Raw genomic sequence first — 57,671 nt, forward strand, 5'->3', positions numbered from 1 at the left:
AATGATCTCTACTGGGCCTGTCCGTGTCCATCCAAACGGATAAATCTGTTTCTTTTTGTGGGAATCCAGATTAACAAGTCTGCGAATCCTTTGGTCCCTCTTATTTTTTTCTCAAGCTATTGATGAATTCACCTCTTTTTAATTCAATATCAGAACATATAGTTTTAATATAATCAAAGACGACCTTTTTATTATCCACCACATAGGCTCTAAGTTCAGCTGAACTTATGGAATTGAACAGTTTGTAATATTGCAGAGCTGTGCCTATTTTCAACCGCCCTCCTTCCAGTATTTTGCACAATATTTTGGCCCGCTGTTCGTCACCGAGCTTTTCATTCCAAATGGCATCGTTCAAAAAACCAAGCTTGTACAGGTAATACATCCTCAACTTGTTGTTTTTTATGGATTCGGTCGCACCTTCGTTGTCGCTGTCCACAAACTTTGAGAGTCGTTCCCAGAGATCACTTTTGTCTTTTTTGACTGATTGGAGCACCTCCCAATCTTCTTCTCTCTTCCTCTTTAGTTCGCTGACCTCCGCTCTGGAACCTGAAGAAGGGTAGATAGTAAATAATCCCAGAATGGTTTCTTCCTTGGGACTACTTTTAAAATGATATAATCTTCTTATTTTGATCCATATAATTTAATCTCTAAATTTTCCATATCCTTTCTGATTCTATTGTCCAATAGTTTGGCATAATGCTGTGTAGTACGAATATCAAGATGGCCGAGCATTTTTGAAACGGTTTCAATTGGTACTCCATTTGAAAGAGTAATCGTAGTTGAAAATGTATGTCTAGCAATATGAAAGGTCAGTTCTTTCGTTATTCCACAGAGATCAGCAATTTCTTTCAGATAGCTATTCATCTTTTGATTACTCAACATGGGTAACATTAGGCCAATTGATTGACAGGGCGGATAATCTCGATAGAATTCAAGGATTTCAAGAGCCTTTGGAAGAATCGGGATAGAAGAAAGTGTGTTTGTTTTTTGTCTTCTGATCTTAATCCAAAATTTATTATCAATACCAACCTCAATATTATCTCTACTCAATTTTGTAACATCAGCATAGGAAAGTCCGGTATAGCAGCAGAACACAAAAATATCCCTGACTTGATGAAGTCTTGGAATATCAAGCTTTTTATTTTCGATTCTTGTCAGTTCCGCTTTGTTTAGATAGGATTTTTCCTTAGGCTTTGCATTTGTCTTATAAAACTTGAAAGGATTGCCCGAGATCCATCCATGTGCTAGTCATAAATTAATAATTTTTCTTAAATGCTTGATGTATTTTGCTGCTGAAATATCCGAACAGGCTTTTTCCGACCGAAGATAGTATTCATAGCCTACGATAAAAGAATGGTCAATTCTGCGGAGTTCAATATCTGCAATTGTATATTCCTTTGTTATATAATTTTCTAAATGCGAATAAGTCGTCCTATAACCCTTTAGTGTGTTTTCCCGAAATCCATTGCCCAGCAATGATTCCATTTTAAGGTTATGATCTTTTAGAACCGATAATAATGTCTTTTGATTTTCTGACTTACCTATAAGTTTAGCCTTTAACAATTCAATTGTTGGGGTTTTTCCCATTTTCAGGATTTCAAGATTGATGGCTGCAACTTTCAGATTCAACATCTCTAGATAGCTGTTTAAAGTCTTGACCTCCTCGGTATTTCCTTTTGATCGATTTGCTTTGGAATGCCATCGATTGGGGTCACAGTTCTTTCCTGTGGAGATTTCACAGACCGATCCATTAATCGTAATTCTCATGTAAATGGGCTTAGCTCCACTGACATAATTCTTTGGTTTCTTCAAGTAGAAGAGCAAGGAATAATTTGTACTCATTATTTAACATTTAAAAGTGTAACAAAATTAGCCTTGAAGCGAAAACATATCAAGATGTTTATTTATAAAACATGTTGTAAATCAGTGAATTTGAATACGTTTCAGTGAGTACTTCGATCAAATTTAATGACTCACCGAATGACTCACTAAAAGTTTGCGAATTTCTGAACATTTTGATCTGCCATAAAAACAAAAAAGCTTGCAAATGTTCAATTTGCAAGCTTTTGTATGTTTTGATCTTCGATCTGGTAGCCCGTAGGGGAATCGAACCCCTGTTTCAAGAATGAAAATCTTGCGTCCTAACCCCTAGACGAACGGGCCTTTTTGCTTTGGTGATGCAAATATAGCCTCTTTATCCATACTCCCAAAATATTTTACACCTCAAAAATATAACTCACTGGCTTTTAAATCGATATTTTTAGATCAAATCGAATCCGATGTCCGTTCTGAAGTATTTTCCTTGGAAAAATATCCTTCCCGCATCCGCTGTTGCCTGTTGCAAGGCCGAGAAAAGATCATCCTCCAAAGCCGTAACCGCCAATACTCGACCACCAGCCGTCAACACATCTCCACCTTCCTGCTTGGTCCCCGCATGGAATACAATAGACTCCTTCACATTCTCCATATTCGTGATCACTTTTCCGGTTTCATAGGCTCCGGGATATCCTCCTGAAACAATCATCACCGTAGCAGCTGTCTTTGGAGTAACCGTATAATTCCGTTTATCCAGATCACCTTTTGCTACCCCTTCCAATAGATCCACCAAATCCGACTCAATACGCACCAACACCGATTCCGTTTCCGGATCGCCCATTCGCACATTGTATTCAATCACATAAGGCTCCCCATCCACATTCATCAGGCCGATAAAAATAAAACCCTTATAAGGAATGTTATCCTTCTTCAAACCTTCCACGGTAGGCTTGATGATACGCTCTTCCACCTTATCCAAAAATGCCTGATCAGCAAATGGAACCGGCGAAACTGACCCCATACCACCGGTATTCAATCCCGTATCCCCCTCACCAATACGCTTATAATCCTTAGCCGAAGGCAATACTTTATAATTTTCGCCATCAGTCAATACAAAGACCGAAAGCTCGATGCCTTTCAAAAACTCCTCAACAACCACCACACTACTCGCATCCCCAAACTTTGCATCTGCAATCATTGCCTTCAGCTCCGTTTTGGCATCCTCATACGTTTCACAGATCAATACCCCTTTACCCTGTGCAAGACCATCCGCCTTCAAGACGATCGGCAGTTTCTGTGTATCCAAATACGCTAATCCTGCCTCTAAGGAATCCTTATCAAAAGATCGGAAAGCAGCCGTTGGAACCTGATGACGGATCATAAACTCTTTGGAAAAATCCTTGGATCCTTCCAGTTGAGCACCCTCTTGTTGTGGGCCGATAACCGCAACTCCTTTCAAAGCCTCATCAGCTAGAAAATAATCATGAATACCCTTTACCAAAGGCTCTTCCGGTCCTACCACGACCATTTCAATCTGGTTAGCCAAAACAAACTCACCGATTGCTTGGAAATCGGTCACCTTTAGGGCAACATTTTGTCCATATTGTGAAGTACCCGCGTTTCCAGGAGCAATAAACAATTGATTAAGTTTTGGGCTTTTAGAGATTTTATAGGCAAAGGCAGACTCTCTACCTCCAGAACCGATGATCAGAATATTCATAGCGCAAATATATTGAAATACGTCTATTTTTTCGTAACATTATGGGAAATTAGCCAAATTGATTATGAAGAGACTATCGATCTTTCTTCTGACTTTAATTGCCTGCTGCACGACCCATTTCCTGATGGCCCAACAGGTAGAAAAAGCACAAGAAATCCTCAGCGAGTATGTTGCCAAAAGACCCCAAGAAAAATTACACCTACAGACAGACCGAAACTTCTACGGTGTCGGAGAAACCATCTGGTACAAGATCTACAGTGTCATCGGTCTGGAAAATAAACTATCCGTCCTATCCAATATCGGATATGTAGAGTTGGTAAGCCCAACAGGAAAGATCGTCAATCAAAAAATAAATGGACTATTCTCCGGCGTGGGTGTGGGAAATATAGAACTCGTAGATTCCCTGGTCGAAGGGTCCTACCGACTTCGCGCCTATACCAATTGGATGCGAAACGATGATCCCGACTATTTCTTCGAAAAGGTCATCAATATCGGAAATGTCCGCTCTGATAATGTAGAGACGAAAAGCACAGTGATCCAAGAGAATGGCGTAGATTATTACCTGGTCCAACTGAACAATATCAATGGCGCTGCCATGCCAAAGACATCCATCAATTATGAATTCATAGATGGCGAAAAAACAGTGGATAAAGGAAGGGAATCCATTGATCCCAACGGTCAACTCAAGATCAAAGTCACCGATAAAAACAGAGGGAAACTTCTCTTATTGAGTTTCCTGAACCCCGAAAAAAGAAGAGTAAAGAAAACCATCAATACCAAAGCCTATTTTTCCGAAAACAGTATTCAGGTATTTCCTGAAGGAGGTTATATCCTCGGCGATGAGCTGAACAGAATGGCTTTTAAAACCCTCAACCCGCAAGAAAAAGGCATCAAGGCAAAGATCCTTTTACTAACGGGCTCTAAAGATACCGCCGCACAGGTGGAGACCAATATATTAGGAATGGCATCCGTTCCTTGTTACATTTCGAATGCTGAGAGCTATACCGTCCATGTCAAATTCGACGATAATACCGAAAAGACCATCAACCTACCGGCAATCACCAAAAGTGGCTACTCCATTTCTGTTAATCAGAGCAGTGCCTCCAAACTTTTTGCCCAGGTCAATCTTTCGGAAGATAAAGTAAACAATGAGGAAATTTACATTGCCATACAACATCTAGGAAATGTATTCTACATCGCTAAACAAAAAGCATCCAGTAAAAACGTGCTTTTTAGCCTGACCAAAGACAGGTTGCCAACCGGAGTTTTTACCATCAGTATCCTGAACAGCAACTTTACCCCTCTGGTAGAACGAGTGGTGTTTAATTTCAACCGCAACAGCAATCTGCCGCTGAAGCTTAACCTGGATAAGGACAGCTATGGCAAACGCAGTAAGGTGACTACCCAGGTCGAGGTGGGAAATACAAATGATTCCATAAGGATCGCCAGTCTTTCGGCAGCCGTATTGAACCTGACGAAATATGGCAAGGACGCAAAGGATGAGGTGAATATCCTCAGTAGCCTATACTTAAACGGAGATCTGAAAGGATACCTCGAAAATCCAGCTTATTATTTTAACGAGGATGGCAGTATCAAAGAATTTGAACTGGACAACCTCCTATTGACCCAGGGCTGGCGGAAGATCGATTGGAAACAATTGGATTCCCTGAATAATCCGGTAAAATACGAGGCGGAAAAAGGCCTACGTATTGTTGGTCAAGCGAAAAAACTGGGCCGTAAAGCTCCAGTTCCCAATGCGCAGATGCAATTGATCTCCACCAAAAATTTTATGGATTATATCGATACCACCGCCAATGCAGAAGGAGAATTTGTGTTCGACAACCTGATTTTCCCAGATAGCGTGAAGTTTTTGGTCAGTGCCAAGGATGAAAAAGGGAAAAAGAACATCGATATTTCGGTGGAACGATTTGAAAACCCGCCGTTGAACATGGCGAAGAACGAGCCGAACATGCTCAATGATGTCAATGCTGCATTCCGCGAACAGCTTCTGGCCGGAAAATTATTCTACAGCCAATTGGAAAACCGTGGCCTGATGGATAAGGTGACGGAAATCGAGGAGATCGTGGTTCGCGCTGAAAGACCTAAGGTGCCTGAAAACTCTTCCAACCTGAACGGTCCTGGACGAGCCGATCAGATCTTGACCGCGGATGACCTTTCCACCTGTACAACCTTGGAGATGTGTTTGAACGGCAGATTACTCGGGGTAATGTTTCAGGGTGGTAAGGCCATGAACACCCGCGGAATGGTAGAAATGCAGATCGTATTGGACGGTATGTATGTGGAATCCGACATGCTTTCCACCATCAATCCCGTTGATGTAGCCAGCGTAGAGGTATTAAGAAATATTAACCATACCAGCATCTATGGATCTTATGGTGCAAACGGGTTGATCATCATCACCAGTAAAACCGGTCGTGATGCCAGCCGCAGCAATTTCCAACCTCGAGGTCTATTGGCGATCACTCCAAAAGGGATCTCCCTGATGAAAGAATACTATAAACCAGCATATGAAGTGGATTCCAAAAACCAGTTCGATCAGGATCTCCGCACGACCATACATTGGGAACCGGGAATCGTAACGAAACAGGACGGGAAAACCAGCTTTGACTTCTATACATCTGATGAAATCGGCACCTACCGCATGATCGTGGAAGGCGTGGATATCGATGGCCGATTGGTCAGGAAAGTCCTGGATTTTGAAGTAAAATAAAATTTTTATGTAAATTACCCTAAAACAACGTTTACAGTAAAAAATGGGAACATTCATAAAAACGCAAGTTACCGATCATATTTGTCATATACAGCTGGATCGTGGGAAATCCAATGCCATGCATTTGGAGATGATCGAAGAATTAACAGCTACCCTGATCGCACAAAGGGAAGATGCAGCCATAGAAGCCATCGTTCTTCAGGGCAAGGAAGCTTTCTTCACCTCCGGATTGGACCTGATCACTCTTTTTCAATACGACGAAGGACAGATGCGTACCTTTTGGGAAAAATTCATCAACCTGATCTACGAATTAGCTTCCTTTCCGAAGCCAAGCATCGCTGCAGTTACAGGGCATAGCCCAGCAGGAGGTTGTGTACTCGCCTTATGCTGCGACCATCGGATCATGGCCGAAGGTGATTACATCATCGGATTGAACGAGGTTCCTGTAGGCATCATCGTGCCGAGCAGCATCTTCGAACTATATAGCTTCTGGATAGGTTCTGCCAATGCCGCGCGCTTTTTGTTGGAAGGAAAACTATTGCCTCCTGCAGAAGCCTTGAAAGTAGGGCTTATCGATGAGGTTGTTTCCTTTGATCGGATTCAGACCGCAGCAGGCCGAAAAGCCAAGCAATATATGCAGTACGACAAGAAAGCCTGGCAGGCTTCCAAACTGAACATCCGAAAAAACCTCTTGTCCCAGGTGATGGAAACAAAAGGCGATGCCATTGAACAGGTATTGAAACAATGGTGGGCACCATCTACTCGGGCCATCCTACAGACAATCATCGATAACTTAACGAAAAAATAATATGGCAGTACAAGGAGCACTACAAAAGGATGCCCTAAAAGGGAAAACCGTCGTGGTTACGGGCGGAGGAACCGGACTTGGAAAAGCCATGTCTACCTATTTTTCTGAACTGGGCGCAAATCTGGTCATCAGTAGCCGGAAACTCGATGTCCTAGAAGCTACCGCAAGGGAGATCTCGGACAAGACCGGAAACCCCGTATTACCTGTTGCCTGCGACATCCGCGATGTGGAAGACGTGAAACAATTACGCCTTAAAGCGGAAGAAGCCTTCGGTGCAGTGGATGTATTGGTGAACAACGCCGCGGGAAACTTCATTTCCCCAACCGAGCGATTGTCGGCGAATGCTTTTTCGACCATTATTGATATCGTGCTGAAAGGTACCATCAATTGTACCCTAGAATTTGGTAAAGAATGGATTGCGAAAAAACAGGCTGCAAACGTACTGAACATAATTACGACCTATGCTTTCACAGGTTCTGGATATGTTGTACCTTCGGCCGTTTCCAAAGGTGGGGTCTTAACATTGACCCGTTCTTTGGCGGTAGAATGGGGAAAATATGGAATCCGTCACAACGCCATCGCTCCTGGACCTTTCCCTACAAAAGGGGCTTGGGATAGGCTATTACCCGGCGATCTCGCCAAGAAATTCGACTTCAAAACACGCGTACCTTTAAAACGTGTTGGTGAGCATCAGGAATTGGCGAATTTGGCTGCGTTTTTGATTTCAGATTTTGCCGGATATATCAATGGAGAGATCATCAGTATCGATGGAGGCGAATGGTTGCAAGGTGCCGGTCAGTTGAGCGGGCTGGAAGCCATCCCAAATGACATGTGGGATTCCATTGAGGAGATGATCCGTAAAAACAACAAATAACATGATCAAAAAGAATTTGTTAGGCCTACTTGGCCTACTATTATTGTTCGTTACGGGATGTAACAATTCGGGCAAAAAAGTGGAAGCCCATCAGGATAGCACACAACGTGTTGAGATGAACAATCCCGAAGAAATACAACAGATTTCCGAGGTGATTACGCGTTTCGCAAGGGCTTACCTGAGTGAGGACAATGGAAAGATCAATGCCTTGATCCATCCGGAACATGGTATTGCGATTATCCATCGGCCAGGTGCAGCAGACACCTATACCATCATCGATAGCATCGATTTTAAAAACCCGATGCCTCATTATTATGCCTATCCTGTTTTCGTCAATAACCAGGTATTGACATTCGAATCCCTTCCAAGCTATGATTGCGGAACCATGAAATGGGACAAAATCGGTTTCTTTTGCGATACAACAGCAACAACTGTAAATAGACCTTTGGAAGCCATCGCCATATTCTTGGAAGAATTCGAGGATACCAAATTTGATGCTGCGGAGAAAAAAGAAATAGCAGCCTTAGAAGATGGTGCTTATCGCGTTATTCTGGCCCAAGAAAATGACCACCTTATTTTCCATGTGAAGAAATTTGATAAGGGTTGGTATGTGACCATTTTGGATCGTGCCTATGCCGGCTGCGACGCCTAAACACAACAACTAAAAATCACCACAGGAACCACTAAACACACAAAAACTTATTAATATTGCCAAAATACGCTTTATGAGCACTTTAGATAAAGAAACACAAGACAGAATCAACCAATGGTTGAGCAGTGAGTACGATCAGGAAACCGTTTCCAAAATCCAACAATTGGTAGATCAGAATGAGGAAACCGAACTGTTGGATTCCTTCTATAAAGAATTGGAGTTCGGAACTGGAGGATTGCGGGGTATTATGGGAGTAGGATCCAATAGGATGAACAAATACACCATCGGAAAAGCAACCCAAGGCTTGGCCAACTACCTCAAAAAACAATTCCCACACCAACAGATCAGTGTAGCCGTTTCTTACGATAGCCGTAATAACTCAAAGGCCTTTGGCCATCTGGTGGCGGATGTATTCTCTGCCAATGACATCAAGGTTTACCTGTTCAAGGAATTACGTCCTACGCCGATGTTGTCCTTTGCCGTGCGCCATTTCGGATGCCAGGGTGGTGTGATGCTGACCGCATCCCACAACCCCAAAGAATACAATGGCTATAAAGCCTACTGGAATGATGGTGGCCAATTGGTGGCTCCACATGATAAGAATGTCATTACCGAGGTCAATGCGATCAAATCGGTATCAGAAATAAAATTTGAGCGTAAAGATTCCAATATCGAATTGATCGATGCGGATTTTGATCAGATCTATATCGATGCCAATCTGGCCTTGAGCATACATCCGAAAGCGGTCAAAGCCCAAAAGGATCTAAAAATTGTCTATTCTCCGATCCACGGTACAGGTATCACCATTGTTCCGAAGATGCTGAACGCTTGGGGATTTGAGCAGGTGGCTGTGGTCGATCAACAGGCGCAGCCCGATGGAAACTTCCCAACTGTGGTTTATCCAAATCCGGAAGAAGAAGAAGCCATGTCCAAAGCCATGCAGAAAGGCCAGGAACTGGATGCCGATGTGGTCATGGCCACAGACCCTGATGCTGACCGTGTCGGTGTAGCCATCAAATTGCCTTCAGGAGCATACCAATTGATCAATGGAAACCAGATCGGTTCCCTGTTGACCTATTATGTACTTTCCAGCAAAAAGGATCTGGGACAGCTAAAATCAAACGATTACATCGTCAAAACCATAGTTACATCAAACCTCTTCTCGGATATCGCCGAAAGTTTTGATGTGAAGTTTTATGAGACCCTAACCGGATTCAAGTTTATCGGGGAGGTAATGACCAAGGTACAGGGAAAGGAAAACTACCTGGTAGGAGGCGAAGAGAGCTATGGCTTTTTGGTAGGCGACCTGGTACGCGATAAAGATGCGGTAAATGCCTGTGCTTTCATCGCCGAAATGACGGCCTATTTCAAGAACCAAGGGAAATCGCTCTTTGATGTACTGATCTCCCTTTACATGAAATATGGCTACTACAAAGAGAAGTTGATCTCCTTAACGAAAAAAGGGAAAGCGGGAGCTGATGAGATCAAACAGATGATGGCCGATCTACGGGCAGATCTTCCAAAAGAACTGGGTGGAATCGACGTTTCGGAAGTGCGTGATTATGAAAAAGGCGAAGCTACAGATATGAAGACCGGGCAGAAAAGCAAGATCGATCTTCCAAAATCTGATGTGCTGCAGTTCATCACCATGGATGGGGATGTTATTTCAGCAAGACCTTCCGGCACCGAGCCTAAGATAAAATTCTATTGCTCCGTAAGAGAACCCTTGGAATTTACCGAGGATTATGGTCAGATTTCTAACCGATTAGACGATAAGGTAAGGCAGATGATGGCCGATATTGTAAAAGACTAATTGGAATAAAGGAACAAACGGAACAAGAGATTAAACCGATCAGATGGAAAAGTGGAAAGTTTTATCAAGTGACTATATCATCCAACGCCCTTGGGCCACCCTTCGCATTGATAAGCTGGAGATGCCCAATGGGAATATCAAAGAAGAATATTACGTGCTGGAATACCCTACCTGGGTAAATATGGTAGGGATTACCGAAGACCAGGAAATCCTTTTCGTGCGGCAATACCGACATGGTGCAAATGAAATCATGGTCGAATTGCCAGCTGGTGTGGTAGAGCCGGGGGAAGATCCGGAGCTCGCTGCCCGCAGGGAATTGTTGGAGGAAACCGGCTACGCTTTTGATAACATCGAATATATCTGCGAACTGTTCGCCAATCCGGCCACATCGGGCAACCTGACCTATACCTACCTACTTCAAGGGGGCAAGAAGGTTCAGGAACAGGAACTTGACGCTTCCGAGGACATCGAGGTCGTGCTGATGAGCATCAATGAAGCCAAACAATTTCTATTGGACAACAAGATTGGGCAGGCGCTACACAGCTCTGCCCTATTCTATACCTTTAACAAGTTAGGCCTGCTGTAAGCAATATTTAGCGGTATTTTGTTACCTTTGCCGTATGGCTAGAGAAATTTACGAAACCAAGCGAAAAGCGCTTAAAATCAACCTCAACGCAGATATCTACGGTACATTTGCTGAAATTGGAGCCGGACAGGAAGTAGCAAGGAACTTCTTTGAGGCCGGTGCTGCCTCAGGTACCATAGCAAAAACCATGTCGGCCTATGATATGGCTTTCTCCGACGCCATCTATGGCGTGGAAGAGTCCGGAAGATATGTGAGCCGTACCAGATTGAATAAAATGTTGACCCATGAGTTCGACCTCCTGACCGAACGTTTACAGGGTGATAAATACCAGACCAAAAAATTCTTTGCCTTTGCCGATACGGTAACCACCTTGAATTTCACGAAGACCAACGAGCCGCACGGCTGGATCGGGATCCGTTTCCAACATGAGGTAAATGGACCGACCAATGACATCGTAATGCACGTTCGTTTGTTGGATAGTGACAACAGGCTACAATCCAAAGTATTGGGTATCTTAGGGGTAAACCTGGTATTTGCGGCCTATTACTACGCAGAGAACCTGCAGACCATGATCGAATCGCTGGTAGACAACCTTTCGGTAGGTTCGGTAGAGATTGACCTGGTCAAAGTATCCGGGCCCTTGTTTGCCAATGCGAATGAGCGTCTGTTGAACCTATACCTGATCGCAAAAGGATTCGCCAAGGCAGCCATTTTCAGACCCGACGGAAAAGCCGCGCAAATCAAGGATTACCTCTACAAAAAGAACATCATTATCCTTCGTACCAAATACCGCCAAAAGTCCAATCCAAACTTTGACCTCTTCAACCTCGCGGTGGAGGAATTCCGGAAGAACACCGGCGCAGTTCCGGAAGATACCGTGGTGCTTATTGAGGTATTGATGGGGAATGTATTGGATGAGAACGCCAGCATTACCGATGAGGATCTGGTGTATTTCGCTGAACGCGCTGAATACCTATGTTCCACAGGGAACAATATCCTGGTTTCCAACTTCCGTAGGAACAATCATTTGGCAGAATTCGTACAGACCTTCAAACCGAAGAATGTAGGAATTGCGACCAACGTATCCAACCTGAAGAATATTTTCAATACCGATAATTACAACAAGGAGCAGTACACCAACGAATTGCTATCCTATATTTCCGGCATGTTCAGTAAAAACGTGAAATTATATGCTTATCCTTATTTGGACAAGAAAAACAATAAGATCGTAACGACGAAGAACGTACCGGTATCCGAGGAAGCAAAACCTTTGTTCGACTTCCTGATCAACAACAAGTACATTGTAGATATCGAGAACTTCGATGAGAAGTTCGTAAAAACAGTCTAAAGACTTTCTTCGATCTGTTTAATGAGCACATCCCGTTTCATCGGGTAACCGGCCTTGGACAGTTCATAAGAACCATCTTTTTTGATGATGATATAAGACGGGAAGCCAGAGGCTCCCGTTTTTTTTAAGATATCGTCTGTAAGAGTTCTATTAGCATTGATATGTAAGCCTTCCATGTTATAGTAGGCAATCAGTTTCTTAAGCTGCTCGTCCTTGCCTTCATCATAGTTGGCAATGTACATGAACGTGACGTCCTTGTCTGCGAAGTGTTTCTTCAATGGCCCAGCATTTTTTTGAATCTCCTGATGACATGGCCCACACCAGCTGCCCCAAAGATCGATCAATACGGTTTTCCCCTTCACTTTTTCCAATACCTGATCGAAATTGCTGAATTCGGTTCCGCCAGGGATGAAAATCATTTTATCGTTCAATTTCCTGGCTTCATTGGTCCTTACTTCCGAAATCATCAGTGCAAATACTTTCAGGTATTCGCTGTTTGGATATTTCTTTTCGAATCTGTCAATTATTGCTGCAGCATTGGTCTTCTTGTCACGCTGGATATTGTTCAACAAACTGGCATAGGCCAATTCATTCACCTTGCCCTGAAATTCCTGGTTTATCATCCGCTCTACAAATTGGTTTTCTGAATCACTGGAATGCATTTTTAAGGCCTCTTCTCGAGTCATGCCTGGATAATATTTCTGCATCACGGTAGAATCTTTCATCTGTTCCCACAGGGATTCCTTTTTCCGAAGTAGGTAATCGCTCAAGAAACTGTAAAAGACTTCCGATTTGACGGCTGTCGGATCCTGAATATCAACATCATTCAACAAACTATCCTGCTTTTTGTCCCATACCGCTTTCAGTTCCCTATAGTTCTTTTTGTTTCGATAGCTGAATTTTTGGTTGCCACTGAAACCTACAAATAGGTCGAGGGGAGTATATTTCTGGTTAAGCGCCATCATATCTTTCCAAGCCTTTGTAGGCTTATGCTTTTTGATATAACGCTGAATAGCTACTTGGTTCTGGAGATCCATTTTTTTGATTTCGGCTAATACCCGATCCGGAAGGGTATCATTTTTAAAGGCCTCCCTATTTAGCGAAGTTGTTAATCCTAGGTATTGGTTATTGTTTGCCCCTTTACCCGTGATGGTAACACTGTCTTTGTCTCCTATTCTGGAAAATTTTACATAAAGATCATCCCCTGGCGAAACATACAGGTATCCTCTCAGCTTTCCAGCATAATAATAGATGGGGGTTAATTCCTTAACATGGATATCCTGCTTTAATATCCCATCCTTAAAAAAGTAATTTCCTTCGGCTGAATCTCCAAAAAGTTGAGAAGAGGATTTGGGAGGTCCGGGTAAATAGAAACCGACTTCCCCAGTTTTGGACAGCGTGTTTTCAAAGGTGATTTTTGCTGTTTGGGCTTGCACAAAAATGTACTGTACCAACAGCAGACAGATAATCAGGCATCTTTTCATAAAAAAAGGATCTATGGTTGCTACCTAATTTACGTATTTTCCCTTGGCTTTCCTATAAGAATTTCTTGAATATAGCGTACAGGATCTTCAGATCCTCTTCCGTTAAGGTAGCGGATGTAACATCTTTTTGAATATAATGGTATTTGAATCCCTTAATGGCTGCATCGAGATTCTTCACATCAAATCCAATAATGCGTAACGCAATTTTAGGATCAAAACCTACTGGAGGAGTTTCCAACACCCCATCGTACCAATACCCATATCCCTTATCGGCCAATGTTTTCCAAGGAAACCGGGAAGGATCGTTCTTACGGGTTGGGGCATAGTCCATATGACCAATAAAATTGGCCTGTGGGATCTTATAGCTTTCTTTAAGGTAAGCCAATAGCTGGATCAGCGCATTGATCTGTACTTCAGGCCAAGGATCTGTTGTACCGTTGTTGTCCAACTCAATCCCGATGGAAGAGGAATTCAGATCGGTATCATTTCCCCATTTCCCGGCTCCGGCATGGTGCGCCCGGTAATAATCATTCACCATCTGCACGATTTTTCCATCCCTGCCGATCACATAATGCGAACTTACCGCAGCTCGCTCGCTATGGAAGGTTCTTACCGTCTGGTCCAGGTCTTTCTGAGCTGTATGGTGGATCATGACATAATTCGGCTTTCTCATTCCGAAATTGATGGAACCGATCCATTCCTTGTTGGCTGCAGCTATTTTTGCGATCTGGCTTTCTACTGGGGCTTCTTTATAGATGGCCGCGTATTCCTTGGCCTTTTTCTTATAAACCTTTTCTGTTGCCGCATATTTACCGCCTCCACAAGAGGTTGCCAATAGGGCGATGAACAAATATGTTAGGGTATTCTTCAACATGGTCTTATTAAATAGGTAAACAAATATAAGGTTTTAGAACGCATCTACAACGAATTCAGGTCTTTCTATACCCGGTTCCAATTCGATGATCTGCAGATTGCGGAATTCCATCTTGGCTCCCTCAGCTTCCAGACAGAGGTATCCCTTCCTCTTGGATGCTAAACGGATACTATTGACAAACTTTCCGTTCACCGCGAGTTTCACTGTCCCATCAATACAGACAACCGTGTATTTATTCCACTCTCCTACACCTAAGCAACGGTTTTCCAAGGATTTACTTCTGCTCCCTCTGGGATTATCCGGGGATGCGGTCATGCCACCGGCACCGAACAGCTCGCCATGTACATAGGCGATAGGCTGTTGAACCCCATTTACCGCATTGATGTTCACCCAATCCAGCTCCAACATCTGCACTTCCATCCCCATGGGTAAGCGTGTTTTGGGATCCGCCTTGGCATCACACCATACAAAAATCCCCGAGTTGCCCCCTTTTTCCAAATGCCGCCATTCTACATGCATGATGAAGTTCTCATACATTTTCTCCGATCGAACCACTCCGATTGGGTTTCCCGAATTCTTAAGGAGATTTCCCATGGCTTTCCAGGTGGTATCGGAGGTGTTTACATCATACCAGGTAATGGCTTTCCCTTTCGACTTGGGGTTGATGATGCTTTCATCAAAGTTTTTTTCCATCCCGAACTGAAATAATTTCTTTTGGGCATGTAAGGATGGGGTAATAAGGATAAAGGTAAGAATGGATAGGATAAGGTAAGCGTATTTGTTCATGGTCAAGGGGTTGATTTGAACCTAAAATAAGAAATTAAAATAGCTCAGAAAAACAAAAGCGGCCAATGAATGCCATTGACCGCTGATTGATTATCCTTTCCAGCCATAATCAACATATTCCCAATGGAACTGATCGCCATTAAGGTTCACCTTTAAGAAACCTTCTTCTGTTCCATGGAAGGCACCTGACCACCAGTTCGCAGAAACTGCTCCCCCAGTAATATATTGCACGCCTTTTACTTTAATCTCTTCGTATAAATGTTGATGTCCTTGCAGTACCAGTTTTAGATTATGTTTATCGAACATCGCTCGTATTTCCTGTTGATTCTTAAAGGTGTCCTTATCCGTGTAATAGCCTTCTAAAACCGGATAATACAAAGATAGAAATGGTACATGCGTAGAAACAATGATCGGTTGCGAACTCGGGGTTGCAGCCAACACATCCGCTAACCATGCTTTTTGGGCATCAGAAACACAATATTTACTATCGCAGATCTCCGCACTATTCAAAATGATGAACTTCCATCCCTTATGTTCAAAGGAATAATAGGTTTTACCGAAATAATTTTGGAAAAGACCAGTACCATATTCCCCATCTGAATGCCAATAGCGGTCATGATTTCCCAGCGTAAAATACCATTTCATTCCTGATTTTTTCACCAGGTCCTGATATCGTTGATACAGGTCTTTCGCTTGGGTCAATCTATCCTCTTTCATGGCATCAACATCCACATTATCACCTCCTGTTAAAATAAAATCAACCTTTTGTTGCTTGGCAAGCAAGGCCGCCTGTTCAAGTCCTTTAAAACTATTCGCCTTAGCATTATTATTCAGATGGATATCTGTAAAGAAGGCAAAAGAAAATTTTTGTTGAGCAAATACAATTGAACTCGTAAAGATCAACGAGATGACGAATACTAATTTTTTCATATTATTTGATTTAAATTGATTTATTTCCATCCAAAAGGTTGTTCTAAAATAGGATTAAGGATCATTTGAACTTCAGGAATAGGGCGATAATAATACATTGGTTCCACAAAGGTCCTTTTTCGAACTTCCGTCACCATGGTTCCTCCTTGGGTTCCATCGCTCAAATATACTCCAGCTGGACCACCAAACCTACCAATGGTATAATATACCAATGGAACGCCCAAAGAATTTTTTTCACGATTGCTCGGAATCGTCTGCCCTTCGGGGATTAATTTGATGTCAGGAACGCCATCGCCATTCATATCATAGTTTCCAACACCCGGAAAATACATTCCCTGGGGGATGTTCTCCAAAAGCTTTCCGGCATTCCAGCGCATCAGATCATCATATCGTGTATTCTCAAATGCCAGTTCAACCCTTCTCTCCCTTCGGATTTCTAGGATTGTTCCTACATTTGATCCTTGAACCATTGGAAAATCAAGCTTTAAAGCAGGATCAGGGCTAGCATTTGCTGTAACCAATACTAAATTAGGCATCCCCACCCGTTTCCGAAGGATATTTATGGTATTGTCCAGGTCCGTTTGGGTAATAATTCCTAGTTCTGCCTTTGCCTCTGCTAGGATCAGTAGTACTTCAGCATATCGATGCACTGGAAAATCAATTCCATTCAATACATTCTGATCCACACTATTCACATAGCCCTTCCGTTGATGATATCCTGTAAAGTTTTTATTCAATCGTTGTATATAAGTTGTATTACCGGGCTGTCTTAACCAGGTTGGATAAATCAATGTCTGTGACAACCGGGGATCTCTATCCTTGAATTCCTGAACAAATCCAAATTGCTCATGCCCTGCGATAGCTGTAAATCGGCTTCCATCTTTCATCAGATAACTTTGAACCAGATCTCTAGAAGGTGATTGTTCATAATCGCCAAAAACAACGGAGTTAACATTTTGGGTCACATTCTTAGCTTGATCAAAAGCATTTACTAGAATCACTTCCTTATTGCTGGTCAAGTCCAAAGATTCAAAAAGTGTGGCATAATCCTCCTCTGGCTTGCCTGAATTATAGATGCTGAATTTTCCAGATTTTATGATTTCTTGCGCAGCGGATTCGGCAACCTTTAAAAAGACTTCTGCTGTTGATTCCAATTTCAACTCTGCATGATATTTTCTATAGGTACCTTCATGAAGGGCGATTTTAGCCTGCATCAAAGTAACGGCCCATTTACCTGGAGTTCCCGTTGGAACATTTTCCCGAACATTCTTAACAGCGAAATCAAGATCCTCTAAGATTTTTGTCATGACCTCTTCCCTACTGTTCTGTGGATTTTTTAATTCTGCATCTGAGGCATTTAATGTTTTATCATACCATGGAACATTTGAATACCGTTTGACCATATCATAGTAAAATATAGCTCTATAATATCGCGCTAGGCCTGCATAATGATTTTTTATTTCATCACTGACGCTTGCCTTGGTATAGTTTTCTAAAAAATAATTGATATTCCTCAGTCTTCCCCATGACCAGCCTCCCGTAATGGTTTGGGAAGAAGGGCTTCCGGTCATCATGTTTTTTATCTCTACCGCACCTGTGGTGGAGGCATTGTCTGTAGATTGATCATTCAAATAACTATTCCTATTGTGCAAGCTGACCATACCATTCATGTAGAGGGAAAGATCTTCCTCCGTTTTAAAGAAAACTTCTGGTGTGATCAAGGTTTGCGGAAAGCGATCTAGAAACCCCTTCTTGCAAGATATCGTGAAGCACATTAAACCTGCTATCGGTAATATATATATGTTTTTAAATTTTTTCATGATATTAAATCGTTTTGAGTTAGAAATCTAGGTTCAAACCGGCTGCAACTTTTCGCTGAAATGGATAAGCCCAAGCGCTATTGTCTGTTCCATTATTTATCGCTTCTGGATCGACAAATTTCTTCACTTCGGAGAATTCGAAGATATTCTCGCCGGTTACAAAAAATCGTAATCGACCTAAATTCCAGCGATCTGTAAGGCCTTTTGGAAGGGAATAACCCAATGTTACGTTCTTTATGCGAAGATATGCTCCATTCAATAGGTATTGGGTATTTGGAATGGCAAGACCTTTTCCATCATTTGCATCAGCTAACCAAGATTGCAATACAGGGTAGGTAGCATCATGGTTGGCATCAGCCAAACCGGCATCCAAATAAGCTTTTGAATGTTTTGCGCGCTGCTCTTCGGAATCCGAACTTTCTCTGTAATGGTCCAAATGCCAAGGATAGACATTGGCATAAGGCTGCTGATACGGCCCCCAGAACAAATAGTGTTTTGGATAAAAGTCGCGTTTCAATACCCCTTGAAGGAATACAGAAGCATCGAATCCATTCCAATCCATGTTGAGGTTAAAGCCTATCCGGTATCTATCCGCCGAATTACCGATGATCTTCCGATCTTTCATATCATTCTCCGTCAGTCCTAGTTCAATTTTATTGTTGCCATCCAAGTCTTTAAATTTTGGCCAACCATTAACGATCGTCAATGCTCCCCAAGGAATAATAGCTTTTTGGTCAAGCGCATCAATCTCTGCCTGATTCTTGAAAAATCCGTCGCTCTCTAAGCCGTAAATGGTTCCAAATTCATAGCCTTCAAAATAGTTGGATAGCAAGCGTTGGTCATTCTTGAATTTTGTGATCTTCGCTTTAGAATCAGAAAGAATAACTTTCGCATCGAATCGGAACGGCCTATCGTCAAGTTCAAACTGATCTTTATAACTTACCGAAACCTCCCAACCCTTAGTTCTTAGATCGGCTACATTCTGTCTGGGAACTGATGCTCCCAATACGCCTGGAAGTTCCTGTCCAGCGGTTAACATACCTGTGGTTTCGCGGGTATAAATGTCAAAGCCGGCAAAAAATCTATCGTTCAAAAATCCAATATCAGTACCGAAATTCAACGTCGCCACATTTTCCCAAGTATAGGTGGTTGGGTCGATGGTCAACGGTGGAGCTCCCCAGACCACCTGCTGCTGAGAACCATTGATTAAATAATTCGAAAGGCCCGTCGACATAGTTTGTATGTAAGAAAAATCACCCACATTCTGGTTTCCTAAACTTCCATAAGAAACCCTAAACTTCAGGTTTGAAAATGTAGGTTTCAAGTTTTGGAAGAATTCTTCATTACTCGCAATCCAAGCTGCTGATGCAGATGGGAAGAACCCCCAACGACTTCCTTTTGGAAATCTTGAAGATCCATCATAACGACCCGTTGCTTCGAAGATGTATTTATCACCAAATGTATAATTGATCCTTCCGAAGGCACTTTGGGTAGCATAGGTACTGTGTGCAGCGGTTATTCTTGGATCTCCATAGGTCAATGCTAAGTAAGGTAAAGTGGAGGAGATCAATTTATCACGATAAGCTTGGGTAGTATTCCAGATGTATTCTTCTTGGTTCACCCCTAAAGTTAATCCTATCGCATGCCTTTCTATTTTCTTGTTATAGTTAGCATATAAATTGAACACATCGTTGAATATTTCTCCCCTTCTATCCTGTACATAGCCATTGCCACCTTCTTCTCGTACATCATTTGGGCCAAATCCAATTTTATATTTTTTGGAGTGTTCGGGATACCGCCAATATTCACGCTTAAAACTAGCATCTGCCGTTACGGTCAGATCTCCATTTAAAAAGGTTCCAACAGCATTAAAAATATTATGGAAACCAAACATATTCTCATTCAATTTACCACCATCCACTAATTTCGCGGCTAACCGGCCGGCAGGGTTATTCCCCCAGGTACCATCGGGATTCACTGCCACATCGGTAGGTTTTAAATAATAGATATCTGTCAGGCTTGCATTTGGTCGGTCTCTATTGGTTTGATAAATATTCATGTTATTATCCACTTTCAACCAAGCCACTGGGGAAAATGAAAACCGCCCTCTGATACCTCTTCGTTGCCAGTTATCTGCAGCCAATCTGTTCAATCCATTCTCTTTGGTGAAGTCTGCGGATAGGTAATAGTTTACTGGCCTGTTATTAACCTGGGCACCCCCAGAAAATGTTAAGGAATGGACGTGTGAAAAGGAGGCGTTATGCAAGAAATAATCATTCCAGTTATTTCCTCCCATATAGGCCCATTGGGTCTGATCATCGGGATTGATCCGTACATCCGGTATACTTGGATCATCCGATCGTTCTTTTGCCCATTTATAATGTGCCTCACTGTAGTTGACATAATCCCATGGGGTGTTATCGGTGGAGGTCTCTAAAACGCGTGAAAAGATGTATGGGTCTGTAACTGGATCTGGCATTTCGGTCGGTTTACCCCATGCGGTGGTCACATTGTATCCAATGGACTGTTTCCCTTGACGACCAGATTTGGTGGTAATAAGAATAACGCCATAGGTTGCTCTGGCACCATAGATCGCCGCAGATGCCGCATCCCGTAAAACGGTGTAGGTCGCAATATCATTAGGGCTCAAACGGATCAGATCCCAACTATCAGACACTGGGATCCCATCGATCACGATGAGTGGCGAGCCACCATTGATAGATGTTGTTCCCCGGATATTGATGTTCGGGATTCCACCTGGGCTCCCATTACCATAGGTGATGTTTAATCCAGGACTGGCGCCCTGTAAGCCTTGCATCACATTGGTAACGGGTCGTGACTCCAATTGCTTACCTGATATCTGATCTACCGCTCCTGTAAGATTAATTTTCTTTTGGGTACCAAAACCAACGATCACCACTTCATCCAAATTGCTGGCATCCACCTCGAGCTTGACCTCAAGCACTTCATTTGCCTGAACAATAACCTCTTGGGTTTTAAACCCTAAATATCGAAAAATCAAGGTGGAATTATTCGGCAGTCCTTCCATCCTAAAATTTCCTGCATCGTCGCTAGAGGTCGCTCTATTGCTTCCCTTAACTAAAACACTTACTCCTGAAATTGCCTTTCCCTGCATATCGGTCACTCTTCCGGTTACTGCATCTGTCTGCGCATGAAGAGATTTAGGAATTATCCAGACAAGTAACAAGAGGAAGGAAATAGTCAGCATGCTACACGCTGAAATCTTTTTATTTTGGTTAGTCTTCATCATAATAAATTAATTGAACATTCATTCAACAATCAAACCTAAAACAATTGTATTAATTCAATATTATTTGAAAATGAAGATTATGTGATTTGGGAATTTCAGTGGGTTAAAAAAATGATTAAGCAGCTAATAAAACAAATATATACTACTGTAAACCATTGTTTTGTGAAAATCAATACAGAATTAGTATACGAAATATCAAATATTGTATTGATATTTATTGCGACATTTATTAACTGAACAGTCATTCAAAAAATCTATTTTTAATGGGAAGGAATAGCTTAAAAGACGAGCGTCAAAAAGAGATTATAAAAAAATATTATGCCGTAGCAAAAAAGGAAGGCCTAGAAAATACGTCTATTGCTAAGATCGCTTCCGAAATGAATGTAAACCCAAGTTTGATCATACACTATTTCAAAAATAAAGAGGAATTAACTTATTCCTTGATCGATTATATTTTAGAGAAATACTTGGTTATTTATAATCGAAAAAAAATAGAAGATCATGATTTGGGATCATTTTTAATAGAACTTATCCATAAACTATTCAAATCTTGGAATTCTTTATTCAATGAGAGCGTATTTTACAGTTGTTATGCCTTGGGGTTCCGGGATAAGCTTATAAAAATGAAATTCAAAAACCTCCAGGACTCCCTGAGAAGCCATTTAAAAGAGGTGCTGGATAAATGTAATGAGGCGGGGATAGTCAACCTACCATCGACAGAGAAAACTGCAGATTTAATTTACATCATGGTAGATGGTGCCTACTATTACCTAAGCCTTATTTCTGAAAAGGAGGAATACGAAAAGAAACTATTGGAATATAAAAACTATGCCTATCAAACACTTGGTCTGTCTATTGACTAATTCACCTGTAAAGTCTTTTTCCGTTTAGCCAGTTTACGAGCATTAAAGCTTTTATAAAGCCCAAACCCAGCAATAATTACCCACATGGAATTGGAAGTGATATTTGGCAGATCCCTAAAATATAATGCACTTGTCACTAATCCCAATCCACCAACAATGTTGATCATTTGATATTTCCAGGAATCGAATGAAATCAATTTAAGGTTTAACAACAAAAAGCCTATTGTACAGCAGGAAACCCCAATCCAGCCAATTAATGCTACAAAATTCACCATGTTCATCATCTCTCCAGTTTTAAATAAACCAAAATAACCTTTAACCTTTTCGTTGGAGTGAAGGTTATATTAAGTTTACTTAAACTAAACTGAAATTTCAGGGTGTCAAATCAAATTTGCTTCGCTCCGAAACCATAGTGAAAGCATGGTGAAAGTATGTAAATCCTATGTTGTGCATATTAAAACATGCTTTAAGCATATTATAACCGTGATTTTACAGCGAAATCATGGTTTTACCATAGGAAAACATATGATTTTTGGGTTAGCAACCCAAGAATTACAAACAATACATTTTCAAATTACCAATTGATTATTAGGATTAGAAGAATGCCAAGATTATTGACTAAGATTTAATATAAGATTACCTAGAAACGAAAAAAGGTGCCTATAAAAGACACCTTTTCTAATAAAATTTTATTTTACCTAAGCTTATGCTTCCGCGTAAGCTTCGATTGGAGGACAAGAACAGATCAAGGTTCTGTCTCCTTGAGAATCATTCACCCTACCTACAGAAGGCCAGAATTTATTCACTCTCAAATATTCGATTGGATAAGCTGCAGTCTGACGGGAATAAGGTCTATCCCACTCATCACCAGTTACTACGCGCGCTGTATGTGGCGCATGCTTAAGTACGTTGTCTTTTTGATCCGCATCGCCATTTTCAACCGCAGCAATTTCTTTACGGATAGCGATCAAGGCATCACAGAAACGATCTAATTCTGGTTTAGATTCCGACTCGGTTGGTTCAACCATTAAGGTACCTGCCACAGGGAAAGAAACCGTTGGGGCATGGAATCCATAGTCCATTAAACGTTTCGCGATATCCGCTACTTCAATACCTACGTTTTTGAAAGAACGACAATCCAAGATCATCTCGTGCGCACAACGACCGTTGGCACCCGCATACAATACCGGATAATGTTGTTCTAAACGAGCTTTGATATAGTTGGCATTTAAGATCGCTGTTTTGGTAGCTTCTGTCAGGCCTTCTCCGCCCATCATAGCGATGTAAGCATGAGAGATAACCAAGATGGAAGCCGAACCGAATGGAGCCGCAGAAACTGCGGAAATACCTTCCTCGCCAGAGATCTCAATAACCTCATGGTTAGGTAAGAATGGTACCAAGTGTGCTGCCACACCGATAGGACCCATACCAGGACCACCACCACCATGTGGAATACAGAAGGTTTTGTGTAAGTTCAAGTGACAAACGTCTGCGCCAATATAACCTGGGCTGGTCAATCCAACCTGCGCATTCATGTTCGCACCATCCATATACACCTGACCACCATTTTCATGGATGATATTACAGATCTCTACAATCGGCTCTTCAAATACACCGTGGGTAGATGGATAAGTCACCATTAACGAGTTCAACTTAGCAGCATGCTCTGTTGCTTTTGCCTTAAGGTCTTCCACATCAATGTTTCCACGTTCATCACATTTTACCACAACCACTTTCAATCCGGCCATAGAAGCAGATGCAGGGTTGGTACCGTGTGCCGAAGCAGGGATCAAACAGATATCTCTATCAAAATCTCCACGGCTATGGTGGTAAGCACGGATTACCATTAATCCAGCATATTCACCTTGTGCACCAGAGTTTGGTTGGAAGGACATTTTTGCAAATCCGGTGATCTCACATAACCAATCGTTCAATTCGTTGATCAATTGCATGTAACCACTTGTTTGGTCAACCGGAGCAAATGGATGCAGACCACCAAAACGGGCCCATGTTACAGGAACCATTTCCGTAGTTGCATTCAATTTCATCGTACAAGATCCCAAAGGAATCATCGAATGGCATAAAGAAAGATCCTTAGCTTCCAATGATTTGATGTAACGAAGCATCTCACTTTCAGAGTGGTAGCTGTTGAAAACAGGGTGGGTAAGGTATTCTGAAGCGCGCTCTAGGCTCTCCGGAATAACCACCTCTAATTCGTCTACAAAGCTCTGTACATCCACTTCGTTCAAGGACTTGCCAATTACCTTAGCAAATACTTTTACGATGGTTTCCACATCTTGGAAAGTCGTTGTTTCGTCGATGGAGATCCCTACGGTACCTTCGCCATAGAAGAAGTTCAATTCGTTGTTCAACGCTTCAGACTTCAACGCCACAAACTGATCCGCTACATCGAAACGTAAGGTATCGAAATAAGCTTCGTTGGTTTGTTTATAGCCCAATGCTTGGATGGCTTTAGAAGTCAAACGAGCAAGGTCATGGATTCTTGATGCAATGTTCTTAATGCCTTTTGGACCGTGGTAAACCGCGTAGAAAGAGGCCATAATTGCCAATAATGCCTGTGCTGTACAGATATTGGAAGATGCCTTATCTCTACGGATATGTTGCTCACGGGTCTGTAAAGCCATACGCAACGCGTATTCCCCATTCGAATCCGAGGTTACCCCGATGATACGTCCAGGAATGTTACGTTTGAAGCTATCTTTTGTAGCAAAGAATGCCGCATGAGGACCACCAAAACCCATTGATACACCAAAGCGTTGGGAGTTTCCTACCACCACATCTGCTCCCCATTCTCCTGGAGGCGTCAATAGCGCTAATGACATCAAATCGGTAGCAACACAGATCGTGATGTTTTTATCATGGGCAAATGCTGTGAATTCTTTATAATCAGCGATGGAACCATCAGCTGCTGGATATTGGATGAAGGCAGCAAAGACCTCATCGGTAAGATTTTCTACCGTAAGGTCTGCAACACGGATTTCCACACCAAATGGAACCGCTCTTGTTTGCAATACATCCAATGTTTGTGGATAGATGTTTGGAGTAACCAAAAATACATTGGCATCCTTGTTCTTACGTGCGCTGTACAACATGAACATCCCTTCGGCTGCTGCTGTAGCCTCGTCCAATAAGGAAGCGTTAGCAATTTCCAATCCGGTCAGATCAGACACCATCGTTTGGAAGTTCAACAAAGCCTGTAAACGGCCCTGTGCGATCTCCGCTTGGTAGGGCGTATATTGCGTATACCATCCTGGATTTTCAAACACGTTACGCTGAATAACCCCAGGAAGGATCACATCATTATACCCTTGACCGATATAAGACTTGAAAACCTTGTTCTTCTCTGCGATTTGAGCAATCTTTTCCAGGTAAGCCACTTCGCTAAGTGCTTTTGGAAGCTTTAATGCCTCTTTCTTACGAATTTGCGCTGGAACTGTCTGCTCGATCAACTCGTCCAAGGAACTCACGCCTAAAACGGTTAACATCTCTTCTACTTGCGTAGAGCTTGGACCGTTGTGGCGATCCTCAAATTTCTCTTGGTAAAATACGTTACTCATTGTTGTATTTATTGTAACTTTTTGGAACTGATGTGCAAAGATACGCTTTTTCACGCGAATTTCTTAACCCACAATAGGGTGCAAAACTTTTATAATTATATCAAACGATTGCGTATAATATTATGCGCAAAACAATTTCAAACCCAATACGATACAAGAATTTTAAAAAGGCGGTTAATTCCTTGTTTTTACAGCAATACGCTTCCTGAATTATCGTAAATCAATGTATACCTATACTTTAAAAAAAAGACAATCAATAAACAATTTCCTTTCATTTTCGCTATTGAGGACCGCCCATTCTATAAAGAAATAACAGCATTAACGCCTTAAAAATTAAGAATTTATAATAATATCGCCGTTTTTAATAATGATAGGAATCTTTGTTAATTTAGGCGCAAGCCAATTAAAAATTTTATGCTGAAACTACAAGTTAACAATGAAACAAACCGATTAAAAGCTGTTATCCTGGGTATTGCCCATCAAAATGGTCCTACCCCCAAGGCCGAAGAGGCTTACGACCCCAAATCTTTGGAACATATCTTGGCTGGAACATACCCCACCGAACGCGATATGGTAGCAGAAATGGATGCCTTTAAAACGGTTCTTGAAAGTTATGAGGTCAAGGTATACCGTCCTGAGCTTATCCCCAACCTGAACCAGATTTTTACCCGCGATATCGGTTTCGTGATCGACGATTATTTTATAAAATCCAATATCCTGCCCGATCGGGCTCAAGAGTGGGAAGCTATCCAATACCTCATCAAAGAAATCCCCTCGGAAAAGCTCATTACCGCACCTGAGGATATCCATATGGAAGGTGGAGATGTTATCCTCTGGAACGATCATATCTTTATCGGCACCTATAAAGGAGCGGACTACGCGGATTACAATACGGCCAGGACCAACATGAAGGGTGTTGAGTTTATCCGGGATCTTTTTCCGGGCAAAAAGGTAAAGGAATTCAATTTGGTCAAGTCTATGAGCAATGCCCGGGAGAATGCCCTTCATCTGGATTGCTGTTTCCAACCCGTTGGCAAGGATAAAGGAATCATCTATCCTGGAGGGTTTTTGGATCAGGAGGATTATACCTACCTCGTTGAGCTATTTGGCAAGGAAAACCTGTTCCATATTACAGCGGATGAGATGTACCAGATGTTCTCCAATGTGTTCTCTATCGATGAAAAGGTAGTAGTATCCGAGCAGCGGTTCACCCGTTTGAACAACTGGCTAACGGAACAGGGCATTGTGGTGGAACCCATTCCCTACCATGAAATCGGTAAACAAGAGGGACTTTTGCGCTGTTCAACCCTTCCTTTATACAGAGGATAATTATTTTAGATATCATATATGCAAACAACGGATAGCATCTTGATGGTCAGGCCATCCAGCTTTCGAAAAAATGAAGAGACTGCGGTAAACAACTATTTCCAATCAGATGATAGCGAATCGAAACGATTGGCCGAACTGGCCTTAGCTGAGTTTGATAATTTTGTGAGCACGCTAAAAAGCGCAGGTATAAAGGTTGTTGTTATTCAAGATGACGGCAGTAAGGATACGCCCGATAGTCTTTTCCCGAACAACGTGATCTCCTTCCATCAGAACCAAGCCATAATCTATCCGATGTTTGCCGAAAACAGACGCCGTGAAAGGACATTGAACTACTTGGGAAAATTGGACAAATTGGGCTATCACTTTGACAAACTAACGGATTACACCCATTTTGAAGATCAGAACAAATTTCTGGAAGGAACGGGTGTCCTGATCTTGGATCGCGTGAACAAGGTTGCCTACTGCTCTATTTCCGACCGTGCGGATGAACAGGTGCTCCAACAGTACGGCGAAGATCAGGGGTATCAAACCATCGCTTTCCATGCCGTTCAGTTGGTCGATGGCCAATACCTTCCGATCTACCATACCAACGTGATGATGTCCGTAGGGACAGCTTTCTGTTTGATCTGCCTGGATAGCATCAAGGAAGAAAAGGAAAGGATGTTGGTTGTTGATAAGCTTAAGGAAACGGGAAAAGAGATCATCCGCATTAGCGAAAAGCAGATGCATCAATTTGCCGGCAATATCCTTGAAGTAAAAAACACGGATGGGGAGCCCTATATCTGTATGAGTAGTCAGGCATTTGAAGCGTTGGATGAGGAGCAGATCAAGCATTTGGAGAAGCATGGGAAAATACTGCATGCCCCGCTATATAGTATTGAGAAATATGGTGGCGGAAGTGCGAGATGCATGATGGCAGAGTTGTTCTATGAATAGAATGGCGCTGCCTTCTTTATTTTGCTACTTAAAAACTGTCTTTAGCGATCTCTCTTCTTACACGGCTTAAGCTTTCGGGGGTAATGCCTAGATAAGAAGCGATCATCCATTGTGGAACCCGTAACAAAAGGCTTGGATAAAGCTCCATGAACTCCAGATAGCGCTCTTTAGCGGTCATCGCCAGCAAGGAGTTGATCCTTTTCTGCAGGTAATAGATACTCCGTTGCAATGACCTTTCGGTGAACATGCTGAAATCAAAATTCAGTTTACCGGCTTCTGTAAAGAAATTCGGATGAATGAACACCACTTTGCTGGGTTCAATGGCCTTTATGAAATACAAGGAAGGTTCATCAAAGTACATGCTGGAACGATCGGAGATCAACCAGTTTTCCGGGGCGAACTGAAGGATATGCTCCCCTCCTTTTTCATCCAGGGATAAAAACTGCAGGAGACCTTCTTCCACGAACAGCACGGAACGGCATACTTCACCAGACCGCATCACATACTGATTGTGCGAAAGCTCCTTCAGTTCATAATACGGCTGAAGGGCCTGGAAATCAGCATCTGTTAAGCCAGCCTTTTCACTATAGTATCTATAAAAATTACTGCCTTTTAACTGTTCTTCCGTCATGATAAAAAACTAATAAAGGATGGTGAATTTAAAATCCAACGGATGGAATGCCTTGACCAATTCCTTGACCAAATCTTCCTCGTATTTTAGGTATAGTACGGCAAAATTATCGGTACGTTCCTGTAATCCTCCCCCTGGGAACAACCTATCCTTGATGCGCTCGATCTGGATCAAGGCATCTTCGTGGTTTCTCTTTTCCGCTTTCAGGAATTTCTTCTCCAGGTTGTTCATGGCCTTCTTTAGCCTTGCCTTTACCGCATCGGTACTTGCCGCCAAAGTGGGGTCTATCTTATGGGCCCTTAACTTGATGCGTCCAAAAATGGCATTCATTTCCATCCATTCATCCTGAAGCTGCAAGCGCTGTTTGGTCTTCCGCTTCACATATTCATTCTTCAGGGAATTCAAGGGCTTGAATATACTTTTAAAGGTAAGATCCAACCGGAAGATCTTACTTGCCAAACCATCGTCGCTGATCATGGCCGAGTTCCTCGGGATCAGGATCGGGAAAGGTACGCTATATTGATCAAAATTTGCTTTCAGCTGCAACCAATAGACAATCTCCGCTCCCCCTCCTATATAGGCCAGGTTTGGAAGAATGATCTCTTGGTACATCGGCCGCATGACCACGTTCGGGCTGAACCTTTCTGGGAAATTCTTGATCTCTTCCAAGAGTTCTGCTTCGGTAAAAAAGAGGTTCTGATGCAGTACTTCAAAGCGTCCGTCTTCAGTTCTTATCAAACGCTCCCTGAATTCATCCGTTAAGTAAAAGAAATTGATTTCCCGCGCATGAACCTGGGTATCAAAACCCTCCTCCTCCAATTGTTCAGACGTCTTGTTGATCGCTTTAAAACTTTTTTCCTGTAGGACATCTTCGGTCATGATGGGCGCAAAAAGCTCCTTGAATGCCTTTCTATCAGCATCGATAATAATTAGACCGTAATCTTTGAAGATTTCATTGACAAAGACTCGGGTGGCATCCGCTAAGGACCTTCCTTTTAGATAGGCTTCCTGAACCATCTCGGTAAGCTTGGTTGCCGTATCGGATAATCCAAACGTATTGGTGTATTGCTTCACGACCTCTGCCATGGTATCTGTGCTCATCCGGCCGGTAGCAGAAACTCCATCTTCGTTCCATTCGATCTTTTTGCCATACACCCGCGTATGGTTGATCTCTGCAAAATCGTGGTCTTCAGTAGCCATCCAATAAACAGGAACAAACTCTTTGTGGGGGTATGCTTTCTTCAGATCCTCTGCTAAACGGATAGCCGTTACGATCTTGAAGATGAAATAAAGGGGCCCTGTAAAGATGTTCAATTGATGGCCCGTGGTTACCGTAAAGGTGTTTTCATCGGACAATAATTGAATATGTTGGGCCACCTGTGGAGAAGATTCCAACAGGTCCTTATACTGTTCTTTCAGTTCCTTGGCCAATAATTCTCGGTGAGCAAATCCCTTTTTCAGTTTGATCTGCTCCCCAAATCCGGCTATATCAGGCTTATTGCCATAAAAGGGCGCCAATTTTTCATTGTTCCCTAAATAGGCCAATAGGGTTTTTGAAAAACTATTGGTGTCACTGTAGTCTATATAAGTGGCCTTCATCTAATCCTGGTCTTATTTAAATTGAAGAGGGAGTAAGTTATCTGACAATAGATCCGTAGAGGTCGAAGTCCTCAGCCCGATCCACCTTCACTTGCACAAAATCTCCTATTCGAGCATAATTTGTTTTTGCATCCAATACCACTTCGTTGTCCACTTCCGGAGAATCGTACTCGGTACGGCCGATAAAGAAATCACCATCCACACGGTCCACCAGGACCTTAAATTCCTTGCCGACTTTCGTCTGGTTGATGTCGTAGGAAATTTCCTGCTGCACCTCCATGATCTGGTCTACACGCTCTTGTTTTACCTCCTCAGGAACATCGTCCTCCAAGGAATAAGCATGGGTTTTTTCTTCGTGGGAATAGGTAAAACATCCTAAACGATCGAAACGGGTATCTTCTACCCATTCCAACATCTCTTGAAAATCATCTTCTGTTTCGCCTGGATAACCACAGATCAAGGTTGTTCTCAACGCAATATCAGGCACCTTATCCCTGATTTTGTTCACCAGGTCGATCTGTTTTTGCTTATTGGTACCGCGGCGCATGGAGGTCAACATATGATCGGAGATATGCTGTAAAGGCATATCCAGGTAGTTACAGATGTTGGAACGCTCGTTCATTGCATCCAGGATATCCATGGGGAATCCAGAAGGATAAGCATATTGTAAGCGGATCCATTCGATTCCATCCACATCCGATAAATGACGCATCAGGTCCGAAAGATTACGCTTACCATAAATATCCAACCCATAATAGGTAAGATCCTGAGCAATCAGGATCAATTCTTTGGTACCATTGGAGGCTAAAAATTTAGCTTCCTTTACCAGGTCGTCGATGGATTTGGACACATGCTTTCCGCGCATTAAAGGAATGGCACAGAAAGAACAAGGCCTGTTACACCCTTCTGCGATCTTGAAATAAGAATAGTGGGAAGGCGTGGTCAATAATCTTTCTCCCAATAATTCGTGGCGGTAATCCGCTCCGATACTGGACAATAATTCCGGAAGATCATTGGTCCCGAAAAAGGCATCCACGTTTGGAATCTCCGATTGCAGCTCTGGCTTATAGCGTTCGGATAAACAGCCTGTTACAATCACCTTGTTCACTTTCCCCTGATCTTTCAATTCGGAGAATTGTAGAATCGTATCGATGGATTCCTGTTTGGCGTTATCGATAAATCCACAGGTATTGATGACCACGATATCCGAAGATTGGATGTTGCTGGCCTCGTGAACAACCTCTAATTGGTTGCCCTTCAATTGACCCATCAATACTTCACTATCGTGTATATTCTTGGAACAGCCCAAAGTAACCACATTGACGCGTGGTTTTTGGATCGCTGAACTGATTTGTGCTTTCTTTGTTTTCATATGAATGTTGTAGCCTATATGAATAGAGAATCTACCCCTATTTGAATAGAGAATCTACAAAGTCTTTTTTGTTAAATAACTGTAAATCACCGATCTTCTCCCCTACTCCAATATATTTTACAGGTATTTTGAATTGGTCTGAAATCCCGATGACCACCCCACCTTTTGCTGTTCCATCTAATTTGGTCAATGCCAGGGCATTTACATCGGTAGCTTGGGTAAACTGGGTTGCCTGTTCGATCGCGTTTTGGCCCGTCGATGCATCCAATACCAACAAGATCTCATGCGGAGCATCCGGAATGACCTTCTGCATCACATTCTTGATCTTTGTCAGCTCGTTCATCAAGCCTACTTTATTGTGCAAACGTCCTGCAGTATCGATAATCGCTACATCATCGCCATTACTTACCGCCGATTTAACGGTATCATAGGCAACGGATGCCGGATCGGACCCCATCGGTTGAGCAACAACACGAACACCCACACGTTCTCCCCAAAGCTGGATCTGATCGACTGCCGCCGCTCTAAAGGTATCGGCAGCACCGAGTACCACTTTGTTTCCTGCTTCTTTCAGTTGGTGGGCCAACTTACCAATGGTCGTTGTTTTGCCAACGCCATTCACACCCACCACCATGATCACATAGGGTTTCTGATTTCCATACTCAAAGGTTTCGAAATCATTGCTGTTGTTCTCGGCCAATAATCCTTGGATCTCATCCTTCAATAAACGGTTAAGATCATCCGTAGATACATATTTATCTTCCGCTACCCGTTTTTGGATACGGTCTACGATTTTCAATGTGGTGGTAACACCGACATCAGAAGTCACCAATACTTCCTCCAGGTTATCCAACACATCATCATCAATGGTCGACTTCCCTACTACGGCTCTTGTGATCTTGGAAAAGAACCCCTCTTTGGTTTTCTCCAAGCCTTTATCCAAAGCCTCTTGTGCCTCTACGGTCTCCTGTTTCTTCTTGAAAAAATCAAATAATCCCATGATGTTAATGTGTTATAATACCGGATGATGTTGAACCAAATATACTGAAATACGAGATACTAAAAAAGCCCTTTTGGATATACCAAAACGGCTATGAATAAGATTTTTAAAGAAAAACTTTAAAAAAAGGAATATCGATCTGCTTATTTTGTAGCTGCAGCAACAACCTCTTTTACTTTGTCGTTGTGTACCATACTTTCTTTGAAAGTATAAGCGCCAGTTTTTGCAGATTTAGTAGTGATAACTACTTTAGTGTATTCCTTACCACCACCTTTTTGTAATGATGCAACCGCTTTCTTTGCCATGGTATTATATTTTTATCAGGATAGCGCGCTATCCAAAGTTAATTACTTAATTTCTTTATGAACAGTTACTTTTCTCAATACTGGGTTGAATTTTTTCAATTCCAAACGCTCAGTTGTGTTCTTTTTGTTCTTCGTGGTAATATAACGAGACATTCCCGGAAGACCACTTTCTTTGTGTTCAGTACACTCAAGGATAACTTGTACTCTATTTCCTTTTTTTGCCATTGTCTTACTTATTTATACCCTCACGGGTGAATTTCATGATTCTTATTATTGTTGATACAACAGGCGTCTATCTATTAAATATGACCTTTTTTGATGAATTTATCGATCGCTGCTGTAATACCGTTCTTATTGATAGTTTTGATTGCTGATGTAGACACCTTCAATGTAATCCAACGGTCTTCTTCAGGAATGTAAAAACGTTTAGTCTGTAAATTAGGATAGAATTTACGTTTAGTTTTAACGTTCGAGTGAGATACGTTATTTCCTTTTAATGCCGTCTTGCCTGTTAAATCACAAATTCTTGACATGATATTCGATTTTTTATTGTTGTTCTTATTTGTAAACGTCTCTTAGAAACGAGTGTGCAAATATCTATATTTCTTTTGGGAAATACAATAGAAATTTAGGAAATATTTTAAAAATATCTGTGGAGTCTGTAGAAGTCAACAAAAATACTGTATTTTGCATAAGCATTAATAGCTATTGCCAACAATAGTTTTCAACAATTCACAATGAATAAATATCTAGTTAAAGGATTATCACTCGCAATTACCGGGATAATCGCCGTTTACATCAGTTACGACCTGATGGAAGCCGAAAATCATTGGTATAAGATACTCATGACCGTAGGAGTGATCTTGTTTGGATATGGATTTGTTCTTTTGGTGTATCGCATATTTCGTAAGATCGACCGGAAAACCCTGATCGATAATCGGAATAAAAAACAGGAAGAACAGAATCAGGAAAAAGAATAGGGGATATGCTGATCCAAACCAAGGGTATTCCATTAAAGATCACCAATTATTCGGAGAGCTCTGTCGTTGCACAGATTTATACAGAAGCACTCGGGCTTCAATCGTATTTAATAAATGGCGCTCGGAAGCCTAAGGCCAAGATTCCAACGAATATGCTGCAACCCTTGCATTTATTGGAATTGGTGGTCTATAATAAAGAGGGTGGCAGCCTGCAACGGATAAAAGAGGCGCATCAGGTGCCTACCTTACGATCCATTCCTTTGGATATCGTAAAAAGTTCCCTGGCCATGTTCCTCAATGAGGTTTTATATAAGGTGCTGCGTCATCAGCATTCCGATCCACAATTATTTCATTTTCTGGAAAACGCCATCATCTGGTTGGATGAAAGTTCTGAAGGACTTGCCAACTTCCATCTGGTATTCCTCCTGAAATTGAGCCATTACCTCGGCTTTAGACCGGCCATCAGCAATAAACCTTATTTTGATCTTCGAGAGGGGGTATTTAGGTCGGTTTTGCCTGGGCATGTACAGGTCATTCAGGAACCTTACAGCCAGATTCTAAGGGATATACTGCAAACAAATTTTAACGATTGTAACAAAATAAAACTAAATAAAGAGGATCGATCGTATTTATTACAGAAAATAATCGATTATTATCGTTTGCATACGGAGAATTTTGGAGAATTGAATGCTTTGTACATCTTGGAGGAAATCTTTAGTTAAGTTTTCCATTCCCTACAAATGAAAAAGCCCATTGATGATGAACCAATGAGCTTTGCCACAATAAATATATTTTGAATCTATTCCTTAGATAAGTTTTACATTTACCGCGTTAAGACCTTTACGGCCTTGTTCCACTTCGTAAGACACATGATCCTTTTCACGAACTTTGTCTACTAATCCTGAAACGTGAACAAAGATTTCACCTTCGCCAGAATTTGGAATGATGAAACCGAAACCTTTGGCTTCATTAAAGAATTTTACTACTCCTTCTTGCATGTTATTAATTATTGTTTTTTTTAAAGATATTATATTTTTTCTAAAAATGAATTAATTTTTTCCCCTTTCCTTTTAAACAATCTAAATTTTTATCTGTCTATTTTGGAAAGGTTTTTGTCAATCACCTTAAAGAAACAAAAAATAATATGAAAAAAATATTAACACTCCTTGTTTTATTAACTGCAGTTGTTAGTACACAAGCACAAAATTCACTTATGGAAAATAGCAGAAGAGTTTCGACTCGTGGTTATGCAGAAAAAGAAGTAACCCCGGATATCATTTACTTATCCATCTCATTGAAAGAATATTACCAAGATGGGAACAGCAAGAAGAAGGTAAGTATCGAAACCTTGGAAAAGCAGCTTTTTGATGCGGCCATGAAAAATGGTGTAAGGAAGGACGATTTTACCATCCAGAACATCTATAGCTATAACGCAGAGACCAAAAAGAAGAACAATGAGCTTTTGCAATCTAGACAGTACCGCATTAAGGTAACTAATTTGAACAACCTGAATACCATGATGGACGAAGTTGATCCTAAAGGTCTGCAGAGCACATCGATTTCCGGTTATGATCATTCGCAAAAAAGACAGATCGAAAAGGAATTGAAAACCTCAGCGGTCAAAGATGCCCGTACGAATGCCGAAATCTTGGCGAATGCTGATGGTGGTTCGGTAGGGAAGGCCTTAATGATCAATGATAACAGTAATGTAAACTGGAACGAGATCATGCCACAACCAAGAATGTACAGCATGGCCAAAACGGCAAATGCAGAAATGGATGCTGCAGGAGAGGGCTTGGACCTGAACATTCGTCCTATCAAATTGACCTGCAACATTGATGCAGTTTTCGAGTTAAAATAATATGGAAAATCGCTACGTAAGTAAGCAAGAAAGAATATCCCAGGATTTCCAATGGGTGGAACGGCTATCTGTTTTAATGGATAGTCGTTTCCGCATTGGAAACTTCAAGTTTGGCCTAGACCCCATTCTTAATTTTATCCCATTTGCTGGACAGGCAGCCACATTGATCATTTCCCTGGTGCTCGTAACGGTCATGTACCGAAACGGGGCAAGTGGAAAACTGACCATTAAAATGTTGCTCAATGTAACCTATGACGCTATTTTGGGATCCATTCCTTTGCTTGGAAACATCTTCGATTTTTTCAACAAGGCAAATGAAAAGAACATCAAACTACTTCGGGAACACTATTATGAAAACAAGCATCAAGGATCTGGTGTCGGCATTCTTTTGACCATAGGCATTATCCTATTTGCTTTCGTGTTGGTATTCCTGTTCCTGATGTATGCATTGACCTTATGGTTAATTGGATTGATTTTTTAGTTATCTGCCCAAATAGCATTAACTTTACCCCATGAGCAAAACCAGAATCTTCGCGATAACCTTAGTGCTGATCATGTTGGCGGCTGTATTCACCAACCCTTCCAAAGAAAAAATGGAGGCTGCCTTGAGCACCAAGGCAAAGGATATCTTGCAAAAGCAATTGAAATACGAAGATAAAGGTGCTGTAGAACTGGGCATGATGCTTTTCGGAGACCAGGTGATCCGCGAATTCGTCAATTCCTATACTACTACCTCCAATTATTATCTGTTTTCTTTGTCGAAGATCAACTGGAATGGAGAGAAGGTCATAGTGGGTGGAGGGGCCTTTGGCCAAGTCTGGATAAGCCCTAAACTGGATGAAAAAGCAGATAAATTGATCGAAGTACTCAAAAACCAATAATGTTAGAGATTCTTTACCGGGATGAAGAACTGATCGCGATCAATAAACCGCATGGTCTTTTGGTTCATCGTTCATCCATTGCTGCCGACACCTCAGAATTTGCCCTACAAAAACTCCGTGACCAAATTGGACAGGCGGTTTACCCGGCCCATCGCCTCGACCGAAAAACAGGTGGGGTGCTCTTGTTTTCCCTGAACAAAGAGATGGACAGCCTTATCCAACAGGCTTTCGCCAATAACCTGGTCAAAAAGGAATACCTGGCCATATTGCGAGGCCATCCAGAAGATCAGGGAACTATTGATTATCCGCTGAAAAAAGAGAACGGGGTACTGCAGGATGCATTGACCCATTACCAACTGCTAAGAAAAGCTGAAATCGATCTTCCTTTCGGAAAACACCCTACATCAAGATACAGTTTGGTCAAAGCGATGTCCCAGACAGGAAGAATGCACCAGCTCAGAAGGCATTTTGCCCATATTTTCCATCCCATTATCGGAGATCGGCCACACGGCTGCAACAAACAGAACAAACTTTGGAAAGAAACTTTTAACCACGATAGCATGCTCTTGCATGCGAGCCAATTGAGGTTTATCCATCCAAAAACCGGAAAAGAGATCCTTATACAGGCCGAATTGCAACCTGAATTCCAAAAAGCGCTTCAAATCCTGAATATTTCCCTATAGTATACTTAACTTTTAGTAAAACAAGGTCCTTTTGTCGTTTAAATTCCTATTTTTGTAAGAACTAAAACTCATTGAATTATCATGAAAAATACTGCGTTAACAAACGTACATATCGCTTTGGGTGCTAAGATGGTTCCTTTTGCTGGTTTTAATATGCCTGTGCAATATTCAGGTATCAACGACGAGCATGAAACCGTGCGCACGGGCGTAGGTATGTTTGATGTGAGCCACATGGGAGAATTTATCCTAAAAGGCGAAAAAGCCCTAGACCTCATCCAAAAGATCTCTTCAAACGATGCTTCCAAACTTTATGATGGAAAAGTACAGTATGGCTACATTCCGAATGAAACCGGTGGTGTTGTTGATGACTTCTTAACCTATAAAATCGACGATCAGACCTATCTATTGGTTGTCAATGCTTCCAACATCGAGAAGGATTGGAACTGGATCAGCAAATACAATGAATTTGGCGTAGAGATGAAAGACATCTCCGACGAAACTTCCTTATTCGCCGTTCAAGGACCAAAAGCTGCTGATGCACTTCAAGGTTTAACAGATATCGAATTGGCACCAATGGAGTATTACTCCTTCCAAAAAGGGGTATTTGCAGGTGTAGAGAACGTATTGGTATCTGCTACAGGTTACACTGGTGCAGGTGGTTTCGAGATCTATGTGGACAATAAACATGCAGAACAAGTATGGAATGCGATCATGGAAGCTGGTAAGCCTTATGGCATTAAACCTATCGGTTTAGGTGCTCGTGATACCCTACGTTTAGAGATGGGTTTCTGTTTATATGGAAATGATATCGACGATAACACCTCTCCATTAGCTGCAGGTTTGGGATGGGTTACTAAATTCACCAAGGATTTTGTAAACTCGGAAAACCTGAAAGCAGAAAAGGAAAAAGGAGTATCCCAAAAATTGGTAGGATTTGAAATGATCGATAGAGGTATTCCTCGTCACGATTATGAGATTGTAGATGCAGAAGGTAATAAAATTGGTCGTGTTACATCTGGAACACAATCACCTTCCCTTAAAAAATCTGTTGGCTTAGGCTATGTGGATACAGCATTTACAAAAGAAGGAACCGAAATCTTTATTTCGATCCGTAATCAACCGATCAAAGCGGTGGTTAAAAAACCTCCTTTCGTAAAATAGAATAAATTATAATTGAAAAGGGGCTATTTTCTAGCCCCTTTTTTATGCTTTACACTTTGCTGTTGTTGTTGGAATCTTTCATTCTGCTTCGTTTTTACCTCTCGCTTCACCTGCTTCAATAAAACTACTTTTAAATAGATCAGAACAACCATTAAGGCGATGGAAATCCCCAAGATCAACATATTCCCGCTGTTAAAAGCCGCCCAGCCACTAAGTACCAAGAATACGATGAATAAATTCAGTACAATGTTTAATATAAATTTCTTTGTCATTTCTTTTTTATGATTTTAATGCCGGTAACCCGTTCCCTCAAAAGGTAAAAATAAACGATTCCAGCGACAATATTGAATACGATGATAAATAGGGCTAATAAAAGTCTTTCTGAATTCGATATGCGCCCTGATTTCATAATCTCCATGAGCACCAGCACTACCCATACCAAAGACAACAACATGGAAATGCTGAACATAATTGGGGCCATGCCTACCTTAAAAAGTAGCAATAGAAAAGATAAAGCATAAAAAACCAGACTAAACATAAATGCCTGCTTAGTCTGGTGAAACATCTTGTTCATACTAACAAAGGTAAGGATAATAACGCTTACCTACGGGAAGATGCCTAATTCTTTATAGGATTCGCCCACTTTATTGATCGCACAGATAAAGGCAGCAGTCCGTAGATCATCCACTCCTTCTGTGTTTTTCAAGATCTGATGGATCTCCTGGTACGATCCGATCATGGTGTCTTCCAATCCTGAATACACCAAGTCAACCTCATCAGGGCCTCTTAGAATAATCTTTCTTTCCAATTTAGATACCTTTTGGTTCGTCATGGATTCAATGATGTTCAGGATCTCAGCATACATATTTTCGCTGAAGCGTTTCTCCAAACGTCCGTAACGCACATGGCTCAGGTTTTTCAACCACTCAAAATAGGAAACCGTTACACCACCAGCATTCAGATAGATATCTGGAATTACCATGATTCCTTTTTTCAAGAAGATTTCGTCCGCATCAGGTGTCAATGGACCATTTGCCGCCTCACCAACGATCTTCGCTTGGATCTTATCCGCATTTCCTTTATGAATAACAGACTCCAAAGCCGCAGGGATCAAGATATCACATGGATATTCCAATCCTTTAGCCGACTCCTCAATATTGGTTGCTCCTGGGAAGTTTAAAATAGACCCTGTCTGCTTACGATGCGCCACAACAGCCTCCAAATCCAATCCATCTTCTGAATAGATTGCTCCTTCATATTCGATCAAACCGACAAGCTTAGAACCCGCTTCCTGGAAAAATTTAGCCGCATAATAACCTACGTTGCCTAACCCTTGAACGATTACCCTTTTGTCTTCCACACCTACCGTCAAACCTAAGGCATCCATGTCCTCCTGCACCTTACATGCTTCGCGAACACCGAAGAAAACCCCTAAACCCGTTGCTTCCGTACGACCACGAACACCACCTTGGGAAATAGGTTTGCCCGTCACACAGGCCTGAGCATTGATTTCATTTGGATTTAAAGTAGTGTAAGTATCCACGATCCAGCTCATTTCACGCGCACCAGTACCGTAATCCGGAGCAGGAACATCTGTACCCGGACCAATGAAATTCTTTTTCACTAATTCTGTCGTATAACGACGTGTGATCTTTTCTAGCTCATATTCGCTATACTTCTTGGCATCAATCTTAATACCTCCCTTGGCACCTCCAAAAGGCACATTCACAATGGCACATTTGTAGGTCATTAAGGAGGCTAAAGCCATTACTTCATCCTGATCTACTTCCATACTGAAACGGATACCACCTTTACACGGCAGCTTGTGATGGGAATGCTGTACACGATAGGCTTCAATCACTTCGATGCCATCTCCGATCTTCACCGGAAACTTTACCCTTAAAATTGAATTACATGCTTTGATCTGATCTAGGATTCCTGGAGAGAATTTGGTGAATTTTGCAGCCTTGTCAAAATTACGTGCTACTCCTTGGAAGAAACTCTGTGTTATATTGGCTTCTTTAGACATAAATAATGTATTTGTTTACATTTTGGTATAATATTATAAAGTTAGTTCTTTTAAAATTTTTATAACAACAAAGCCTCAGAAAACATCATTTTTAATCTTTTTTTAATAAAGCCTAAATTATTTTAACAGAACTTCAATGAAAATCTATAAAAACAAAAATGCCCAAGTATACTTGGGCATTTCCTTTGAATATTATTTCTTAATAAACATCCATTTCTGGGTCAAAGGCTTCCTTCCAAGCCAAAATTCCGCCTGAAAGATTGGAAAGGTTGGTATAACCTTCTTGCTCCAGAAGCATAACTGCCTGTGCACTACGCTTTCCAGAACGGCATTGAATAACAACAGGAATATCCTTAGAAATCTTGTCCTTTTCAATCACCACGCCCGATAATGGGATATTTACACCGTTTAAGTTCGATACTTCATATTCAAATGGCTCACGTACGTCGATTAATTGGAATTCAACGTTGTGATCCATCATATCCTTTAATTCTTGAACACTTATTTCTTTCATGATCTGCTTTTTATCAAATATAATTAATTTTACAGCTACATTTACAGCAAATGTCTGTCCAAATTTTTAAATTCAAACCTACAATTTAAATTATGACATTATTGTTCACTTTATTACCATAAACATGAAACAGTTATTACTTTCCTTGTTAGGAGTAGGATTGGCCTGCCAGCTATCCTTTGCCCAAACCACTGAAATCAGCAGCAAAGAAAATATTACCAGAATATTGAATACCCTGGCCTCCGACGATATGCGAGGAAGATCATCCCTTTCCGTTCCGGATATCGAGAAAGCAGCCGATTTTATTGCTTCGGAATTCAAAAGTATTGGCCTTAAACCTTATGCAGAAGCGAATTACAGACAATCTTTTAAGGTCCTTCGAAAAAAACAAGGGGAAGAGTCGGTTGAATTTGATGGGAAAGCTCTTAAACCAGAGGAATTCCTGATCATTGGAAATTATCCTTCACAAATCCATCAAGATAATGTGGATGTCAAACAACTGAGAATATCAGCTGAGGAGGATTTCTCCAAAAGATTCCGGGAGATTGTACAAAAGGATACCAACCAAGCTATTGTCTTGGTCGATAAGGCGCATGCTGCTTTCTTGGCCAGATTCAAACGGATGATGGGCAGAGAAAACATCTATTTCAAGGAACAGGCTCCGAAAACCACAAAAGGAAAGATCTTTATCATTGCGGATGAACTTCCAGCAAACCGTAAAATATCTCAAAAAACTAATGAATCCGAACATCCCATGTTCAATGTGGCCGGTATTATCCCAGGAAAATCAAAACCAGATGAATATGTAGTGATTTCTGCACATTACGATCATATTGGCATCCTGCCAGCAGTTAACCAGGATTCTATTGCTAATGGGGCAGATGATGATGCTTCCGGCACAACAGCTATGATCGAGTTGGCGAGATATTACAAAAAGCTGGACAACAACGAAAGAACATTGATTTTTGTGGCCTTTACAGGAGAGGAGATCGGTATGTTTGGTTCAAAATATTTCTCCAATAACATCAATCCGGAGCAGGTCGTTGCGATGATCAATATCGAAATGATCGGAAAGGATTCGAAGTTTGGGCCGAACAGCCTTTACATCACCGGATATGATGCCTCCAACTTAGGCAAACTGATGCAGGAAAACCTTAAGGGTTCCGCTTTTACGTTCCATCCGGATCCTTACAAAACACAGAACCTATTCTATCGCAGCGATAATGCAGTTCTGGCCGCATTGGGCGTACCTGCGCATACTTTCTCTACATCCCAGATCGATAAGGACATCTATTACCATACCGTGGATGATGAAGTAGAAACCTTGGATATCCAGAATATCAAATCGAGTATTGAAGCTATTGCAGCAGGATTGGGAGGGATCATCAAAGGCGAACAGACACCTTCTCGTGTAGAAAAATTAAGAGATTAATACATTAGGGTTGAAGCGGCTTGCGCATCACATAATCGTTCAGAACATATTGGTAGTAGGGGATATCCACAGACTCTACTACCTCAAAATCCTGTTTTAGGTAGAAGCCATAAGCCGGATTATTTCTATTGACATTCAGTTCGAGCGCAGTAATTCCAGCTTTCAGAGCCTGTTCGGCGGCAAAATCAATAAACACCTTACCATATCCCTTTCCCTGCGTATTGGGCAAAAGATAAAGTTTCCCGATTCGTAAACATTCCTTTTGCGGTTCCAAGGACATGAAACCCACCGGAAAGCCTCTTTCTAATAAGATATAAAAGGAAACATCAGCTTCCATCGCCGCAATAAGTGCTTCCTCCGTATAGGATTTCTCCAACATAAAATCAATCTGATCTAGGCTGATCACATCCTTATAGGTCGGATACCAGATGGCATGGGCCAATTCGTGGATGATCCGGGCATCATTTACGGTCGCTGGAATAATCTTAATCATAATTCTTCTCCTAACATGATGTAATCCGACAAAGGGGCAATCTTTACAAAACCATCCGATTCAACCTCGAATAGGCTTTCAGTAATCCATCGCACGTTCGAAATACGAAGAGACTCCGAATCAGGGATCCATAATTGATAGCCTTCCGGCAACCATTTATCATACTGTTTGATGAAGATCAACTTATACGATCCATTAAAAACATTGACTGTGAAATCAGGCAGATAGGGCAGAAGGTCCTTGCAACCTATCTGATCCATAATCAGGTTCACGGCATAATTCTTCCGCTCTTTCAAATATTGGAAAAGCACCGCCAAATAATCCTCCCAATAAGGAATAACCACTAGATTTTCCTCCAATTCCTCCCGAATCAACTCCTCCGAATTCAAAAGCACATCGATCTTGATCCCTCTGGATTTAAGCGTTTCGTAATGGAAAGATAAAGTAATAATGGTTGGGCTCCACTCCAACAATTGATTGACATATTCATCCGCCAAAAGATGTGGATCTCCAATAAATAAAGCAGGCTCTTGGTTTTCTCGAACGATGTGGTGGGAAGACATGGCCTAATCCGCTAAATAGGAAACAGCAATATAAGACATTAAACCAATACTGGTTTTCAATGCTTCTTCATCGATATCAAATGTCGGGGTATGCACCGCTGAATTGATTCCTTTTTCTACATTTCCAGTACCCAATCGATAGAAGCAGGCATTGGTTTCCTGAGAATAATAGGCAAAATCCTCCGCTGCAGGCCATAGATCCAGTTCCAACACGTTATCTGCTCCTAAATATTCAACGGCATAAGAACGTGCCTTTTCCGTAATAACCGGTTCATTGATCAAGAAAGGATAGCCCTTACGTACCTCAAAATCACAACTTGCACCCATACTTTCTGCAATACCTACCGCCATCTTCAGCATCTTCTCATGCGCATCTGCACGCCAAGCCTCATCAAACGTACGAAACGTTCCTTCCAAGTAAACCTCATCTGGAATAACGTTCGTAGCGCCATTACCCACGATCTTACCCCAGGATAAAACCGAAGGCGTACGTGGATCGGCATTGCGGCTAACAATCTGCTGCATAGCCGTGATGATTTGTGCGGTTATCGCAATTGGATCGATATTTTGATGGGGTTGAGCGCCATGACCACCTTTTCCGCGAACCGTCATGAACAACTCATCGCAGGAGGCCATATATTTACCGGATCGAAAGCCAACTTTACCTGCCTCGATGAAAGGCATCACATGCTGACCAACAATACCTTGAGGGCTTGGGTTCTGCAATACCCCTTCTTTGATCATCAGGGAAGCTCCTCCCGGCAAACGTTCTTCTCCAGGTTGGAAAATCAGTTTGACCGTTCCTCCAAAGTCACCTCTTAAACTTGATAAAATCTTCGCAACACCCAATAGGGAAGAAGTGTGCACATCATGCCCACAGGCATGCATTACGCCAATGTTCTGTGAACCATAGCTGCGTCCTTCTACCTCGGTGATCGGTAGAGCGTCCATGTCCGCACGCAAGGCCAATACCTTGTCAGACGGTAAATCACCTTTTATCAAGGCCACCACTCCCGTGTTTGCCATGGATTCATAAGGGATCTGCAAATCATCCAAAACCCTTTTTACAAAGGCAGATGTTTGGTATTCCTCAAAAGAAAGTTCTGGATTTTGGTGTAGAAACCTACGGTTATTGACCGTATCTTGAAAATAGGATTGCGCTAGCTCTTGAATCCTGGATTTGATTGATGACATGATTTTCCTCCACTATTGCCACGTCCAGACATCCTCTACAAATACAAATACATTGCTGTATGTACCACGAAGACGTCTCATGTATGCTGTAGCTTCAGAACGGCTGGTAAAATCACCAACTTTTACCCTGTAATTCGGTTCCACGTAATCAAGATAAGCGTTCATATCAGGGTTTTGGCGAATAAAGCTATTCTGAACATTGGTTGCTTCATTCCTATTACCACCAGAATAAATCTGTACCCTAAAACCTCGCACTTTCACCCGGCGTGCCTTCGATTTGTCCAAGATTTTAGGTTCCAAACTTACTGGTGCTTTAGAAGCAGTTGGATTTATTGCATGAAATGCTCTGAAGTCTTGTAATAGGCTAATCAATGTGTCCTTTACTACCTCTACTTTTCCATCCTGTGCCTTCGTAATCTGTGTAGACAATAAGATGATGCAACCTACAATAAATCCTTTATTAATCATTTTATTTATGCTTGTTTTCCGTGACAGTTCTTATATTTCTGACCAGAACCACAAGGACATTCGTCGTTTCTTCCAATCGCTTGCTCTTTACGGATCGGCTGAGTTACCTGAGGCTCCTGAGTATTCAGATCCTCTTCACTAACACCAGTCGGAGAGCTGATTTCCGCTTTAGATTCCACTACTTTTACCTTTTGCTCTGGGCGTGCTGCCTGAATGTTCTGCGGTTGTTGCTCCTGTCCAGGGATTTCTCCTTTGAACAAGAAGCTGACGATATCTTTGTTCATACCTGCTAACATGGTTTTGAACAAGTTATAGGCTTCCATCTTATAAATAATGATCGGATCCTTTTGTTCATAAACCGCATTCTGAACAGATTGTTTTAAATCATCCATCTCACGTAAGTGCTCTTTCCAAGCCTCATCGATCAATGCCAACACAATTCCCTTTTCAAATGATTTGAAAACTTCTTTACCCTCAGTTTCTACAGCTTTAACCAAATTTGTAGCAACTTGGATGCCACGAATACCATCTGTAAATGGAATTATAATATTTTCGATCATTCCACCACGCTCAGCAAGCACATTGGTCAACACAGGCAAGGTCTGTGTAGCCACTTGCTCCGATTTACGGTGATAGAAATTGATAACCTGATCAAACAGTTTCTCTACCAAGCTGTTCGCTGTGCTGCTGCTGAATTCTTCTTGGGAGATTTCTGGGTTAACCGCAAAAATACGGATCACCTCAATTTGGAACTCATCGTAAGAATTATCTTCTTTCGCCTGTAATACCACATCTTCAACAACATCATAGATGGTATTGTTCAAATCCACGTCTAAACGCTCTCCAAATAAAGCATTCTTCCGTTTGGTATAGATTACAGAACGTTGGGAGTTCATCACGTCATCATATTCCAATAGACGCTTACGAATACCGAAGTTGTTCTCCTCTACCTTACGTTGCGCACGTTCGATAGATTTGGTCAACATGCTATGTTGCATTACTTCGCCTTCTTCAACACCCATTTTAACCATCAGGTTCGAAATACGCTCCGATGCAAATAAACGCATCAATGGATCTTCCAAGGAAACAAAGAATTGGGAAGAACCCGGATCTCCTTGACGGCCCGCACGACCTCTTAACTGACGGTCAACACGACGAGACTCATGGCGCTCTGTACCGATGATCGCTAAACCACCCACATTGATAACTTCTTCAATAAGCTTAATATCCGTACCACGACCCGCCATGTTGGTAGCAATCGTTACTTGTCCCGGACGTCCCGCTTCCGCAACGATATCAGCCTCTTTCTGGTGCAATTTCGCGTTCAAGACATTGTGCTTGATACCACGTAATTTCAACATACGGCTTAATAATTCCGAAATCTCAACCGAAGTAGTACCCACCAATACTGGTCTATGCTCTTCTGTCAATTTTTGGATCTCTTGCGCTACGGCATTATATTTTTCACGTGCTGTACGGTAGATGAAATCTTGACGGTCATCACGTTGAATTGGTTTATTTGTTGGAATTTCAACAACATCTAGCTTGTAGATTTCCCATAACTCACCAGCTTCTGTAGAAGCGGTACCCGTCATACCTGATAATTTGTGGTACATACGGAAGTAGTTTTGAAGGGTAATCGTTGCATAGGTCTGCGTAGCATCTTCTACCTTCACGTTTTCCTTAGCCTCGATCGCTTGGTGCAATCCGTCAGAATAACGACGGCCATCCATGATACGACCGGTCTGCTCATCAACGATCTTCACCTTACCTTCATCCACGATGTATTGGTCATCGCGTTCGAATAGGGTATACGCTTTTAAAAGTTGGTTAATCGAATGGATACGCTCCGATTTGATGGAATAATCACGCATCAACTCTTCTTTTTTAGCGGCTTTCTCTTCCAAAGCAACATCCATTTTCTCGATTTCTGCAATCTCCGAACCTACATCCGGTAGAATGAAGAAGCTTGGATCCTCACCTGTAGCCGTGATCAGTTCAATACCTTTCTCCGTAAGTTCTACTTGGTTGTTTTTCTCATCGATTACAAAGAACAATTCCGCATCAGCTTTAGGCATCTGGCGGTTCTGCTCTTGCATATAGTAGTTCTCTACCTTCTGCAATACCTGACGGTGATTACTTTCGGATAGGAATTTGATCAACGCTTTGTTCTTTGGCAAACCACGGTAAGCACGTAATAAAGCTAAACCACCTTTCTCCACATCCGTATCTCCAGCTGCAATCGCTTTCTTCGCTTCGTTCAATACTGTGTTGATGTATGCTTTCTGTGCATTTACCAAACGTTCGATCCTTGGTTTCAACTGATGGAATTCATGTTGGTCGCCCATTGGGATAGGACCAGAAATGATCAAAGGCGTACGCGCGTCATCGATCAATACCGAATCCACCTCATCGATCATCGCAAAGTGCAATTTACGTTGAACCATGGCTTCTTTCGTATTGGTCATGTTATCACGTAGATAATCGAAACCAAATTCGTTGTTCGTACCATAAACGATATCGCTTAGGTAGGCTTGACGACGTTGTGGGGAGTTCGGTTGGTGCTTGTCGATACAATCCACACTCATTCCGTGGAATTCAAAGATTGGTCCGTTCCACTCCGAGTCACGACGTGCCAAGTAATCATTCACCGTTACGATGTGGATACCTTGACCAGCCAATGCATTCAAATAGGTTGGTAGTGTTCCTACCAAGGTTTTACCCTCACCCGTAGACATCTCCGCGATCTTTCCTTGGTGCAACACAATACCACCGATCAACTGTACGTCGTAGTGGATCATGTTCCAGGTTACCTCGGTTCCTGCCGCTAACCAAGAGTTCTGCCAAACAGCTTTATCGCCATTGATGGTCACGTTCGGTTTGCGGGCAGCAATTTCTCTATCAAAATCAGAAGCCGTAACTTCGATTGCCTTGTTTACGGTAAAACGGCGAGCCGTATCCTTAACAACAGCAAAAGCTTCAGGCAATATCTCTAACAATACTTCCTCAAGCTTTTTATCACGGTCTTTTGTTAATTTATCGATCTTATCGTATATGGAAGTTTTTTCTTCCATATCCTCTGTCGAGTCTGCATTCTTTTTTAAATCTGCGATTTCATTATCTATGTCTTGCAAGTAAGCGCTGATTCTATTTTTAAAATCTTGAGTTTTCGCACGAAGCTCATCATGTGATAAGCCAGCCAATTTCTCATACTCTTCCTTGATTTTATTTACTAAAGGCATGATAGCCTTGATATCTCGCTCAGACTTACTACCGAATAATTTACTTAAAAACTTTAACATAATTTTTTATTTCTGTAATCGCTTGTACAATAATGACTCCAAACAAAAGATGCAGACATTTTGACACTAATCGGGCAAATTTAGTTATTAAGGTTGATAACTAACAAAACCCAAAACCTTTTTTATCAATTATTTTACTAAAAATATACTTTTAGTGCTCGAAGGAATTAAATTGTTGGCCCTAGCCTGTTCAAACAATTCAATTACAGCTTTTTTACCCTCTTCTCCAAGATCCTCTGAATATTTGTTCACATACAGTTCGATGTGCTTGTACATCACGGCTTCATCCATTTCCTGCGCATGAGAACGGATATAGTCAATCCCTGATTTGGGGTTGGCAAATGCAAAAGCCACACTTTCCCTTAATAACCGATTCACCTGGAGCTTTACCTCCTCAGGCAATGATCTTTTGATCACAATACCTCCCAATGGAATCGGGGAGCCAGTTGTTTTCTCCCAATAATCGCCAAGATCCTGGATTTTGTACAGCCCACGATCCATATAAGTGAACCTATTTTCGTGTATGATCAGGCCAATATCGATAGAACCATCCAGAACAGATTTTTCAATATCCGAAAAAACCATTTCCTGCTTATTGGTCAGCTCCGGATAGGCCAATCCTAATAAGAAATTGGCTGTAGTATATTTTCCAGGAATGCCCACTTTCAGCCCAAGAAAGTGTTCTGGAAGAGGTTTGCCGGCATAAGCACGCAGCTCTTCGGCCAAAGCAGGATCCTTGCTGATCAACAAAGGTCCAACACCAAAGCCTAAAGCACTTCCCGCGTCCAAAAGTTCATAATCCTCTGTGGCATAAGCAAATGCATGGTAGCTCAACTTGGTGATATCCAACTCTCCACGGAAAGCCTTTTCATTCAAGGTCTCCACATCATGATATTCCACGTGAAACGACAGATCATCACAAGCTATCTTATTGTGGATCAACGCATCAAATATAAACGTATCATTCGGACAGGGTGAAAACCCTAATGTTAATTCCATATTCTTCATCTTTTTCCGTTGGAATGAACAAGGTTTTGCTGAAGACCATCAGCAACATGCCTAGAAAGGTAGCCAACACAAAACCGTTTCCAACTTTATCCAATCCTTTTTTATAGCAAACATAACAGCTCATCAGGTTGATGGCTCCCGCAATAACATACAATCCTGTTGGCTTATCGGGGAAAAGCTGCATCTGAACATCCGTATGCTTGGTCAGAAAAAAGGCCAAGACCGGAAAAATTAAGCCCAGCACAAAGCCGATCAATAAATTATTCTTCATCTATTTAATATCAAAACTCCATGAATTCAACTCCGGAATCACATGGTGTGCCGTCATATCAAATTGCGTAGGAACGATCGAAACAAAACCATTGTTGATGGCATAAGCATCGGTATCTTCGCCTCGATCCTGTAGATCAAACTTACCCGTCATCCAGAAATATTCCCTTTGGTAAGGGTCTAGGCGCTCATCAAACTCCTCAAACCACTTGGCATTTGCTTGCCGACATACTTTTATGCCCTTTATTTCCTTTTTCACATTAGGGAAATTCACGTTCAGTAGACTGTTTTTAGGGAGTCCATGTTCCAAAACCTGCATCGCTATTGCTTTTACGTAAGGTCTTGTATGGGAAAAATCGGCATTGTAGGCGAAATCATCTAGCGAATAGCCAACCGATGGAATCCCTTCTATTGCCCCCTCTACCGCAGCAGACATCGTTCCGGAATAAAGAACATTGATGGAATAGTTAAGCCCATGGTTGATTCCCGATACACATAGGTCAGGTTTTTTTCCCTTGAATATCTTGTTAACAGCAAGTTTAACACAGTCTACAGGTGTACCGGAGCATTTATACATTTCTACTCCAGGATATAGGTCGATTTTATCCAATCGAAGCGGCTTGCCAATGGTAATGGCATGTCCCATTCCCGATTGTGGGCTATCAGGCGCCACAACCACCACTTCTCCCAATTCCTGCATCACTTCCAATAGCACCTTGATGCCAGGAGCCGTGATGCCATCATCGTTAACTACCAAGATGGTAGGTTTCTTTTTTGTCATATGCGAAGTTAAGAAAAAAACAAAAGGTTGATTCCTTCCGAAATCAACCTTATATTAAATTACTAATATTTTTAAGAATACAATCCCTTCTTATCAATAAAATCAATCACCGCATCCGGCGTATAAAACTTAATCGATTTTTTCTCCTTAATCGCCTGCCTCAAAAAAGTAGATGACAGTTCCATGACAGGTGTTTCGGTCATTGTGACAGATGCATGGCTCTTCAATGCACCACCATCATAACCCGGCCTTGGATAAACAATAATTTTATAATCCCTCAAGATCACTTCGGCATTCTTCCATTTATGGAATCCCTGTAGGTTATCCTCACCCATGATCAACACAAACTCCTTCGTCGGAAATTTCTCCGCTAAATGAACCAAGGTATCAATCGTATAGGAAGGTTGAGGCAAATGGAACTCAATATCACTCGCTTTCAGGTTATCCGCGCCTTCAATGGCCAGATTTACCATTTCCAAACGATCATAGATATTCCCTAAGCTCTTTTTATCCTTGAAAGGGTTCTGTGGCGAGACCACAAACCAAACCTCATCCAAAGAAGTATAATTCGCCATATAGTTGGCAATGATCAGATGCCCAATATGAATGGGGTTGAATGAACCAAAAAACAATCCAACCTTATTTGCCATACTTATGAATTAATGAAATCCAACACCAATCGCTCGGCCTCCGCACAAGCGGTCTCCAGATCATTGTTCTGCAAGATCACATCAAATTTATCCGCATAGGACAACTCCAATTCCGCTTTCGCAAAACGTTCCTGCAGCTTTTCCTCCGAATCCGTCCCTCTGCCCTTCAAACGCTCTTTCAAGACCTCCAAGGAAGGTGGATTCACAAATATCGACAATGCCTGATCCGGGAATTTAGACTTCAAGCGCAAACCACCCACTACATCGATATCAAAAATAACATGTTTCCCAGCATCCCAAATTCGCTCAACTTCAGAACGTAGAGTGCCGTAAAATGTGCCCGAATAAACTTCCTCAAATTCAATGAACTCATGCTTCGCTACCTTATGCAAGAAATCATCGGTAGAGATGAAGTAATAATCCACCCCATTTTCTTCCTGCCCACGAGGTGCTCTCGTACTTGCCGAAATGGAAAATGAGATCTTATCGCCATGTTTTTCCAGTAATCTTTTTACGATAGTGGTTTTTCCTGCGCCAGAAGGGGCAGAGAATATCAATAGCTTCCCGCTCATGCTATAAAACGTTTAATAATTGTTCTTTGATTTTTTCCAGCTCATCCTTCATCTTTACCACGATCTGCTGGATCTGCGCATTATTCGCTTTTGAACCCAAGGTATTGATCTCACGGCCCATTTCCTGCGAAATAAACCCTAATTTTTTACCATTGGAATCATTGGAATTCAAGGCTTGGATAAAATAGTTGCAATGGCTGCGCAGCCTTACTTTTTCTTCCGTAATATCCAGTTTTTCGATGTAAAATACCAATTCCTGCTCGAAACGGTTCATATCCACATTTTCTTTCCCAACCGCTTCTTCCATATATTGGTTGATGCGTTCGCGAATCAATGGGATACGGCTTCCTTCAACGGATTCAACTTCGGTCAGGTGAGATAAAATCAATTCCACACGATGCGCCAAGTCTACTTTAAGCACAACACCTTCGTCTTCACGGAAATTATTGAATTGTTTTACGGCAGCATGGAAAGCTGTTACCAGCACTTTTCCCTCTTCCTCATCCACCTCATCGTTGTTGCTGATCACCTCCGGCATATTCAAGGCAAGTTCAAGCATGTTCGCTTTGCTATCGCCCAATTGAAAAGCGATCTGCTGTAATTGTTGGTAATATTCTTTGAGTAAATCGGCATTGATGCTAGCTGCCTTGGCGGTTTGGTCTACATATTCAGTAGAAACACTGATGTTCACTTTTCCGCGTTCGATCAATTTGCTGCATTCCCCACGAAGGAATAGTTCCTTGTCGGAAACCGCTTTCGGTAAACGCAGATTAAGCTCTAAAAATTTAGAATTTAGCGATTTTATTTCTACGGTATATTTTACAGAACCATTCTCAGCGGTTCCCATACCATAACCTGTCATCGATTTTATCATATGCAAAGGTATAAAATCTTAGCCTAAAGTTTTTTCTTAATTACCAATCATGTTTGGCGATCAGTACCACCATATAGGTTTTATAGGTAGACCCTTTCGGAACGCGGACAAAACCTATCCCGATATCCTTCAAAGATCCATACCAATCCGTCATGCCCAACACATGTTTTCTATGCATGAAACCCGGAGACCCTCTACCGATAATAAAAGACTTGATCACATCTACGGCCGTTTCATGATTGGCCCCAATAGACTCAAAACTATTATCCCGCCGCTTCTTCAACCAATCCGGATTCAGGCTGTAGCCTCCTTGATGAATATGGTAGTTCGGGCCATAACCATCCGGATCCACATGGTCAAAATAATTCCGCTTGGCCATATCGTATGCCCTAGCCTCCGCCACTTTTGCCAATCGATCGTTCCAGACCAACCTCGTCCGAGTCACGTTCTTTAATCTGGATATTCCCAAATCCCTTGCATACCGGTCCGGATTACTTCGGAAATCATTCAGGTATTCAAAAGCCTTCTTCGCTTCCCGACGGTCGGTCTTAATGGATTTCTGGGCAAAAATAGGGTTCACCCACAATAGGAGTGCAAGTAAAACGAATCGCATAGGCATGTATTTTCTATAAAGACTGTTTTGCAAACGAAGCGTTTAATTCAAAAAGGAATTAGGAAGCTGTTTTCTTATTCCAGAAGATCTCGATAATAGCCGGTAAGAGGGATATCAGGATGATCAACAGGACAACAATGGAAAAATTATTCTTCACCAGTGGAATCTGACCGAAAAAATATCCTCCAATAAGAAATAGAGATACCCATAATATACCGCCCACAATATTGTATAGCCCAAATTTGCGATAAGGCATCCTGACTATACCTGCCACAAACGGAGCGAATGTGCGCACGATCGGAACAAAACGGGCATAGATAATGGTTTCCAGACCATACTTCTCATAAAATTGCTGCGTTTTCTCCAAATAAGCGGGTTTAAATATTTTAGAGCCCGGCTTGAACACCCGGCTTCCAAAATGCTTCCCTATTTCATAGTTCACAAAATCCCCTAAAATGGCTGCGAATATCAACAGCAGGATCATGATCCCTAAACTCAGGTTGGTCTCCGGTTTTGCGATCAAAGCGCCCATCGCAAATAGAACGGAATCTCCCGGTAAAAATGGTGTCACCACCAGACCCGTTTCTGCAAATATGATCAGGAATAAAATAAGATAGGTCCAAGCCTGATATTCTTGTGTGATTTGGATCAGGTGTTTATCGATATGAAGAATAAAATCAATGAGGGCAGATATGAATTCCATAATAGTAAAAAGTAGTATTACCTACACAACAATTGCACCAATTACCAAGCCATTAAAACAAAAAAGGAAGCTTATTGAGCTTCCTTCTTTTTTCCATATTTTTCCTTTACCACCTCAATGATCGGAGGCAGCATGGATAAGAATATAATAGCAAATATCACGATGGTAAAGTTGTCTTTAATAATAGGCAATCCACCAAAGAAATAACCGATGAATAAAAAGGAGGTAACCCAAAGGATCGCTCCGATAACATTATAAGAGGCAAATTTCGCATAAGACATCGATCCTACTCCAGCCACAAATGGCGCAAAAGTTCGGATGATGGGCACAAAACGCGCATAAATGATCGTCTTGCCACCATATTTCTCATAGAATTTCTCCGTTTTCTCTAAATATTCCTTTTTCAGGAACTTATATTTTCCGCTGAAGGCTTTTGGACCAATGTATTTTCCAATATGATAATTGACCATATCTCCGATAATTCCCGCCACCATCAACAGTATCCACATCACAAATACATTCAGATCCGTTTCCGGTTTCGCAATGATGGCACCTGTTGCGAACAACAAGGAATCCCCAGGAAGGAATGGAGTAACCACCAATCCCGTTTCCGCAAAGATGATTAAAAATAGGATCAGGTAGGTCCAGGTCTGATAGTTGTTGACAATCTCCACCAAATGGTCATCAATGTGGAGAATAAAGTCAATAATCGCGTATATAAAATCCAAGGTCTTCTGCTAATTAAATATTGTTCAACATCACTGGCATCACCAACATCAAAATATCCTCATGCTCTTCCTTAACCGCTGGCACCAATAGCCCTGCACGGTTTGGCGTGCTCATTTCCAAAACAACTTCTTCGCAGGAAAGATTGTTCAACATCTCCACCAAGAATTTCGCATTGAATCCGATCTCCATGTCTTCACCCTCAAATTGGCAGCTTAAACGCTCGTGGGCTTCATTCGAAAAGTCCAGATCCTCTGCAGAGATATGCAATTCACTGCCATTGATCTTCAAACGAACCTGATGCGTGGTTTTGTTCGCAAAAATCACCACACGACGAAGGGTATTCAGGAACAAAGAACGATCTACGGTCAATTTATTAGGGTTCAAACGAGGAATTACCGCTTCGTAATCCGGATAACGCTCATCGATCAAACGACAGATCAGGTTGATATTTCCGAACTGAAAGAAAGCATTCGTATTGTTATATTCAATAGAAACATTCACATCATCAGCTGGTAAAGATGATTTCAATAGCGAAAGGGCTTTCTTTGGAAGGATAATGGAAGTCGCTTTTTCTGCCGTAACATCTGTACGACGGTATCTCACCAATTTATGCGCATCCGTTGCCACGAAGGTAGTCGATTGTTCAGCCAATTGAACCAGAACACCCGACATCGCAGGACGCAATTCATCATTACTTACCGCAAAAATGGTTTTATTGATGGCCTCCAATAAAGTTCCTGCTGGAATATTTACCGTAGAAATATTGTCTACCACAGGAATTTTTGGAAAATCATCCGCATTTTCTCCACTCAATTTATATTTACCATCTCCAGCAGAGATCTCAATCGCCAAGGTATTGGTATCCACCGAAAAAGCGACCGGCTGATCCGGTAGGGTTTTTAAAGTCTCGATCAAGATTTTGGAAGGCATCGCCACGCGACCTTCTTCTTTCGCCTCGATCTGAAGATTCGTAACCATACTGGTTTGTAGATCCGTAGCCGAAATCGTCAGGATATTGTCTTTTATTTCAAATAGGAAATTCTCCAGAATCGGTAATACGGTGCTTGAACTGGAAGCCCCACTAATAGCTTGTAATTGTTTGAGTAATATAGAGGTGGATACAATAAATCTCATTTCTGTTTTAATAGATTTTTATATGCAATAATACGTAAAAGAATCTAAATAATTACAATCCTAATTCGATATAAGAGGGACATTCTTAAAAAGCAACGGGTTTAAATTTGTACATTTGTGCAATCAGGTATGCAGTTGGAGAAAATAATAGGACATGATGCACTAAAGCAACAATTGATCGCGACGGTTCAGGAGAATCGAGTGAGTCATGCGCAGTTATTTTTAGGCCCCGAAGGTTCCGGTGCACTCCCTCTTGCCGTGGCCTATGCCCAATATATCAATTGCGAAAACAGATCCGCATCTGATAGCTGTGGTACATGTGCCTCCTGCTTGAAATATGAAAAACTGATCCATCCGGATCTTCACTTTTCTTATCCATTCTTTGCTAAAAAATCCGAAGAAACCGCTAGCACCTATATGGAAGATTGGCGTGCAGCTTTTCTGGCGAACCCTTATATGGGGCTTAGCTACTGGAGGAACCAATTGGAAGCCGAGAACAAACAGGCGAACATCAATATTGCGGAAGCCCATTCCATCATCAAAAAATTAAGCCTTAAGTCTTTTGAGGCCGAATATAAGGTCTTGGTCATGTGGCTGCCCGAATACTTGGATACCCAGGGAAATGCACTCTTAAAACTTATCGAGGAACCACCAGAAAAGACCTTGTTCTTGTTGGTGGCAGAAAACCAAGATAAGATTTTGAATACCATTATCTCCAGGACGCAATTGGTCAAAGTGAACAAATTGCCCCAAGAGGATATCGCGGAATACCTGATCAACGAAAAAAGGATTGACCCATCACGGGCGAACGAGATCGCTTTTATTGCTGATGGGAACATGCAATCCGCTTTCGAACAATTGCACGAGGAAGACAATACCAATTTCGATCTATTGATCCGATGGTTCAGGTTTATCGTAACGGATTCCGGATTGAACATCATCCAGATCTGTGAGGAAGAGATCAGTAAATTGGGCCGTGAGAACCAAAAATTGTTCTTAGTGTATAGCATTAATGTCCTAAGGCAGATCGTGCTTTTAAACCAAGGAATGCCCAATCTGGTCTTTTTAAAGGATGCCGAATTGGAATTTGTACAGAAGTTCAGCGAGATCAGCAGCTTGGAAAAACTGGAAGCAGCTATCGAAATGCTGGAAAAAACACATTATTCTGTGGAAAGAAATGCAAATCCTAAAATATTATTTTTAGATTTATCTTTGCAGTTAGTTTTATTATTTAAATACAATACGTTCCCCCAGGGGACTCAATATATATAAAATACAAAATATGGGATGTGGCAGTTGCTCATCCGGTGGTGGTTGCGGAAGCAGCAGTAAATTAGGTACAGTACCTGCAGGTTGTAATAACAACGGTACTTGTATGACCAGCGGATGTAATAAATTAGATATATACGATTGGTTGGTCGATATGGACCTTCCTTCCAACTATAAACCGTTTGATATTGTTGAAGTTCGCTTTAAAGGCTCTAGAAAGGAGTTTTATGTGAATTCAGATAATCTCTACTTAGAAATGGGCGAAATGGTCGCCGTAGAACCCAATACCGGGGGATACGACATTGGCCATGTGGCCTCAACCGGCGAGTTGGTAAGGCTTCAATTGAAGAAAAACAACGTAAAACCAGAAGATGTCGTGAAG

The 57,671-nt window shown here is 41.7% G+C and carries 58 protein-coding genes and 1 tRNA gene (1 of these 59 cut by a window edge); 20 read left to right on the plus strand and 39 right to left on the minus strand.

The genetic code is table 11. The features are described 5' to 3' along the window. Positions 1-100: 100 nt before the first annotated feature. From E3D81_RS16845 to purD, 5 genes are all read right to left on the minus strand, one after another. On the minus strand, positions 101-436 hold the full coding sequence (locus tag E3D81_RS16845) for a hypothetical protein (protein WP_134778318.1): 336 nt from the start codon (positions 434-436) through the stop codon (positions 101-103). A 185-nt stretch (positions 437-621) separates the two neighbouring features. Next, on the minus strand, positions 622-1,095 hold the full coding sequence (locus tag E3D81_RS17535) for a site-specific integrase (RefSeq protein ID WP_410528428.1): 474 nt from the start codon (positions 1,093-1,095) through the stop codon (positions 622-624). A 153-nt stretch (positions 1,096-1,248) separates the two neighbouring features. Beyond that, on the minus strand, positions 1,249-1,842 hold the full coding sequence (locus E3D81_RS17540) for a phage integrase SAM-like domain and Arm DNA-binding domain-containing protein (RefSeq protein WP_245153245.1): 594 nt from the start codon (positions 1,840-1,842) through the stop codon (positions 1,249-1,251). A gap of 246 nt (positions 1,843-2,088) precedes the next feature. Next, a tRNA-Glu gene (locus tag E3D81_RS16855) sits at positions 2,089-2,163 on the minus strand. Positions 2,164-2,260: 97 nt separating this feature from the next. Then, positions 2,261-3,535 carry a phosphoribosylamine--glycine ligase gene (gene purD / locus E3D81_RS16860; protein WP_134778319.1) on the minus strand — a complete coding sequence of 425 codons (1,275 nt, stop codon included), beginning with the start codon at positions 3,533-3,535 and terminating at the stop codon, positions 2,261-2,263. Positions 3,536-3,599: 64 nt separating this feature from the next. On the opposite strand from purD, the gene E3D81_RS16865 reads away from it, so the two are divergent. From E3D81_RS16865 to E3D81_RS16895, 7 genes are all read left to right on the plus strand, one after another. Beyond that, entirely contained in the window at positions 3,600-6,266 is a 2,667-nt protein-coding gene (locus tag E3D81_RS16865) for a TonB-dependent receptor plug domain-containing protein (RefSeq protein ID WP_134778320.1), read from the plus strand. Positions 6,267-6,309: 43 nt separating this feature from the next. Further along, on the plus strand, positions 6,310-7,074 hold the full coding sequence (locus tag E3D81_RS16870) for an enoyl-CoA hydratase/isomerase family protein (RefSeq protein WP_099365096.1): 765 nt from the start codon (positions 6,310-6,312) through the stop codon (positions 7,072-7,074). A gap of 1 nt (position 7,075) precedes the next feature. Beyond that, positions 7,076-7,948: an SDR family oxidoreductase gene (locus E3D81_RS16875; RefSeq protein WP_099365097.1), complete on the plus strand. Its 873-nt coding sequence runs from the start codon at positions 7,076-7,078 to the stop codon at positions 7,946-7,948. Between the two features lies 1 nt (position 7,949). Further along, complete coding sequence (locus tag E3D81_RS16880) at positions 7,950-8,600, plus strand: hypothetical protein (RefSeq protein ID WP_134778321.1); 651 nt, start codon at positions 7,950-7,952, stop codon at positions 8,598-8,600. Positions 8,601-8,673: 73 nt separating this feature from the next. After that, on the plus strand, positions 8,674-10,413 hold the full coding sequence (locus tag E3D81_RS16885; protein WP_134778322.1) for a phospho-sugar mutase: 1,740 nt from the start codon (positions 8,674-8,676) through the stop codon (positions 10,411-10,413). 43 nt (positions 10,414-10,456) lie between these two features. Further along, positions 10,457-10,999, plus strand: a complete 543-nt coding sequence (locus E3D81_RS16890; RefSeq protein ID WP_099365100.1) for an NUDIX hydrolase — start codon at positions 10,457-10,459, stop codon at positions 10,997-10,999. 34 nt (positions 11,000-11,033) lie between these two features. Further along, positions 11,034-12,347 carry a nicotinamide mononucleotide adenylyltransferase gene (locus E3D81_RS16895; protein WP_134778323.1) on the plus strand — a complete coding sequence of 438 codons (1,314 nt, stop codon included), beginning with the start codon at positions 11,034-11,036 and terminating at the stop codon, positions 12,345-12,347. Here the strand turns inward: E3D81_RS16895 and E3D81_RS16900 are convergent. The 6 genes from E3D81_RS16900 to E3D81_RS16925 all read right to left on the minus strand — a co-directional run bounded on the left by E3D81_RS16900 (position 12,344) and on the right by E3D81_RS16925 (position 21,512). Continuing rightward, positions 12,344-13,831 (minus strand): TlpA family protein disulfide reductase, encoded by a 1,488-nt coding sequence (locus E3D81_RS16900; RefSeq protein WP_134778324.1) that lies wholly within the window; start codon positions 13,829-13,831, stop codon positions 12,344-12,346. The genes E3D81_RS16895 and E3D81_RS16900 overlap by 4 nt on opposite strands. A 52-nt stretch (positions 13,832-13,883) precedes the next feature. After that, entirely contained in the window at positions 13,884-14,705 is an 822-nt protein-coding gene (locus tag E3D81_RS16905) for an N-acetylmuramoyl-L-alanine amidase (RefSeq protein WP_134778325.1), read from the minus strand. A 33-nt stretch (positions 14,706-14,738) separates the two neighbouring features. Beyond that, positions 14,739-15,491 (minus strand): DUF1080 domain-containing protein, encoded by a 753-nt coding sequence (locus E3D81_RS16910; RefSeq protein ID WP_134778326.1) that lies wholly within the window; start codon positions 15,489-15,491, stop codon positions 14,739-14,741. A gap of 90 nt (positions 15,492-15,581) precedes the next feature. After that, positions 15,582-16,421, minus strand: coding sequence for a metallophosphoesterase family protein (locus tag E3D81_RS16915; RefSeq protein WP_167554362.1), 840 nt, complete (start codon positions 16,419-16,421; stop codon positions 15,582-15,584). Between the two features lie 20 nt (positions 16,422-16,441). Further along, positions 16,442-18,241, minus strand: a complete 1,800-nt coding sequence (locus E3D81_RS16920; protein ID WP_134778328.1) for a RagB/SusD family nutrient uptake outer membrane protein — start codon at positions 18,239-18,241, stop codon at positions 16,442-16,444. 19 nt (positions 18,242-18,260) lie between these two features. Then, positions 18,261-21,512, minus strand: coding sequence for a SusC/RagA family TonB-linked outer membrane protein (locus E3D81_RS16925; RefSeq protein WP_245153246.1), 3,252 nt, complete (start codon positions 21,510-21,512; stop codon positions 18,261-18,263). A 263-nt stretch (positions 21,513-21,775) separates the two neighbouring features. Between E3D81_RS16925 and E3D81_RS16930 the strand changes: the two genes are divergently transcribed. After that, positions 21,776-22,375 (plus strand): TetR family transcriptional regulator, encoded by a 600-nt coding sequence (locus tag E3D81_RS16930; RefSeq protein ID WP_134778329.1) that lies wholly within the window; start codon positions 21,776-21,778, stop codon positions 22,373-22,375. On the opposite strand, the gene E3D81_RS16935 is transcribed toward E3D81_RS16930, so the two are convergent. Both E3D81_RS16935 and gcvP read right to left on the minus strand, forming a co-directional pair. Next, the gene (locus E3D81_RS16935; protein WP_134778474.1) at positions 22,372-22,650 is read right to left on the minus strand and encodes a CBU_0592 family membrane protein; all 279 of its coding nucleotides are present in this window, start codon (positions 22,648-22,650) and stop codon (positions 22,372-22,374) included. The genes E3D81_RS16930 and E3D81_RS16935 overlap by 4 nt on opposite strands. 429 nt (positions 22,651-23,079) lie before the next feature. Then, a complete protein-coding gene (gene gcvP / locus E3D81_RS16940) occupies positions 23,080-25,953 on the minus strand; it encodes an aminomethyl-transferring glycine dehydrogenase (RefSeq protein ID WP_134778330.1) in 2,874 nt (957 codons plus the stop codon). A 414-nt stretch (positions 25,954-26,367) separates the two neighbouring features. Here gcvP and E3D81_RS16945 point away from each other — a divergent pair, with 414 nt between their 5' ends. Both E3D81_RS16945 and ctlX read left to right on the plus strand, forming a co-directional pair. Continuing rightward, a complete protein-coding gene (locus E3D81_RS16945) occupies positions 26,368-27,282 on the plus strand; it encodes a dimethylarginine dimethylaminohydrolase family protein (protein ID WP_134778331.1) in 915 nt (304 codons plus the stop codon). Between the two features lie 18 nt (positions 27,283-27,300). Then, positions 27,301-28,218, plus strand: coding sequence for a citrulline utilization hydrolase CtlX (ctlX, locus tag E3D81_RS16950; protein WP_099365107.1), 918 nt, complete (start codon positions 27,301-27,303; stop codon positions 28,216-28,218). Between the two features lie 28 nt (positions 28,219-28,246). Here the strand turns inward: ctlX and E3D81_RS16955 are convergent, their stop codons facing one another. From E3D81_RS16955 to rpmB, 7 genes are all read right to left on the minus strand, one after another. Beyond that, positions 28,247-28,849: a Crp/Fnr family transcriptional regulator gene (locus E3D81_RS16955; RefSeq protein ID WP_134778332.1), complete on the minus strand. Its 603-nt coding sequence runs from the start codon at positions 28,847-28,849 to the stop codon at positions 28,247-28,249. A gap of 9 nt (positions 28,850-28,858) precedes the next feature. Next, positions 28,859-30,448 carry a bacillithiol biosynthesis cysteine-adding enzyme BshC gene (gene bshC / locus E3D81_RS16960; RefSeq protein WP_134778333.1) on the minus strand — a complete coding sequence of 530 codons (1,590 nt, stop codon included), beginning with the start codon at positions 30,446-30,448 and terminating at the stop codon, positions 28,859-28,861. 37 nt (positions 30,449-30,485) lie between these two features. Beyond that, positions 30,486-31,820, minus strand: a complete 1,335-nt coding sequence (rimO, locus tag E3D81_RS16965; protein ID WP_134778334.1) for a 30S ribosomal protein S12 methylthiotransferase RimO — start codon at positions 31,818-31,820, stop codon at positions 30,486-30,488. 37 nt (positions 31,821-31,857) lie between these two features. Then, positions 31,858-32,820: a signal recognition particle-docking protein FtsY gene (ftsY, locus tag E3D81_RS16970; protein ID WP_134778335.1), complete on the minus strand. Its 963-nt coding sequence runs from the start codon at positions 32,818-32,820 to the stop codon at positions 31,858-31,860. Positions 32,821-32,963: 143 nt separating this feature from the next. Continuing rightward, entirely contained in the window at positions 32,964-33,125 is a 162-nt protein-coding gene (locus E3D81_RS16975) for a DUF4295 domain-containing protein (protein ID WP_099365111.1), read from the minus strand. Positions 33,126-33,167: 42 nt separating this feature from the next. Further along, the gene (gene rpmG, locus E3D81_RS16980; protein ID WP_002998409.1) at positions 33,168-33,350 is read right to left on the minus strand and encodes a 50S ribosomal protein L33; all 183 of its coding nucleotides are present in this window, start codon (positions 33,348-33,350) and stop codon (positions 33,168-33,170) included. Between the two features lie 74 nt (positions 33,351-33,424). After that, entirely contained in the window at positions 33,425-33,658 is a 234-nt protein-coding gene (gene rpmB / locus E3D81_RS16985; protein WP_093100019.1) for a 50S ribosomal protein L28, read from the minus strand. A 204-nt stretch (positions 33,659-33,862) separates the two neighbouring features. On the opposite strand from rpmB, the gene E3D81_RS16990 reads away from it, so the two are divergent. Continuing rightward, positions 33,863-34,105, plus strand: coding sequence for a signal peptidase (locus E3D81_RS16990; protein WP_134778336.1), 243 nt, complete (start codon positions 33,863-33,865; stop codon positions 34,103-34,105). Positions 34,106-34,110: 5 nt separating this feature from the next. Next, positions 34,111-34,827, plus strand: a complete 717-nt coding sequence (recO, locus tag E3D81_RS16995; RefSeq protein ID WP_134778337.1) for a DNA repair protein RecO — start codon at positions 34,111-34,113, stop codon at positions 34,825-34,827. Positions 34,828-34,911: 84 nt separating this feature from the next. Here recO and E3D81_RS17000 read toward each other — a convergent pair whose 3' ends face one another. Continuing rightward, complete coding sequence (locus E3D81_RS17000; protein ID WP_099365114.1) at positions 34,912-35,103, minus strand: cold-shock protein; 192 nt, start codon at positions 35,101-35,103, stop codon at positions 34,912-34,914. A gap of 146 nt (positions 35,104-35,249) precedes the next feature. Here E3D81_RS17000 and E3D81_RS17005 point away from each other — a divergent pair, with 146 nt between their 5' ends. The 5 genes from E3D81_RS17005 to gcvT all read left to right on the plus strand — a co-directional run bounded on the left by E3D81_RS17005 (position 35,250) and on the right by gcvT (position 38,691). After that, positions 35,250-35,966 carry an SIMPL domain-containing protein gene (locus E3D81_RS17005; protein WP_134778338.1) on the plus strand — a complete coding sequence of 239 codons (717 nt, stop codon included), beginning with the start codon at positions 35,250-35,252 and terminating at the stop codon, positions 35,964-35,966. Position 35,967: 1 nt separating this feature from the next. Beyond that, positions 35,968-36,447, plus strand: coding sequence for a DUF4112 domain-containing protein (locus tag E3D81_RS17010; RefSeq protein WP_099365116.1), 480 nt, complete (start codon positions 35,968-35,970; stop codon positions 36,445-36,447). Between the two features lie 31 nt (positions 36,448-36,478). Next, positions 36,479-36,847, plus strand: coding sequence for a DUF4359 domain-containing protein (locus tag E3D81_RS17015; protein ID WP_134778339.1), 369 nt, complete (start codon positions 36,479-36,481; stop codon positions 36,845-36,847). Next, a complete protein-coding gene (locus tag E3D81_RS17020; RefSeq protein ID WP_134778340.1) occupies positions 36,847-37,530 on the plus strand; it encodes a pseudouridine synthase in 684 nt (227 codons plus the stop codon). Before E3D81_RS17015 ends, E3D81_RS17020 begins: the two co-directional genes overlap by 1 nt. 81 nt (positions 37,531-37,611) lie before the next feature. Next, positions 37,612-38,691: a glycine cleavage system aminomethyltransferase GcvT gene (gene gcvT, locus E3D81_RS17025; RefSeq protein WP_134778341.1), complete on the plus strand. Its 1,080-nt coding sequence runs from the start codon at positions 37,612-37,614 to the stop codon at positions 38,689-38,691. A 23-nt stretch (positions 38,692-38,714) separates the two neighbouring features. Here gcvT and E3D81_RS17030 read toward each other — a convergent pair whose 3' ends face one another. The 3 genes from E3D81_RS17030 to E3D81_RS17045 form a co-directional block, all read right to left on the minus strand. Further along, a complete protein-coding gene (locus E3D81_RS17030; RefSeq protein WP_099365120.1) occupies positions 38,715-38,963 on the minus strand; it encodes a DUF6358 family protein in 249 nt (82 codons plus the stop codon). Between the two features lie 332 nt (positions 38,964-39,295). After that, positions 39,296-40,720, minus strand: coding sequence for a Glu/Leu/Phe/Val family dehydrogenase (locus E3D81_RS17040; protein ID WP_099365122.1), 1,425 nt, complete (start codon positions 40,718-40,720; stop codon positions 39,296-39,298). A gap of 199 nt (positions 40,721-40,919) precedes the next feature. Then, positions 40,920-41,234 (minus strand): rhodanese-like domain-containing protein, encoded by a 315-nt coding sequence (locus tag E3D81_RS17045; protein WP_099365123.1) that lies wholly within the window; start codon positions 41,232-41,234, stop codon positions 40,920-40,922. Between the two features lie 124 nt (positions 41,235-41,358). On the opposite strand from E3D81_RS17045, the gene E3D81_RS17050 reads away from it, so the two are divergent. Further along, positions 41,359-42,666: a M20/M25/M40 family metallo-hydrolase gene (locus E3D81_RS17050; protein ID WP_099365124.1), complete on the plus strand. Its 1,308-nt coding sequence runs from the start codon at positions 41,359-41,361 to the stop codon at positions 42,664-42,666. 4 nt (positions 42,667-42,670) lie between these two features. Here E3D81_RS17050 and E3D81_RS17055 read toward each other — a convergent pair whose 3' ends face one another. From E3D81_RS17055 to dnaN, 15 genes are all read right to left on the minus strand, one after another. Next, the gene (locus E3D81_RS17055; protein ID WP_134778342.1) at positions 42,671-43,159 is read right to left on the minus strand and encodes a GNAT family N-acetyltransferase; all 489 of its coding nucleotides are present in this window, start codon (positions 43,157-43,159) and stop codon (positions 42,671-42,673) included. Further along, the gene (locus tag E3D81_RS17060; RefSeq protein ID WP_099365126.1) at positions 43,156-43,722 is read right to left on the minus strand and encodes a hypothetical protein; all 567 of its coding nucleotides are present in this window, start codon (positions 43,720-43,722) and stop codon (positions 43,156-43,158) included. The genes E3D81_RS17055 and E3D81_RS17060 overlap by 4 nt, the downstream gene beginning before the upstream one ends. Before the next feature lie 3 nt (positions 43,723-43,725). Beyond that, the gene (locus E3D81_RS17065; protein ID WP_099365127.1) at positions 43,726-44,916 is read right to left on the minus strand and encodes a M20 family metallopeptidase; all 1,191 of its coding nucleotides are present in this window, start codon (positions 44,914-44,916) and stop codon (positions 43,726-43,728) included. A gap of 12 nt (positions 44,917-44,928) precedes the next feature. Further along, complete coding sequence (locus E3D81_RS17070; RefSeq protein ID WP_099365128.1) at positions 44,929-45,384, minus strand: SPOR domain-containing protein; 456 nt, start codon at positions 45,382-45,384, stop codon at positions 44,929-44,931. 5 nt (positions 45,385-45,389) lie between these two features. After that, positions 45,390-48,686, minus strand: a complete 3,297-nt coding sequence (gene secA, locus E3D81_RS17075; RefSeq protein ID WP_134778343.1) for a preprotein translocase subunit SecA — start codon at positions 48,684-48,686, stop codon at positions 45,390-45,392. Between the two features lie 129 nt (positions 48,687-48,815). Next, positions 48,816-49,685, minus strand: a complete 870-nt coding sequence (locus tag E3D81_RS17080; protein WP_134778344.1) for a 1,4-dihydroxy-6-naphthoate synthase — start codon at positions 49,683-49,685, stop codon at positions 48,816-48,818. Next, complete coding sequence (locus E3D81_RS17085; protein WP_134778345.1) at positions 49,648-49,965, minus strand: hypothetical protein; 318 nt, start codon at positions 49,963-49,965, stop codon at positions 49,648-49,650. The genes E3D81_RS17080 and E3D81_RS17085 overlap by 38 nt, the downstream gene beginning before the upstream one ends. After that, on the minus strand, positions 49,966-50,745 hold the full coding sequence (surE, locus tag E3D81_RS17090) for a 5'/3'-nucleotidase SurE (protein WP_134778346.1): 780 nt from the start codon (positions 50,743-50,745) through the stop codon (positions 49,966-49,968). It lies immediately after the preceding gene. Positions 50,746-50,816: 71 nt separating this feature from the next. Next, positions 50,817-51,395: a nicotinate (nicotinamide) nucleotide adenylyltransferase gene (nadD, locus tag E3D81_RS17095; protein ID WP_134778347.1), complete on the minus strand. Its 579-nt coding sequence runs from the start codon at positions 51,393-51,395 to the stop codon at positions 50,817-50,819. Between the two features lie 2 nt (positions 51,396-51,397). Next, the gene (gene gmk / locus E3D81_RS17100) at positions 51,398-51,967 is read right to left on the minus strand and encodes a guanylate kinase (protein ID WP_099365133.1); all 570 of its coding nucleotides are present in this window, start codon (positions 51,965-51,967) and stop codon (positions 51,398-51,400) included. A 1-nt stretch (position 51,968) separates the two neighbouring features. Beyond that, positions 51,969-52,841, minus strand: coding sequence for a YicC/YloC family endoribonuclease (locus E3D81_RS17105; RefSeq protein ID WP_134778348.1), 873 nt, complete (start codon positions 52,839-52,841; stop codon positions 51,969-51,971). A gap of 40 nt (positions 52,842-52,881) precedes the next feature. Next, on the minus strand, positions 52,882-53,454 hold the full coding sequence (locus E3D81_RS17110) for a CAP domain-containing protein (RefSeq protein ID WP_245153247.1): 573 nt from the start codon (positions 53,452-53,454) through the stop codon (positions 52,882-52,884). Positions 53,455-53,512: 58 nt separating this feature from the next. Then, complete coding sequence (locus tag E3D81_RS17115; protein ID WP_134778350.1) at positions 53,513-54,157, minus strand: DedA family protein; 645 nt, start codon at positions 54,155-54,157, stop codon at positions 53,513-53,515. Positions 54,158-54,228: 71 nt separating this feature from the next. Next, positions 54,229-54,885, minus strand: a complete 657-nt coding sequence (locus E3D81_RS17120) for a DedA family protein (protein WP_099365137.1) — start codon at positions 54,883-54,885, stop codon at positions 54,229-54,231. A 13-nt stretch (positions 54,886-54,898) separates the two neighbouring features. Further along, the gene (gene dnaN / locus E3D81_RS17125) at positions 54,899-56,020 is read right to left on the minus strand and encodes a DNA polymerase III subunit beta (protein WP_099365138.1); all 1,122 of its coding nucleotides are present in this window, start codon (positions 56,018-56,020) and stop codon (positions 54,899-54,901) included. 129 nt (positions 56,021-56,149) lie between these two features. On the opposite strand from dnaN, the gene E3D81_RS17130 reads away from it, so the two are divergent. Together E3D81_RS17130 and E3D81_RS17140 are read left to right on the plus strand one after the other, a co-directional pair. Then, on the plus strand, positions 56,150-57,292 hold the full coding sequence (locus E3D81_RS17130; RefSeq protein ID WP_134778475.1) for an ATP-binding protein: 1,143 nt from the start codon (positions 56,150-56,152) through the stop codon (positions 57,290-57,292). A gap of 10 nt (positions 57,293-57,302) precedes the next feature. Beyond that, on the plus strand, positions 57,303-57,671 hold the start of the coding sequence (locus E3D81_RS17140; protein ID WP_209023083.1) for a stage 0 sporulation family protein. 1,062 nt of this gene lie beyond the right edge of the window; the window shows 369 of its 1,431 coding nt (coding positions 1-369); the start codon lies at positions 57,303-57,305; its stop codon lies beyond the right edge, outside the window.

Source organism: Sphingobacterium sp. CZ-2 (assembly GCF_004526235.1).
Classification (GTDB): Bacteria; Bacteroidota; Bacteroidia; order Sphingobacteriales; family Sphingobacteriaceae; genus Sphingobacterium; species Sphingobacterium tenebrionis.

Coding starts and splice junctions, on each gene's coding strand:
- E3D81_RS17540 (WP_245153245.1), bottom strand. CDS start 1,842: ATGAGTACAAATTATTCCTTGCTCTTCTACTTGAAGAAACCAAAGAAT.
- purD (WP_134778319.1), bottom strand. CDS start 3,535: ATGAATATTCTGATCATCGGTTCTGGAGGTAGAGAGTCTGCCTTTGCC.
- E3D81_RS16865 (WP_134778320.1), top strand. CDS start 3,600: ATGAAGAGACTATCGATCTTTCTTCTGACTTTAATTGCCTGCTGCACG.
- E3D81_RS16870 (WP_099365096.1), top strand. CDS start 6,310: ATGGGAACATTCATAAAAACGCAAGTTACCGATCATATTTGTCATATA.
- E3D81_RS16875 (WP_099365097.1), top strand. CDS start 7,076: ATGGCAGTACAAGGAGCACTACAAAAGGATGCCCTAAAAGGGAAAACC.
- E3D81_RS16880 (WP_134778321.1), top strand. CDS start 7,950: ATGATCAAAAAGAATTTGTTAGGCCTACTTGGCCTACTATTATTGTTC.
- E3D81_RS16885 (WP_134778322.1), top strand. CDS start 8,674: ATGAGCACTTTAGATAAAGAAACACAAGACAGAATCAACCAATGGTTG.
- E3D81_RS16890 (WP_099365100.1), top strand. CDS start 10,457: ATGGAAAAGTGGAAAGTTTTATCAAGTGACTATATCATCCAACGCCCT.
- E3D81_RS16895 (WP_134778323.1), top strand. CDS start 11,034: ATGGCTAGAGAAATTTACGAAACCAAGCGAAAAGCGCTTAAAATCAAC.
- E3D81_RS16900 (WP_134778324.1), bottom strand. CDS start 13,831: ATGAAAAGATGCCTGATTATCTGTCTGCTGTTGGTACAGTACATTTTT.
- E3D81_RS16905 (WP_134778325.1), bottom strand. CDS start 14,705: ATGTTGAAGAATACCCTAACATATTTGTTCATCGCCCTATTGGCAACC.
- E3D81_RS16910 (WP_134778326.1), bottom strand. CDS start 15,491: ATGAACAAATACGCTTACCTTATCCTATCCATTCTTACCTTTATCCTT.
- E3D81_RS16915 (WP_167554362.1), bottom strand. CDS start 16,421: ATGAAAAAATTAGTATTCGTCATCTCGTTGATCTTTACGAGTTCAATT.
- E3D81_RS16920 (WP_134778328.1), bottom strand. CDS start 18,241: ATGAAAAAATTTAAAAACATATATATATTACCGATAGCAGGTTTAATG.
- E3D81_RS16925 (WP_245153246.1), bottom strand. CDS start 21,512: ATGATGAAGACTAACCAAAATAAAAAGATTTCAGCGTGTAGCATGCTG.
- E3D81_RS16930 (WP_134778329.1), top strand. CDS start 21,776: ATGGGAAGGAATAGCTTAAAAGACGAGCGTCAAAAAGAGATTATAAAA.
- E3D81_RS16935 (WP_134778474.1), bottom strand. CDS start 22,650: ATGGTGAATTTTGTAGCATTAATTGGCTGGATTGGGGTTTCCTGCTGT.
- gcvP (WP_134778330.1), bottom strand. CDS start 25,953: ATGAGTAACGTATTTTACCAAGAGAAATTTGAGGATCGCCACAACGGT.
- E3D81_RS16945 (WP_134778331.1), top strand. CDS start 26,368: ATGCTGAAACTACAAGTTAACAATGAAACAAACCGATTAAAAGCTGTT.
- ctlX (WP_099365107.1), top strand. CDS start 27,301: ATGCAAACAACGGATAGCATCTTGATGGTCAGGCCATCCAGCTTTCGA.
- E3D81_RS16955 (WP_134778332.1), bottom strand. CDS start 28,849: ATGACGGAAGAACAGTTAAAAGGCAGTAATTTTTATAGATACTATAGT.
- bshC (WP_134778333.1), bottom strand. CDS start 30,448: ATGAAGGCCACTTATATAGACTACAGTGACACCAATAGTTTTTCAAAA.
- rimO (WP_134778334.1), bottom strand. CDS start 31,820: ATGAAAACAAAGAAAGCACAAATCAGTTCAGCGATCCAAAAACCACGC.
- ftsY (WP_134778335.1), bottom strand. CDS start 32,820: ATGGGATTATTTGATTTTTTCAAGAAGAAACAGGAGACCGTAGAGGCA.
- E3D81_RS16975 (WP_099365111.1), bottom strand. CDS start 33,125: ATGGCAAAGAAAGCGGTTGCATCATTACAAAAAGGTGGTGGTAAGGAA.
- rpmG (WP_002998409.1), bottom strand. CDS start 33,350: ATGGCAAAAAAAGGAAATAGAGTACAAGTTATCCTTGAGTGTACTGAA.
- rpmB (WP_093100019.1), bottom strand. CDS start 33,658: ATGTCAAGAATTTGTGATTTAACAGGCAAGACGGCATTAAAAGGAAAT.
- E3D81_RS16990 (WP_134778336.1), top strand. CDS start 33,863: ATGAATAAATATCTAGTTAAAGGATTATCACTCGCAATTACCGGGATA.
- recO (WP_134778337.1), top strand. CDS start 34,111: ATGCTGATCCAAACCAAGGGTATTCCATTAAAGATCACCAATTATTCG.
- E3D81_RS17000 (WP_099365114.1), bottom strand. CDS start 35,103: ATGCAAGAAGGAGTAGTAAAATTCTTTAATGAAGCCAAAGGTTTCGGT.
- E3D81_RS17005 (WP_134778338.1), top strand. CDS start 35,250: ATGAAAAAAATATTAACACTCCTTGTTTTATTAACTGCAGTTGTTAGT.
- E3D81_RS17010 (WP_099365116.1), top strand. CDS start 35,968: ATGGAAAATCGCTACGTAAGTAAGCAAGAAAGAATATCCCAGGATTTC.
- E3D81_RS17015 (WP_134778339.1), top strand. CDS start 36,479: ATGAGCAAAACCAGAATCTTCGCGATAACCTTAGTGCTGATCATGTTG.
- E3D81_RS17020 (WP_134778340.1), top strand. CDS start 36,847: ATGTTAGAGATTCTTTACCGGGATGAAGAACTGATCGCGATCAATAAA.
- gcvT (WP_134778341.1), top strand. CDS start 37,612: ATGAAAAATACTGCGTTAACAAACGTACATATCGCTTTGGGTGCTAAG.
- E3D81_RS17030 (WP_099365120.1), bottom strand. CDS start 38,963: ATGACAAAGAAATTTATATTAAACATTGTACTGAATTTATTCATCGTA.
- E3D81_RS17040 (WP_099365122.1), bottom strand. CDS start 40,720: ATGTCTAAAGAAGCCAATATAACACAGAGTTTCTTCCAAGGAGTAGCA.
- E3D81_RS17045 (WP_099365123.1), bottom strand. CDS start 41,234: ATGAAAGAAATAAGTGTTCAAGAATTAAAGGATATGATGGATCACAAC.
- E3D81_RS17050 (WP_099365124.1), top strand. CDS start 41,359: ATGAAACAGTTATTACTTTCCTTGTTAGGAGTAGGATTGGCCTGCCAG.
- E3D81_RS17055 (WP_134778342.1), bottom strand. CDS start 43,159: ATGATTAAGATTATTCCAGCGACCGTAAATGATGCCCGGATCATCCAC.
- E3D81_RS17060 (WP_099365126.1), bottom strand. CDS start 43,722: ATGTCTTCCCACCACATCGTTCGAGAAAACCAAGAGCCTGCTTTATTT.
- E3D81_RS17065 (WP_099365127.1), bottom strand. CDS start 44,916: ATGTCATCAATCAAATCCAGGATTCAAGAGCTAGCGCAATCCTATTTT.
- E3D81_RS17070 (WP_099365128.1), bottom strand. CDS start 45,384: ATGATTAATAAAGGATTTATTGTAGGTTGCATCATCTTATTGTCTACA.
- secA (WP_134778343.1), bottom strand. CDS start 48,686: ATGTTAAAGTTTTTAAGTAAATTATTCGGTAGTAAGTCTGAGCGAGAT.
- E3D81_RS17080 (WP_134778344.1), bottom strand. CDS start 49,685: ATGGAATTAACATTAGGGTTTTCACCCTGTCCGAATGATACGTTTATA.
- E3D81_RS17085 (WP_134778345.1), bottom strand. CDS start 49,965: ATGAAGAATAATTTATTGATCGGCTTTGTGCTGGGCTTAATTTTTCCG.
- surE (WP_134778346.1), bottom strand. CDS start 50,745: ATGACAAAAAAGAAACCTACCATCTTGGTAGTTAACGATGATGGCATC.
- nadD (WP_134778347.1), bottom strand. CDS start 51,395: ATGGCAAATAAGGTTGGATTGTTTTTTGGTTCATTCAACCCCATTCAT.
- gmk (WP_099365133.1), bottom strand. CDS start 51,967: ATGAGCGGGAAGCTATTGATATTCTCTGCCCCTTCTGGCGCAGGAAAA.
- E3D81_RS17105 (WP_134778348.1), bottom strand. CDS start 52,841: ATGATAAAATCGATGACAGGTTATGGTATGGGAACCGCTGAGAATGGT.
- E3D81_RS17110 (WP_245153247.1), bottom strand. CDS start 53,454: ATGCGATTCGTTTTACTTGCACTCCTATTGTGGGTGAACCCTATTTTT.
- E3D81_RS17115 (WP_134778350.1), bottom strand. CDS start 54,157: ATGGAATTCATATCTGCCCTCATTGATTTTATTCTTCATATCGATAAA.
- dnaN (WP_099365138.1), bottom strand. CDS start 56,020: ATGAGATTTATTGTATCCACCTCTATATTACTCAAACAATTACAAGCT.
- E3D81_RS17130 (WP_134778475.1), top strand. CDS start 56,150: ATGCAGTTGGAGAAAATAATAGGACATGATGCACTAAAGCAACAATTG.